Source organism: Rhizobium sp. 0TCS1.26, from assembly GCF_050455525.1.
Lineage (GTDB): Bacteria > Pseudomonadota > Alphaproteobacteria > Rhizobiales > Rhizobiaceae > Neorhizobium.
On record NZ_JBCIYV010000002.1, the window covers coordinates 499,071 to 556,741 of the forward strand.

The 57,671-nt window shown below is 61.0% G+C and carries 46 protein-coding genes and 1 tRNA gene (1 of these 47 only partly in view); 22 read left to right on the forward strand and 25 right to left on the reverse strand.

The features are described 5' to 3' along the window. The first annotated feature begins 457 nt into the window (after positions 1-457). Genes AAIH46_RS09630 through AAIH46_RS09670 form a run of 9 tightly spaced genes read left to right on the forward strand, consistent with a single transcriptional unit; the run spans position 458 to position 11,458 of the window. The gene (locus AAIH46_RS09630; RefSeq protein WP_430305636.1) at positions 458-1,264 is read left to right on the forward strand and encodes an ABC transporter permease; all 807 of its coding nucleotides are present in this window, start codon (positions 458-460) and stop codon (positions 1,262-1,264) included. Continuing rightward, positions 1,254-2,717: an ABC transporter ATP-binding protein gene (locus AAIH46_RS09635; protein ID WP_430305637.1), complete on the forward strand. Its 1,464-nt coding sequence runs from the start codon at positions 1,254-1,256 to the stop codon at positions 2,715-2,717. Before AAIH46_RS09630 ends, AAIH46_RS09635 begins: the two co-directional genes overlap by 11 nt. After that, positions 2,671-3,504, forward strand: coding sequence for a class I SAM-dependent methyltransferase (locus AAIH46_RS09640; protein WP_430305638.1), 834 nt, complete (start codon positions 2,671-2,673; stop codon positions 3,502-3,504). Before AAIH46_RS09635 ends, AAIH46_RS09640 begins: the two co-directional genes overlap by 47 nt. Beyond that, the gene (locus AAIH46_RS09645) at positions 3,504-4,613 is read left to right on the forward strand and encodes a class I SAM-dependent methyltransferase (protein ID WP_430305639.1); all 1,110 of its coding nucleotides are present in this window, start codon (positions 3,504-3,506) and stop codon (positions 4,611-4,613) included. The genes AAIH46_RS09640 and AAIH46_RS09645 overlap by 1 nt, the downstream gene beginning before the upstream one ends. A 12-nt stretch (positions 4,614-4,625) precedes the next feature. Next, positions 4,626-7,619 (forward strand): glycosyltransferase, encoded by a 2,994-nt coding sequence (locus AAIH46_RS09650; protein WP_430305640.1) that lies wholly within the window; start codon positions 4,626-4,628, stop codon positions 7,617-7,619. A 40-nt stretch (positions 7,620-7,659) separates the two neighbouring features. Then, complete coding sequence (locus AAIH46_RS09655) at positions 7,660-8,688, forward strand: GDP-mannose 4,6-dehydratase (protein WP_430305641.1); 1,029 nt, start codon at positions 7,660-7,662, stop codon at positions 8,686-8,688. Continuing rightward, a complete protein-coding gene (gene gmd / locus AAIH46_RS09660) occupies positions 8,688-9,770 on the forward strand; it encodes a GDP-mannose 4,6-dehydratase (RefSeq protein WP_430305642.1) in 1,083 nt (360 codons plus the stop codon). The genes AAIH46_RS09655 and gmd overlap by 1 nt, the downstream gene beginning before the upstream one ends. 4 nt (positions 9,771-9,774) lie before the next feature. Then, positions 9,775-10,713 (forward strand): GDP-L-fucose synthase family protein, encoded by a 939-nt coding sequence (locus AAIH46_RS09665; protein WP_430305643.1) that lies wholly within the window; start codon positions 9,775-9,777, stop codon positions 10,711-10,713. Next, positions 10,679-11,458, forward strand: a complete 780-nt coding sequence (locus tag AAIH46_RS09670; RefSeq protein ID WP_430305644.1) for a glycosyltransferase family 2 protein — start codon at positions 10,679-10,681, stop codon at positions 11,456-11,458. The genes AAIH46_RS09665 and AAIH46_RS09670 overlap by 35 nt, the downstream gene beginning before the upstream one ends. Positions 11,459-11,477: 19 nt before the next feature. Here the strand turns inward: AAIH46_RS09670 and AAIH46_RS09675 are convergent, their stop codons facing one another. Next, complete coding sequence (locus AAIH46_RS09675) at positions 11,478-13,295, reverse strand: hypothetical protein (RefSeq protein ID WP_430305645.1); 1,818 nt, start codon at positions 13,293-13,295, stop codon at positions 11,478-11,480. A gap of 465 nt (positions 13,296-13,760) precedes the next feature. Between AAIH46_RS09675 and AAIH46_RS09680 the strand changes: the two genes are divergently transcribed. Then, a complete protein-coding gene (locus AAIH46_RS09680) occupies positions 13,761-15,626 on the forward strand; it encodes a hypothetical protein (RefSeq protein WP_430305646.1) in 1,866 nt (621 codons plus the stop codon). Position 15,627: 1 nt separating this feature from the next. Beyond that, positions 15,628-17,421: a hypothetical protein gene (locus tag AAIH46_RS09685; RefSeq protein WP_430305647.1), complete on the forward strand. Its 1,794-nt coding sequence runs from the start codon at positions 15,628-15,630 to the stop codon at positions 17,419-17,421. A gap of 55 nt (positions 17,422-17,476) precedes the next feature. Here AAIH46_RS09685 and AAIH46_RS09690 read toward each other — a convergent pair whose 3' ends face one another. Genes AAIH46_RS09690 through rfbB form a run of 7 tightly spaced genes read right to left on the reverse strand, consistent with a single transcriptional unit; the run spans position 17,477 to position 25,149 of the window. Then, positions 17,477-19,774, reverse strand: a complete 2,298-nt coding sequence (locus AAIH46_RS09690; RefSeq protein ID WP_430305648.1) for a hypothetical protein — start codon at positions 19,772-19,774, stop codon at positions 17,477-17,479. A gap of 9 nt (positions 19,775-19,783) precedes the next feature. Beyond that, entirely contained in the window at positions 19,784-21,109 is a 1,326-nt protein-coding gene (locus AAIH46_RS09695; protein ID WP_430305649.1) for an NAD(P)/FAD-dependent oxidoreductase, read from the reverse strand. Positions 21,110-21,150: 41 nt separating this feature from the next. Further along, positions 21,151-21,528 carry a GtrA family protein gene (locus AAIH46_RS09700; RefSeq protein WP_430305650.1) on the reverse strand — a complete coding sequence of 126 codons (378 nt, stop codon included), beginning with the start codon at positions 21,526-21,528 and terminating at the stop codon, positions 21,151-21,153. Next, positions 21,528-22,502, reverse strand: coding sequence for a glycosyltransferase family 2 protein (locus AAIH46_RS09705; protein WP_430305651.1), 975 nt, complete (start codon positions 22,500-22,502; stop codon positions 21,528-21,530). Before AAIH46_RS09705 ends, AAIH46_RS09700 begins: the two co-directional genes overlap by 1 nt. Next, on the reverse strand, positions 22,492-23,175 hold the full coding sequence (locus AAIH46_RS09710) for an NAD-dependent epimerase/dehydratase family protein (protein ID WP_430305652.1): 684 nt from the start codon (positions 23,173-23,175) through the stop codon (positions 22,492-22,494). Before AAIH46_RS09710 ends, AAIH46_RS09705 begins: the two co-directional genes overlap by 11 nt. 19 nt (positions 23,176-23,194) lie before the next feature. Continuing rightward, on the reverse strand, positions 23,195-24,079 hold the full coding sequence (gene rfbA, locus AAIH46_RS09715; RefSeq protein ID WP_430305653.1) for a glucose-1-phosphate thymidylyltransferase RfbA: 885 nt from the start codon (positions 24,077-24,079) through the stop codon (positions 23,195-23,197). Continuing rightward, positions 24,076-25,149: a dTDP-glucose 4,6-dehydratase gene (gene rfbB, locus AAIH46_RS09720; RefSeq protein ID WP_430305654.1), complete on the reverse strand. Its 1,074-nt coding sequence runs from the start codon at positions 25,147-25,149 to the stop codon at positions 24,076-24,078. Before rfbB ends, rfbA begins: the two co-directional genes overlap by 4 nt. Before the next feature lie 395 nt (positions 25,150-25,544). Between rfbB and AAIH46_RS09725 the strand changes: the two genes are divergently transcribed. Then, positions 25,545-26,492, forward strand: a complete 948-nt coding sequence (locus AAIH46_RS09725; protein WP_430305655.1) for an MBL fold metallo-hydrolase — start codon at positions 25,545-25,547, stop codon at positions 26,490-26,492. 39 nt (positions 26,493-26,531) lie between these two features. Here the strand turns inward: AAIH46_RS09725 and AAIH46_RS09730 are convergent. Further along, positions 26,532-26,606, reverse strand: a tRNA-Gln gene (locus tag AAIH46_RS09730). A 219-nt stretch (positions 26,607-26,825) separates the two neighbouring features. Here AAIH46_RS09730 and AAIH46_RS09735 point away from each other — a divergent pair. Then, positions 26,826-27,122 (forward strand): cupin domain-containing protein, encoded by a 297-nt coding sequence (locus AAIH46_RS09735; protein WP_430305656.1) that lies wholly within the window; start codon positions 26,826-26,828, stop codon positions 27,120-27,122. Positions 27,123-27,578: 456 nt separating this feature from the next. After that, positions 27,579-28,493 carry an MBL fold metallo-hydrolase gene (locus tag AAIH46_RS09740; protein ID WP_430305657.1) on the forward strand — a complete coding sequence of 305 codons (915 nt, stop codon included), beginning with the start codon at positions 27,579-27,581 and terminating at the stop codon, positions 28,491-28,493. A gap of 11 nt (positions 28,494-28,504) precedes the next feature. Here the strand turns inward: AAIH46_RS09740 and AAIH46_RS09745 are convergent, their stop codons facing one another. Continuing rightward, positions 28,505-29,464 carry a DUF1499 domain-containing protein gene (locus AAIH46_RS09745; RefSeq protein ID WP_430305658.1) on the reverse strand — a complete coding sequence of 320 codons (960 nt, stop codon included), beginning with the start codon at positions 29,462-29,464 and terminating at the stop codon, positions 28,505-28,507. Positions 29,465-29,646: 182 nt separating this feature from the next. On the opposite strand from AAIH46_RS09745, the gene AAIH46_RS09750 reads away from it, so the two are divergent. Then, positions 29,647-30,714: a glycosyltransferase family 4 protein gene (locus AAIH46_RS09750; protein ID WP_430305659.1), complete on the forward strand. Its 1,068-nt coding sequence runs from the start codon at positions 29,647-29,649 to the stop codon at positions 30,712-30,714. A 19-nt stretch (positions 30,715-30,733) separates the two neighbouring features. Here AAIH46_RS09750 and AAIH46_RS09755 read toward each other — a convergent pair whose 3' ends face one another. From AAIH46_RS09755 to AAIH46_RS09795, 9 genes are all read right to left on the reverse strand, one after another. Next, positions 30,734-31,027 carry a type II toxin-antitoxin system RelE/ParE family toxin gene (locus AAIH46_RS09755; protein ID WP_430305660.1) on the reverse strand — a complete coding sequence of 98 codons (294 nt, stop codon included), beginning with the start codon at positions 31,025-31,027 and terminating at the stop codon, positions 30,734-30,736. Next, positions 31,024-31,251 (reverse strand): hypothetical protein, encoded by a 228-nt coding sequence (locus AAIH46_RS09760; protein ID WP_430305661.1) that lies wholly within the window; start codon positions 31,249-31,251, stop codon positions 31,024-31,026. Before AAIH46_RS09760 ends, AAIH46_RS09755 begins: the two co-directional genes overlap by 4 nt. A gap of 78 nt (positions 31,252-31,329) precedes the next feature. Further along, entirely contained in the window at positions 31,330-34,020 is a 2,691-nt protein-coding gene (gene ppdK, locus AAIH46_RS09765; RefSeq protein WP_430305662.1) for a pyruvate, phosphate dikinase, read from the reverse strand. A 467-nt stretch (positions 34,021-34,487) separates the two neighbouring features. Then, on the reverse strand, positions 34,488-34,913 hold the full coding sequence (locus AAIH46_RS09770; protein WP_430305663.1) for an Ivy family c-type lysozyme inhibitor: 426 nt from the start codon (positions 34,911-34,913) through the stop codon (positions 34,488-34,490). A 131-nt stretch (positions 34,914-35,044) separates the two neighbouring features. Then, positions 35,045-38,506 (reverse strand): AAA family ATPase, encoded by a 3,462-nt coding sequence (locus AAIH46_RS09775; protein WP_430305664.1) that lies wholly within the window; start codon positions 38,504-38,506, stop codon positions 35,045-35,047. A gap of 108 nt (positions 38,507-38,614) precedes the next feature. Then, positions 38,615-39,310, reverse strand: coding sequence for a DsbA family protein (locus AAIH46_RS09780; RefSeq protein ID WP_430305665.1), 696 nt, complete (start codon positions 39,308-39,310; stop codon positions 38,615-38,617). A gap of 140 nt (positions 39,311-39,450) precedes the next feature. Then, a complete protein-coding gene (locus tag AAIH46_RS09785) occupies positions 39,451-39,954 on the reverse strand; it encodes a DUF721 domain-containing protein (protein ID WP_430305666.1) in 504 nt (167 codons plus the stop codon). Between the two features lie 12 nt (positions 39,955-39,966). Continuing rightward, a complete protein-coding gene (locus tag AAIH46_RS09790; RefSeq protein WP_430305667.1) occupies positions 39,967-41,181 on the reverse strand; it encodes an O-antigen ligase family protein in 1,215 nt (404 codons plus the stop codon). A 66-nt stretch (positions 41,182-41,247) separates the two neighbouring features. Then, on the reverse strand, positions 41,248-41,997 hold the full coding sequence (locus AAIH46_RS09795; RefSeq protein ID WP_430305668.1) for a glycosyltransferase family 25 protein: 750 nt from the start codon (positions 41,995-41,997) through the stop codon (positions 41,248-41,250). Between the two features lie 73 nt (positions 41,998-42,070). Between AAIH46_RS09795 and mutY the strand changes: the two genes are divergently transcribed. Beyond that, positions 42,071-43,147, forward strand: coding sequence for an A/G-specific adenine glycosylase (mutY, locus tag AAIH46_RS09800; protein ID WP_430306533.1), 1,077 nt, complete (start codon positions 42,071-42,073; stop codon positions 43,145-43,147). Positions 43,148-43,188: 41 nt separating this feature from the next. After that, the gene (locus AAIH46_RS09805) at positions 43,189-43,803 is read left to right on the forward strand and encodes an HAD family hydrolase (protein WP_430305669.1); all 615 of its coding nucleotides are present in this window, start codon (positions 43,189-43,191) and stop codon (positions 43,801-43,803) included. A 223-nt stretch (positions 43,804-44,026) separates the two neighbouring features. On the opposite strand, the gene AAIH46_RS09810 is transcribed toward AAIH46_RS09805, so the two are convergent. Then, complete coding sequence (locus AAIH46_RS09810; protein ID WP_430305670.1) at positions 44,027-45,157, reverse strand: site-specific DNA-methyltransferase; 1,131 nt, start codon at positions 45,155-45,157, stop codon at positions 44,027-44,029. Positions 45,158-45,299: 142 nt separating this feature from the next. Between AAIH46_RS09810 and AAIH46_RS09815 the strand changes: the two genes are divergently transcribed. After that, complete coding sequence (locus AAIH46_RS09815; protein ID WP_430305671.1) at positions 45,300-45,596, forward strand: nucleotidyltransferase family protein; 297 nt, start codon at positions 45,300-45,302, stop codon at positions 45,594-45,596. Further along, entirely contained in the window at positions 45,596-45,946 is a 351-nt protein-coding gene (locus tag AAIH46_RS09820; RefSeq protein ID WP_430305672.1) for a HepT-like ribonuclease domain-containing protein, read from the forward strand. Before AAIH46_RS09815 ends, AAIH46_RS09820 begins: the two co-directional genes overlap by 1 nt. Here AAIH46_RS09820 and AAIH46_RS09825 read toward each other — a convergent pair. Then, positions 45,943-46,302, reverse strand: coding sequence for an antibiotic biosynthesis monooxygenase family protein (locus AAIH46_RS09825; RefSeq protein ID WP_430305673.1), 360 nt, complete (start codon positions 46,300-46,302; stop codon positions 45,943-45,945). The two genes, AAIH46_RS09820 and AAIH46_RS09825, sit on opposite strands and share 4 nt — an antisense overlap. Beyond that, positions 46,299-46,646: an NIPSNAP family protein gene (locus AAIH46_RS09830; RefSeq protein WP_430305674.1), complete on the reverse strand. Its 348-nt coding sequence runs from the start codon at positions 46,644-46,646 to the stop codon at positions 46,299-46,301. The genes AAIH46_RS09825 and AAIH46_RS09830 overlap by 4 nt, the downstream gene beginning before the upstream one ends. A gap of 70 nt (positions 46,647-46,716) precedes the next feature. Here AAIH46_RS09830 and AAIH46_RS09835 point away from each other — a divergent pair, with 70 nt between their 5' ends. Both AAIH46_RS09835 and AAIH46_RS09840 read left to right on the forward strand, forming a co-directional pair. Next, positions 46,717-47,412, forward strand: a complete 696-nt coding sequence (locus tag AAIH46_RS09835; protein WP_430305675.1) for an ArsR/SmtB family transcription factor — start codon at positions 46,717-46,719, stop codon at positions 47,410-47,412. A gap of 69 nt (positions 47,413-47,481) precedes the next feature. Next, complete coding sequence (locus tag AAIH46_RS09840) at positions 47,482-48,171, forward strand: HAD family hydrolase (RefSeq protein WP_430305676.1); 690 nt, start codon at positions 47,482-47,484, stop codon at positions 48,169-48,171. Between the two features lie 138 nt (positions 48,172-48,309). On the opposite strand, the gene AAIH46_RS09845 is transcribed toward AAIH46_RS09840, so the two are convergent. The 3 genes from AAIH46_RS09845 to AAIH46_RS09855 form a co-directional block, all read right to left on the reverse strand. Then, complete coding sequence (locus AAIH46_RS09845) at positions 48,310-50,367, reverse strand: glycosyl transferase (RefSeq protein WP_430305677.1); 2,058 nt, start codon at positions 50,365-50,367, stop codon at positions 48,310-48,312. A 225-nt stretch (positions 50,368-50,592) separates the two neighbouring features. After that, positions 50,593-55,659 (reverse strand): beta strand repeat-containing protein, encoded by a 5,067-nt coding sequence (locus AAIH46_RS09850; RefSeq protein ID WP_430305678.1) that lies wholly within the window; start codon positions 55,657-55,659, stop codon positions 50,593-50,595. 1,055 nt (positions 55,660-56,714) lie between these two features. Further along, positions 56,715-57,290 carry a PilZ domain-containing protein gene (locus tag AAIH46_RS09855; protein ID WP_430305679.1) on the reverse strand — a complete coding sequence of 192 codons (576 nt, stop codon included), beginning with the start codon at positions 57,288-57,290 and terminating at the stop codon, positions 56,715-56,717. Positions 57,291-57,541: 251 nt separating this feature from the next. Here AAIH46_RS09855 and thrC point away from each other — a divergent pair, with 251 nt between their 5' ends. Then, positions 57,542-57,671, forward strand: partial view of a threonine synthase gene (gene thrC, locus AAIH46_RS09860; protein WP_430305680.1) — the 5' portion only. Its footprint extends 1,277 nt past the window's final position; only the first 130 of its 1,407 coding nucleotides appear in the window; it begins with the start codon at positions 57,542-57,544; the stop codon falls past the right edge of the window.

The following is a 57,671-nucleotide window of genomic DNA, read 5'->3' on the forward strand; positions in this document are numbered from 1 at the left end:
CGCCGCTTCCTCCGCGCTGGCCCATGCAGATCCTGCGCACATGAATCCGGCTGCGGGATCGGAGCAGGTATTCCACCCTGAATGGGTGACCGGCTTGCTCGTCGCTCCCGATCAGCGACAGTCTGAAAACGTCGTGCGGGCGACGACAGCAACGGCATGACGCGCAGCCGAACCACCGTGTGATGAGGTCCAAGTTCGATGTCATCGGAATGCAGTGTCCCTGACGCGGGACAGGGGGAGCCACGGCTCTCCGGCAGCACATTCAGGCTAGAGCATTTCCCAGTTTTGCTGATCGAGTTGCCTGTGTATCCTTGACAGGGCTTGTCTTGGAGAGGCCGAACGGCTATTGGCGGCGTCTCAAGGCAATGCGCGGCTGAGCCAGCCCAGTAGGGCGGCAAAAGGGCGCCCATGCGTGTAGACCACAGCGATGGACTTTCGTGCTTCTATGGAAAACCACATGGTCAACCCGCCCGCTCTTGTTCGAACGCTGATGCGCAACAGGGGATTGCTCTGGGAGCTGACGAAGCGTGACTTCATCGGGCGCTACAAGGGGTCGTTCCTTGGAATAGCGTGGTCGCTGCTCAATCCGCTGCTTATGCTGGCGGTCTATACGTTCGTCTTCAGCATGGCATTCCGGGCCCGCTGGGGAGTGGAGAGCGAAAGCCGGGTTGATTTCGCCATCATCCTGTTCTCCGGGCTGATCGTGCACGCCTTGTTCGCCGAATGCATCTCACGAGCTCCGGTTCTCATCACAAGCAACCCGAACTACGTGAAGAAGGTGGTTTTCCCGCTGGAACTGCTGCCGCTGGTGGCTCTGGGATCGGCGCTTGGGCACTTCCTGGTAAGCTTCGCCGTGCTGATCTTTTTCTGCCTGATCTCCTTCACCCCCCTGCACGCTGGCGGTCTGCTGCTGCCTCTGGTCTTGTTGCCGCTGCTGCTGATTGTCCTGGGCCTTAGCTGGCTGCTCGCATCGCTTGGCGTGTATCTGCGCGATCTCGCCCACGTGATCGGGATGGTCGCCACGATCGCGCTGTTTCTCGCGCCCGTCTTCTACCCGATAAGCTCATTGCCGCCCGTCTATCAGAGCCTGCTGACCCTCAATCCCATCACGCTGCCAATCGTCCAGCTTCGGAACCTTCTGCTTTGGGGCGAACCGATCAACATCTACGCATGGGCGGTGAGCCTTGTCGTTGGCCTGCTGATTTTCTTCGCCGGGTTTGCGTGGTTCCAGAAGACAAGAAGAGGATTTGCTGATGTCCTCTGAGGCTCCGATCATTTCCGTCAGGGGAATGAGCAAACGCTACGACATCTACGAGAACCCGCGCGACCGGCTGAAGCAGATGGTGCTTCCAAGGCTTGCCGGCCTGCTGGGGCGCAAAGGGACGCCGCCGATCTATCACCGAGAGTTCTGGGCTCTGCGCGACATCTCGTTCGAGGTTCGTCCAGGGGAGACGCTCGGCATCATCGGTCGCAACGGCGGTGGCAAGAGCACGCTGCTGCAGATTTTGGCCGGAACGCTCGCAGCAACCGAAGGAGAGGTCACGGTCAACGGACGTGTTGCCGCACTGCTCGAACTCGGCAGCGGCTTCAATCCCGAGTTCAGCGGTCGTGACAATGTCATGCTGAACGCGCGGATCCTGGGCTTGAGTCGGGAGGATATCGAACGGCGCTACCAGCAGATCGTCGACTTTGCCGATATCGGCGATTTCATCGATCAGCCAGTCAAGACGTACTCGAGCGGGATGTTCGTGCGGTTGGCATTTGCCGTGCAGGCGCATATCGATGCCTCGATCGTCATCATCGACGAAGCGCTCGCGGTCGGCGACGTGTTCTTCCGGCAGAAATGCTACGCGCGCCTCGAAGAGGTACGGGCATCTGGCGCTGCGGTGCTTCTCGTGTCGCATGCCATGACCGACATCGAGCAGTTCTGTGACCGGGCTATCCTGCTGGACAAGGGAGAAGTCAGGTTCATCGGCGAAGCGACCGAAGCCGCGAAGCATTACTATCAGCTGTATCAGGCTGGCAGCATCGAGGTGCAACCGGCTCGCCCGGCCGTGCATCCCGATCTCGAACTCAGCCGTTCGGCTACAGGACATCCCGAGTTCTGGCCTCAAGATGCGGCATTCATCGACGCCAGCCATAGGACGCAGATCGGCAATGGTTGGGCTACCTGCCTGCGCTATGCCGTGTGCGATGCCCACGGAAATCCGGCGACAAGTTTTGCGCAGGGCGAGGATGCTGTCTTCTATTCGGAGTTTCTGCTATCTGAGCCGATCTCGGTGCCCCTGGTGGGCGTGGTTCTGCAGAACGAGCGGGGCATAAACGTCCACGGCAAGGGATCGCTGGAATACAAGTCGGCGACCCCTAAGTATCTTCCGGCTGCAACCATCGTGAGGGCGCGTCAGACGGTTGCACTCAACCTCGAACTGGGCGAGTACACGTTCGAAATCGGCTTGGCGACGATCGACGCCTCGACCTATGAACAGATGAGCGCGCTCAACCATGAAAAGATCTTCTCGAAGATTGTGCGCATATGCCACCTTCCCAAAGCCGGCGTTCTGGCCATAGGCTGGCGCCCGGTGAGGGACGGTGCCGCTCTGACACACCACGGAATAGCAGATTTACCAGGAAGCTTCGAATATGCCTTCGACTACGATAACGCAGCCCAGCGTGGCGCCAACGATACTTTCAATCGAGGAAGTGCTGAGCGGGTATGACGCCGTTTCGGAGCTGTATCCTTACATTCCACCTTTGAGTCATTGGCGGGCTTGGGAGCATGCGGCTTACAAGCACCACCATATTGAAGGCCGGATTCTCGACGTCGGATGCGGTGATGGTCGCTACTTTAGCCTGATCTGGCCCGACGCTGCCAATGTTGTCGGCGTAGATATGGATCAGGAAGTGGCGGAACGTGGCCGAGCGAGTGGAGTGTATGCGGCAGTGCACACTACTGCAGCCCACATTATACCCGAGCCTGATGCCAGTTTCGACAGCGCATTTGCCAACTGCTCTTTAGAGCATATGGATAATATCGGCGGGGTATTGAGTGAGATTGCGAGATGCCTTGTTCCTGGCGGCGTACTCTCCTGCAGCGTCGTGACCAACCGTTTGATAGAATGGTCGTTACTGCCTGCGATGGTGTCTGAGGCCGGATTTCAAGCTGCTGCTGCGTCACTACAAGCAGATTTTCTAGAGTATCATCATCTTCAGAATCCGCTTCGGGTCGATTTGTGGACGCAGCAATTCAACGATGCGGGACTGGTAGTAGAGAGCCACATTCCTATACTCCCTCGATACAGCAGCGCAATGTTCGTACTGATGGACACGCTGTGGCACGTGAAAAGAAGCGGCGGAGGAGAGTTCGGGGATCTAATCTACCCTGTGCTGTCATCGAATCCCAAATTCCCATCCGCGTTCCGTAAGGTAGTCGACGGCATATTAGAAATGGAAGTCGATTGGCAGGATTGCACCGGAGCGGTCTTCAGCGTTAGGAAGCCTCGATAATGAAAAAGCGGATTTGCTGGTGCGGAAGCGATGATTTGCAATCGTTTAGCCCGGAATATGCACGGTGCGCTAAATGTGGAACTCTGGTTGAACTGGCGGCACTTTCTCCCGAAGAGCTGGAGGTCAAAAACGACGATGCAGATTTCTATGGCAAGCAATATTGGTTGAAGCATCAGAGCGAGGACTTTGGATACCCGGACATATTTGCTAGGTCGCGAAGCGACTTAATTGACAGGAACCTGCATTGGTTGGAGACCCTGCTCAAGTACAAGGCGCCGGGAGCCAAGGTTCTGGAGCTTGGATGTTCTCATGGCAGCTTCGTCGCCATGCTGCGCCAGGTCGGCTATGACGCGTCGGGCATGGAGATGAGCCCCTGGGTTGTAGAGTTCGCTAAGGAAACGTTCGACATTCCAGTCTTCGTCGGGCCTGTGGAAGACGTTGAAATTGAGCCGGGAACCTATGATGTCATCGCATTGATGGATGTGATGGAGCATCTGCCGGATCCAGTCGGAACAATGCGGCATGCCCTCAGCCTGTTGAAGCCCGATGGCATTCTGCTCATTCAGACGCCTCAGTTCCGCACTGAGATGGACTACAAAACTCTAATAGAAACCGACGGCGCCTTCCTCGAGCAGTTCAAATCCGACGAGCATCTGTATCTCTTCACCAAGGCGTCTGCGTCCCAACTCTTCAAGCAGCTTGGTGCTGATCACATCGAGTTTGAGGAACCTATCTTCAAGCAGTACGACATGTTCTTCGTTGTCAGCCGCCAGCCTCTGAACGCGACTGACGGCACATCGGCCACTAAGCTGCTGGAAACTCCCCACGGCCGATTTGCCCTGGCACTGCTCGACCAGCGCAGCCAGATCGACAAGCTGGAGGAGCAAGTTAAGATTATCGATGCCGATCGGCAGGAGCGCCTGGAAAATCTCTTGTATCTGGACAATTATGCCAAGTCTGCAGATGCTGATCGGGCGGAGAAGATGGATGCGGTTGCGCGTCTTCAGGCACATATAGACGAGATCAATGCCGATAGAGCGGCTCGTCTTGAGCAAATCCATACGTTGACTAAGATGGTAGTTGACCTGCAAAATGCAGCGAAGAATTGAGCTGATATTTCCTTGTCGAAAAAACCCAAGATCTCCATCGTTACTCCGTCTCTGAACCAGGGTCGCTTCCTGCAGGACTGCATTGACTCGATCCGGGCGCAGAACTGGCCCGATGTCGAGCACTTCATCGTTGACGGTGGATCCACCGATGACAGCCTTGACGTCATCCGGCGGAACGAAGACTGGTTGGCGGGATATGTGAGCGAGCCGGACAAGGGCGCTGCCGACGCCATCAACAAGGGGTTTGCCGGATGCACCGGCGAAATCGTCGCGTGGCTCAACGCTGACGACTTCTATCTGCCGGGCGCCTTCGAGGCGATCGGCGAAGCATACCGGGATCATCCCGAAGCGAGCTTCTGGTTCGGCAATGGGGTGCGGGCGGACGAAGCCGGAAACCATACGGCGGCATTTAATCTGGGTGTCGAGGCTTATGACCACCAGGCGCTGGTCGAAGGCCTCGATTACATTCTGCAGCCGTCGACATTCATGAATGCGAAGGTTCTCAAGGCCGTCGGTGGCCTGGACACGGCGCTGAAATGGAGCTTTGACTGGGACCTCTGGATCCGGATGGCGAAGATTTCGATGCCGCTGTCTCTGAATGCATCGCTCTCCGCCTCGCGTGAGTGGGGAGAGACACTGACTGCCAATGGCGGCTTTCGCCGCGCCGAGGAGATACGACTTCTTGGCGAGCGGCATAGCGGTCAGCCTATGACGGTTGGCGCCTTGTGTTACTGGCTGGACAACACGACCAAGTATTTGCAGAGCGCGCCGGAAAAGTTCGATCCGTCGACCGTAGAGGCGCTGCAGCAATTGTGGTTTGAGGTACAGAGCGACTTGCGCAGGCTTGGTGTGCGCGACGATGGATCGCCTCTGACGGCCGAGCAACGTGCAAGCCTGACCCTTGAAAGTAGTTTTCCCCTTGTCGAGGAGCGTGTAGTGGCGCCACTGATCATAGCCGTCGACCTTTATCCGCTTATCGCCGGCGTCTCTGGCGGCATTGTGCCATGGGTACAGGGCGTGCTTCGCGAACTGGCAAGGCTGTATCCAAACGATCGCCTGGTCATGTTTCATCGACCGAGCGGCTCTCCTTTGGATATCGAAGGCGACAATGTCGAGCTTGTCGAGTTGAATGATCATCCGATCATTTTCTACGCGGAGATGACACGCCGCTGTGAGGAGATGGCGGCGGACGCGATCATCCGGACCTATCCGCAGGAACTACACCCCAACCTGCCCTTTACGCGCCAGATTTTCGTGATCCCGGACATCCAGCACGAGTTCTTCCCCGAATTTTTCTCCAAGCCTGTGCTCGCCGCTCGCCGTCGCGCTTTCGCATTCGCGCTCTCGTGCGGAGGCGCAGTAGCGACCATGACCGACCATTCGCGAGAGACCATCGTCGGCAATGGCTGGACGTCGACCGATGACGTGTTCCTGATGCCGGCCGCACTGCCCGAGGAACTGCGCGAAACGGCGTCTGATACTGAACTGCCGGCAGCAGCAGCCGCGTTCGACCAGTTCTTCTATATGCCGGCAAACCTATGGCCGCATAAAAACCATCGGCGCCTCTTCGAGGCATTCAAGCTCGCGACCCCTGACCTTCCGCCCAATACCGGTCTCGTGCTGTCTGGCAATCCCGATGGCCTGAGCGAGGTTCTTGAGGGCTTCGAGGATCTACCGATCGTCCATCTCGGTTACGTACCCCACGCGCAGGTTGCGGCGCTGTTCAGTCGCGCCACTGCACTCGTCTACTTCTCCCTCTTCGAGGGCTTCGGCATGCCGCTGCTCGAGGCATTCCATCACGGGACGCCTGTTTTGTGCAGCAACACGACCTCCCTTCCGGAAGTTGGCGGGGATGCGGTGCTGGCGTGTGATCCGACTGACGTCGGAGCGATGGCGCAACTCATGAAGCGGATCACGACGGAACCAGGTCTGCGCGACCAGTTGTCCGAGAAGGCCAGACTGCGCGTAATTGCCTACGACTGGGCGGGACCTGCGCACTCCCTTCATGCAGCACTCGAACGCGTTTCGAAGAATCCGGCGGAGTTCGAACAGAAGCGTCCGAAGGTCAGCATTGTCATGCCGACGCGAAACCACGGTCACTTCATCCGGGCGTCGATCGACAGTGTGCTGAGCCAGGACTATGAGAACATCGAGCTGCTGGTGATGGACGGCGCCTCGACCGATGACACGGTCGAGATATTGCGCAGCTACGGTGACCGGATCCGTTGGATCTCGGAACCGGATAAGGGCCAGGCAGACGCGATCAACAAGGGAATGGAACTCGTCGACGGCGAGGTCTTGGCTTATCTCAACTCCGACGACATCCTGTTACCGGGCGCAGTCGAGACTGCTGTTTCCTATTTCAACGATCACCCCGAATGCGACATGGTCTACGGTAACGCAGATTATATCGATGTAGATGGCAACATCACCGGTGCGTACGCGACGGCAAATTATTCGTTCGAGCGCCTGATGCATGATTGCTGCGTGTGCCAGCCGGCTGCCTTCTGGAAAAGGCGGATCGTCGAAAGGATCGGCCCGTTCGATGCCTCCCTGCAGACCGCCATGGACTACGATTACTGGCTTCGAATGGCGACATCGGGCGGCATAATCCATCATACAGGCAGCAAGCTGGCGCAATCCCGGCTGCATGAAGATGCCAAGACGCTCGCGATGCGCGGAAAGATCTTCGAGGAGGTCTTCGAGATCTGCGAGCGGCATGGCGGCTATGTAAGCCTGAGCTATTACTTTGGATTGTGGTCCTATCGTTTGTACGAAGCCTGGAGCGGCGGCCGCTACATGCGTCGAGTGGCACCCCGGATCTACCGGTTCCCGGCCTTGATCCACTTTGCCAGCCAAGCCTCGGAGATCGGGCGGGACCGCAGTAGAGCGGCCTATATCGGGCGTAATTTGTTCAACATCGTTGACCGACGCTCCCCAGCGGCGGGCAGGTTGATTCGCAGGGTCTGGTCGAACTCCTCGACGCTTCGCCGGCGGTTCCGTTGATGTGGTTGCCGCAAATGCTGCTGCACGGAGGTCAGTGCCCATGAAGCGCGCGCTCATCACCGGCATTACCGGACAGGATGGTTCCCTTCTTGCCGAGTTGCTTCTCGACAAAGGCTACACGGTCTTCGGGCTTGCCCGTCAGGAAAGCTGGTACCGGCCGAACTGTGCCAGCCATCTGGCAGGCAAGGTCGAGATCATATTTGGTGATGTTACAGAAGGCGTAGACATCGCCAACGCCGTCCAGGAAGCCGCCCCGGATGAGATCTATAATCTCGCATCCCAGTCACGGCCGGGCGAATCCTGGGCAAGGGCTCCCGAAACTCTGATGGTGAACGGTCTGGCGGCGATCAGGCTGTTCGAGGCTGTGCGCCACAACCGACCGGCAGCCCGGGTCTACCATGCGTCATCTTCCGAGATGTTCGGGCGTCAGTGCGGCTCGGATCGGCAGGACGAGAATACCTCTTTCAATCCGGTCAACCCATATGCCGCGGCGAAGGTCTACGCGCATCACATGGCGTCGATCTATCGGGACAGCTACAAGCTCTACATCACCAGCGGCATTCTTTTTAATCACGAGAGCGAGCGGCGTCCGCTGCATTTCCTGACGCAGAAGGTCGCCTATGGTGCAGCCTGCGCCTCGCTCGGCATCGTCAATTCACCGGACAGGAACGAGCGCGGCCGGCCGATCGTCGAAGGCGGCAGGTTGGCCTTGGGGAACCTGGAAATTGCTCGCGATTGGGGTTATGCGCCCGACTTCGTCAGGGCCATGTGGATGATCCTGCAACAAGAAGAGCCCGAAGACTTCGTCATAGGGACGGGACAGTTGCACACGCTGAAGCAATTGTGTGAAGCAGCCTACCAAAGTGTTGGCTGTGACTGGCAAAGATGTGTATTTAGCGATCCGGTATTATTCAGGCCGCTGGAGCCCGGTCATATCCTGGCAGATCCCTCCAAAGCGATGGACTTGCTCGGATGGCGCCCGACGGTCAGCTTCGAGGAAATGGTACGGCGCATGGTGCAAGCGCAAATCGCGCACCTGCGACCCTTGGTAGATAGTGGAGATGTATAGTGAAGAAGGCTCTTATCACTGGTGTGACCGGACAGGATGGCTCTTACCTGGCTGAGCTGTTGCTGGAAAAGGGATACGAAGTTCACGGCGTGAAGCGTCGTACGTCTCTGTTCAACACAGACCGTATCGATCACCTCTACGTCGATCCCCATGATGGGGCCAACAAGTTCATCCTGCATCATGGCGATCTTACCGATTCGTCGAGCCTGATCCGCATCATCCAGCAGGTTCAGCCCGACGAGATCTACAACCTGGCCGCCCAGTCGCACGTGGCCGTATCCTTCGAAGAGCCGGAATATACCGCGAATTCCGACGGCCTTGGTGCTCTGCGCATTCTCGAAGCGATCCGGATCCTCGGACTTGAGAAGAAGACAAAGTTCTATCAGGCCAGCACGTCCGAACTATATGGCCTGGTGCAGGAAATCCCGCAGCGGGAAACGACGCCCTTCTACCCCCGCTCGCCCTACGCCGTCGCCAAGCTGTATGCCTACTGGATCACGGTCAACTACCGCGAATCCTACGGTATCTACGCGTGCAACGGCATCCTCTTCAATCACGAGAGCCCGGTTCGCGGCGAAACCTTCGTGACGCGCAAGATCACCCGCGCACTGGCGCGCATCAAGCTTGGTCGCCAGGAGTGCCTCTATCTCGGGAACATGGACGCCAAGCGCGACTGGGGTCATGCCAAGGACTATGTCGAGATGCAGTGGCTGATGCTGCAGCAGGAACAGCCCGAGGACTTCGTCATCGCCACCGGCGTTCAGTACAGCGTCCGGGACTTCGTCAACGCTGCTGCCGCCGAGATCGACATGAACATCACCTGGAAGGGCGAAGGCGTCGATGAGCGCGGCTATGATGAAGCCGGCAAGTGCATCGTTTCCGTTGATCCGCGCTACTTCCGGCCAGCGGAAGTCGAAACCCTGCTCGGCGACGCCAGCAAGGCTCAGCAGAAGCTCGGATGGACGCCGAAGATCACCTTTCAGGAGCTCGTCACGGAAATGATGCGGGAAGACATGAAGTCTGCCGAGCGGGACGAAGTCGTGAAGAAGCACGGCTACAACACGTTCAACTATCACGAGTAATCTCATGGACAAGAGCGCCAAGATCTACGTTGCCGGCCATCGTGGGATGGTCGGCTCTGCCATCGTTCGCCGGCTGGAAACAGCCGGCTATACGAATGTGATCGCGCGTACCAGCGGTGATCTCGATCTGACGCAGCAGGCTGCCGTCAGCGAGTTCCTGTCGTCCGAGCGCCCGGATTACATCTTCATGGCAGCCGCCAAGGTCGGCGGCATCCATGCGAACAACACCTACCGCGCCGACTTCATCTATCAGAACCTCATCATCGAGGCGAACATCACGCATGCCGCGGCAAAGGCTGGCGTCGGCCGGATGTTGTTTCTGGGATCAAGCTGCATCTACCCGCGTGACTGCCCGCAGCCGATCAGGGAGGAATACCTCCTCACCGGACCGCTGGAAGCCACCAATGAACCTTACGCGATTGCCAAGATCGCCGGCGTGAAGCTCTGCGAGAGCTACAACCTGCAGTACGGAACGAAGTACGTGTCGGCGATGCCGACGAACCTCTACGGTCCGAACGACAACTATGATCTCGCCAACAGTCACGTTCTTCCGGCCCTCATCCGCAAGGCGCATCAGGCGAAACTGCGCGGAGACAGCACCTACACCGTCTGGGGCTCCGGGCGGCCGATGCGCGAGTTCCTCCACGTGGACGACATGGCCAGCGCCTGCGTCTTCCTGATGGAGCATGACGAGATCGTCGACGGGCTCTTCAACGTCGGGACCGGTACGGACGTGACGATCCGCGAGCTTGCCCAAACGGTCATGGATGTCGTCGGCTTTGGTGGCGAGATAGTTTTCGATGCCTCGAAGCCTGATGGAACGCCGCGCAAGCTGCTGGACGTCAGCCGTCTTCAGGGACTGGGTTGGAAAGCCAGCATCGGCCTGCGCGAGGGTATCGCGCTCGCCTATGCCGACTTCCTGTCGAAGCATCCCGGAGGCTGATCTGTCCGATCCGCTGATTACCGTCGCTGTCCCGTCCTACAATCAGGGCCGCTTTCTCGACCAGGCCCTGACGTCCATCTTCGAGCAGGGTGTTCCGGTCGAGGTCTTCGTTCTGGATGCCGGTTCTACCGACGATTCCGCCGAGGTGATCTCGCGCTGGAAGGACCGTCTTGCCGGCTATCGAAGCCACACAGACGACGGGCAGGCCGCCGCCATCAACGAAGGCGTGGCGCAGGGACGCGGAAAGTATGTCTGCTGGCTGAACAGCGATGACTGGCTCTTGCCGGGCGCGCTGTCGCGCTTGGTCGAGGCCGCCGAGGCGATGCCAGAGGCGCCCATGGTCTATGGCCGCTGCTGGAACCACCACGAGAACACGGGCACCCGCAAGGCCGTCTGGGTTGAGCCCTTTTCGGAGCGCAGGCTTGCCCTGCGCTGCATCATCTCCCAGCCGGCGACGCTGATCCGCCGTTCGGCATGGGAACGCGTCGGCGGCGTCGATCCCGCCCTCCATATGACGATGGACTACGATCTCTGGTGGCGGCTCTACAAGGCGGCCGGCGCCCCCCAGTTCATCGACGACTTCCTGGCCGTCAATCGCGTTCACGACGCGACGAAGACCAAGACCCAGCGCCGCCTGCACTACCGCGAAGCCATCGATCTGGTGCGCCGTCACCATGGCAGCGTGCCGCTGAAATGGTGGCTTGCGCAGCCTTATGCGGTGTGGTGGAAGGGGTTGATGCGGTAGAATCACGCAGCACGTGGCATCACTTGTCGATGCTCTTCACCAAGCCAATTGTCAGCTCCTTCAAATGGATTGTGCCTTTTCCGTTCGCCCAGCCGCCGAGTCCGAACGAAATTCTAAAAGGCGATCCAGAAGAGACAAAATACCGTGAAATGTGTCCTTCGACCGCTTCCGACGTCATGATGGGAGCCAGGATCTTTTCGCCATGCAGGGAGATGTGGGCGGCATTTTCCCCGGAGACTTCAGCGATCACGTCCCAGTCCAGAACGGTATCAAGTCGGTAGATCCCGCTGGGGAGCGTGATCGGATCAGAAACGAGGGCTGCGTCTGTGAAAGTATCCGATGAGACACGGCGGGAGCCCAAGTCGAATGTAGCTGTGCCGAATGTCGCGAACTTCAAGGCATGCCCATCGATCTGATTAGCATCCTTGATGATTCCTGCATCATTCTCATAGATGATATACTGCGGCTCAAGTTTCTTCTGCCCACCGACGATATTGATGAGTCTGATTCCGCTGGGATTGATGATCCGGGTCGACGCGAATGCCCGCATTGTCTCCCCTGCCGGCGTGATGGCCCCCATTGCAATGCAAACGATGAGGGGAAGCTTCCTGAATGAGAAGGGGAGCAAAACCATCGCATCAGCCGCCACAACGGCGAGTATGCCGAGGGACGGGATAGAGGCACGCATTAGTAGGTCATTAAAGGCACCGACGCTGGCAAAGCAGAGTGCGAACACGAACAACGCATGAACAGCGATCAAGCCCGCGCGTCGGGGCACAACAATAACGATTGACGCTGCGATAACAACAAACTCTAAGAGGACGAAGGCTAGCCACAGAGCCCAAGAAAACTGCCGCTTTTGCCAAAGGACATCCGGTGCGTCCCAGACGAACTGGAAGGGAATGCCGCCCGACCCTTGGGTCAGGTAAAGTGCGGCTGCGATCAGCAAGACAGGCGCTACAATCAAGTTGCTGCGTGAAAATGCTGGGCGAAGTCCTGTCCTCGTAATCGCCCAGAGTAGCGTTGGAACAAGACCCACCGCACAGAACGGGGACCAGAGCGCCACCGCAGCACCCAGAAGCCCAGCATTCCTCACCGACCGCAATGGGTAACGCAGAACTAACAAGGCTGCAATCCATCCCGCGATCGCATGCTGAGGCGTCCACAGCAGGCTGGTAAGCGACGATGAAAGCTCTCCGAACGAGGCCCACCATTCAAAATGGAGCCACGGCATTGGAGGAACTGGCATGCTGCCGGCGACATAGCTGCCAACAACATCGGCTCCGCTAAACAGGAAAAACACTATTCCTAGAAGGATACTGTTCCGCAGCAAGTTCGCCTTCAGGCCAAACGCCAGTAACAAAGCAAGAAAGCAACCGAGCGTCGTCCATGCAAATACCAGGGAGTAGAGGAGACCAGTTCCTCCAGCCTTTGCAAGCGCCGCGGGTATTACGTAGTAACTCAGCGAATAACGAAGCGTTCCTACCGCCGCCCCGTCGGTGACGACGTTAGGAGGCCACGACTGGGTCGTGAGTTCGTTGAAAATGGCGTAATGCTTATACCAATCCAGATTCTCGGCAAAAGGCGGAATGATCCCCGAAAGCCACACGGCTAGAGCAGACATGGCAAGATACGGCCAAGCCCTGCAAAGGAGAACAAGGTCCGCCTTCAAGATTCGGTTTCTTCTCTTCAAAAACCAGTATGCAGACAGAGCGGAGGCTAGAGCTACAGGTGCCGGCCAGGTACTGAAATAAATCAACACGATGATTGATGGAACCAGCACGTACGCGAAGGCTGCGACGTAAACCAATGAATTGGCTGCATCGATCGGACACACAGCAACGTTCGCATTCGCATCTCTAGCCGGAGGCAGGGACGGAGGGGAAATTGATTGGGAGTTGTCCCACAATGTGCCCTTACCCCAGCGGCTCAAGCTTCGCCGCTCCGGATCTGGTCGTTCTTCATCTAAATGTTATTTCCATACAGAAATCAGTGGGGACATCGTCGTAGTACCAGAGGACGCGGGAGAGCCGGTCAAACAACGAACAACAGCAGACCGCCAACTGCCTTCTAGAGCAGAAGCCACCCAATTGCGATAAGATACCGCACATCATTCAGACGTTTATTGCAAGCCAGGTCCGACCACTTGCATGGTCATTAGACCACCGATAGATCATACATTCCGCCGGGCATTTGTGGAGTCGAACTTGACTCTGGAGATCCTGTTGATTGGCATTTGTCCCAGGCTCGTTTGCGTCATGCCGCATCGTGGAAGTCGTTAGTGGACGACGGATTGGTAACTATGGCTTACGAACTGCCCCCAGGATCCGACAACGTTGTTGCCGCAGCCGCTGTCTTGTGCGCGCTATCACTGAAGTTTTATGCTATTGGCGGCTTCGCACTAGTGGTCGACAGGTATATACGCGACCCCCTCGCGTCATGGCTTTCAGCCTGGATTGCCGTGCAGGTAGCGACTATTTTAGCCATGCTTACCGTCTCAACGTCGAGCGGGTTGACTACAACATTTGCATGGACGTGGCTGATAGGGATAGCAGGCGCCAGCACCGTGACGCGCTCGCTCGGCGGATATGGGACCCCAAAAGTTCCGCGGATCGATGCCCCATCACTCGTATTCCTGGCGCTCTTAGCCGTTATGGCCCTGCGCTCGTTTCTAATGTTCGACTACACTCTCGACGGATTTGCTTACGGCTATCCGCGGATGGCGATTTGGATGAACTACGGCAATATGCTGGTTCAAATGAATACTGCGCAAATCAATATATTCTCCAATGAATGGAACGGTGAATTAAACGGATTAATATACGGCTTATCCTCGGGTAATATCCAAGGATTCGGTTTCGGCAACGTTGAAGTCATGGCGCTATTGTTTTTATCTGCAAAATGGTTTTCGACTTTGCTATGCAAAAACGTTCTTCAGTGTTCTTCGATTGCATTAATAATTTTTTCGAGCCCTGCAGTGTTAGGTTTGGCTTCCACTACCAAAGGAGACCTCCTTGCCGTCGTCGGAATAATTCTCGCCGCTGGATTCACCTTGAAAGCGGTCAGAGCAAAGGAACCCTATTTCTTTATCGCTATGGCTGTTTCCTGCGCGGGTCTGGCGGTCGGATCCAAGCTTGCCTCAGCCCCTATTTCTATTTTTGCGCTGGCTGCGCTTATTCTCACGCTCGCCAAGCCACTCCGCCTCCGTCCTACGATTGGAGCGCTATGTGTTGGAATTGCCTTCGCTGCGGTTTTTTGTTCGCGATTTTTCTTGAACCTGTTCGCGTATGGTAACGCTCTGGCACGGGCGGATGGTGAAAGTCCCGAGTTCGGCATATATACGTTCGTTGGAAATTTAGGGCTTGTCGTCCGAAGACTTTGGTCGGGGGCCGAGACTCCGCCTTTTGATGTATGGGCTTTAAGTGCGGGATTCGGCACTGCTACCCTTTTTATTGCCGTCATAATCGGATTGAATTGGCGGGACATTCAGAAGCGAACCGCCCCGGCGAATCTCGTTATACTCGTACTCTCTCTAGCTGCTTTGACTACATGCGCTGCCCTGATACCTTACCGCCCTTGGAGCTTTCGTTACCTGCTTCCCGCAGTGGTCATCATAGCTATCGCACTCGCAACCCTATCGACTAAGCGCTCTGCACGTCTTGCAGCCTCACTGTCGATACTAGGCGCTTTGATAAATTTTGGATCAGCAGCCAGACCGGGCGAGATTATTCCGCCAGTCGCAGCCATTAAGCTTGAGAGACACTTTACGAGCTTTGCCAATGCAAAGAGTATAGAGCGGGCAATGATGTTCCATCCTGGAACATATCTAACTTATCATGTAAATGAGTTGTGTCTTGATAAACCACAGGGCATATCCATTGCGACCCTGAATTCTATAAACACTTTCTATTTCCCTTTCTTGGGCTCCCATGCCCAAAACCGTCTTCTCCTAACAGCCGATCTTGACGAACTGGTTGCGACGGCGGCGCAAGCCAAACCCGACCTAGTGAGCGTGACCAGAGGCGCAGCAGAAGTAGAAGCGAATGCCGATCTTAGCCGCATAGGATATGTGGAATATTATAGAAACGATTTCGATCGCGTAAGAACGACACTGTTCATAAAGAGGGCTTCAAATAGGTTTTGCCCGTTAGATTCCGGAGACCCCTGACGTGATTTCGCTCCTCCAGGTTGCCGTCATTTTGATATCCGTTCTTATATCTTGCTTGGCAATGGGATCAACCTTTCGCCGTGCGGCATTAGGACCATCCGAGGCTTCATTGAGCGTAGTTGATCTCCCGCTCGGATATGCATTTACGAGCGTTATTCTGGTTTTTTCATTGCGGTGGTTCGGCGGATTGATCCCGGGCACCGTCATTTTGGCGATATTCTTAGTATATTCTACTCACAAAACATATAGATCAGTTATCCGTCTGAACACCTTTGGGTGGCCATCACTTCTAATCTGCGCCTCGTTCATTATCGCAGTCGCTATGGCATACACGCCTTTGCTTTGGGCTTTCGGAACAGTTTTTCAACCGCCACAGATATATGACGCGCCAAAGCACATCCTGACGATCACTGCGCTTCAGAGTTCGGCCTCTTGGCCGCCTCAAAATCCATTCATGCCCGGCCTTGGATTCGCATACAACTTTGGTTTTTACGTGCTTCCGGCAGCAGTTATAACTCTAATCGGTGACGGAAGACTTGCGATATCGCTGGTCCCGTGTCTTGCAATCATTTCTGCTACTTTTGCTCTGCTACTGACGCTATCCGTCGCCGAAAAACTCGGCACATCCAGAGCTTCCCTTCCCTTAGTCGCGTTGTCGGCCACTTGGCTAGGGGGCTTCACGCCATTCCTGTTAAGCGATCACCCTCCCCTGGGCTTTCGCCTTTATTCGGAGGGTATCGTGACTCGTCCGATTTGGGCAGATGAGCCATTCATATCTGCTATCTTCGCACCACAGCATCTTTTCGCCGCGACTTGCGTACTGGCGACGCTCTCCATTGCCTTATCTCGGGGCGCCGTCTGGCGACGCGCTTTGCTCGCTACGGTCCTTTGTTTGGCAGCATCTTTATCGAGCCTCATCCTGATTCCCCACATCAGTGTGATTCTTTCGCTAACGGTATTGATAATGGCTCGTGAATGCGAGAGCAGACGTCAAATCACCTTCGCTGCTTTGGCAGTTCTGGCGTATGCCGTTCTCCTCCTTCCATTTTTCTTAGATGCGGTGCATTGGCAGAGTGGAACAGGAGGCTCCGTGTTTGGACTACCGCCGGACGTGAAGACGGTCGCCGTTTTGTTTCTATCAATCGGGCCCGTCTTGATTCTGGCTATTGTTGGCGCGCAAACTCTTTACGGCTCGGGATCCCGGGCGAACACAATTTTCATTATTGTTCCATTGGTGACGTCTATCTTAGGTTCCCTCCTCCTTCAGTATTCGGAGGCGCCGTTCAAATCCACGCTGTTGCTACGAACGATTCTGCCTTGCTTGGCTGGCTTGGGTGCTATGTCCCTTTGCAGGTCCATTAGATTCGCGTGGGCGAAGGCGTTCTCTGCAGTCCTGATAGCATCGCTCGTTGCCATCAATGCGCCAACTACTTGGTTTTTTGCAGCGGCTTCATTGAAGCCGTTCTCCGCTTCAGAAAGAAACTTTCTCAGCGCGATGCAAACTGCCGAAGCTCCAATAGTGTTCGATGGCTTGGCTGATCAGTGGTTGGCTTCATTGGCCGCAAAGCAGACGGTGTCGGACTTTCGTCCCTTCAGGACTGATGCCTATCTCCCGCCCGATGACAGGCGCTCCTATTCCGAGTTCTTCGACCAGAGAAAGCTACGCTCCTGGGATGACTATGCGCTTGGAAGCGTAGTAGCCACTCCTGATAGAGCGGCATCATGGACCGATGGAACTAGGGACACCACAACACTCAGCGCGATGGGCCTAATGTTGATCCGAAAGCGTAATTAGCTAGTTTTCCGGTGTGGCGAGATGGATATCTCGCATCGGATCGCGGTCCTAGCACCTACAACTTGGCCTCGACGTGGAGGTTTTGTATCCTCCATGAAGCTGAGCGGGTGTCCGGTGCCTGCAGGGGTGTGGCGACACCATTTGTGCTGATGCGAAGTCTCTGGATATCAGTCGGGCTGACATCCAGCACCTCATCGAACACTGCTGGCGCCTCGCCCGAGCTTTTGATGGCAACAGAAGCAAGCTCGCGACGTTCTGTGCCTTCGCCTGCCTCCAGCACCAGCGTGATCGTCTGCGGCCCGCGTGTCGCGTAGGTGAAAGTCACATGCGTGCGTGCCGTAGCGTCGTTGACCAGAAACGACTGCAAGTTGAAGACTGCTTGCCCCTCAATCCAGCGCCACCAGTCTCGGCCGTTCGTCTCCATCTCATGAGCGCCCTCGACAGAGGCTATGCGGATCCGCCCACCCCGGGGCATCAGCCCGACGGTGAAGGGACCGACGTTAAGTCCATCGCTCGAAACCTGCTCCGGCAACAGCCGCTCGGCGATGCAGTGCCCCACCGCAAGTTCCCGGCGTTTTTCGCGTTCAGGCAGGAAAGCATTGACGTAATCATCTCCATGCCAATCGGCCAGAACCTGGCGGTCGGGAAGATAAAGCGTTGCTATCTGCCTGAACTTCTGATCCCGGTCGCCGAATGAGAGATAGACAGGTGCTCCGGGGGCGCAAGAGGCCAGTACAGCCTGCCTGAACTCCCGATAGAAGTGCGCCAGATCCCGGACATGTCCGTAGGTCTTGAGGACCGGTCTCACGCGTTCGACCGCCGCTGCGCCGGAGCCAAGGAGTGCGACGACGCACAAAGCGGTCAGCGCATTTGCAGAATGCGTTCTCAAACGGGAAAGCGGCAAGAGCAGCGCCAGCAGGATCAAGACCGAGAAGAATGGATGCGCCCAGTCCGCCAATTTGAATTGGCTCCAACTTTGGCCCGTGCCGACGGGAAATGGTGATGGGACCCAGTATCGAAAATACAGAAGACCGAGGGAAAGAATTACGAGCATCGTCGTAATGGGTAGGAGATCGGGCATACGTGCCGCCCTCATCATCTTACCAGCGCTATAGGCGGCAAGGGCGGCAAGGAGAGCAATCATTAGCAGCCCGCCTCCATAGGATGCCCAACCCGCGCCCGGCAAAGTCCACTGAAAGATATCCCAAGCGCCGCCGTGGATCCCGAGGGCATGAGCAACAAAACCAAGCAGGGACCAATCCACCGGCGTCCCGACAACAGCTCCTGACTGCAGCTTCAAGGCCGAGTATGCCCGGAGGATTTCCTGGTTCAGCAGAAGCAGGGACATGGCCATGACAGAGAGGCCGTAGGCGATCACCGGCCACCATCTGCCAGACTGAACCATCGTGAAAAGCGCGACGATTGCCATCGTCAGGACGACGAAGGGCACGAATTCGGAATAAGCGAAGGTCGCAGCGCTGAGAAGCAATGCGGACAACAGGGCTGCGTTGAACAACGACGCCACATTGCCTCGAGAGGAGGCCCACCGAAGGACCGGCCCCGACAGAAACAGCAAGCTGCAGGCCGACGTCATCCCCACGGTCTGCGGCAAGAAACCATAGTTGGCCGCGAAAACCGATCCACCGAAGCCGAATGCCGGAAGGCACAGCAAGAGCAAACGCTTTCGGCGCTCGATGCGCGCCAGAAACGGAGCCAGCGGAAACCCTAGTGCAAGACAGGATGAGAACATTGCGGCGATGATGACGGCTGGGTAGGCCGAATACGCCCATTGAAGACCAAAGACCGACTGGACCAGGGCCAGCAAAAACGAGCCACCCATACGGAAGCCAAAATGCTGATACATGGCGATCTGCGTCGTCAGCGGCGTAACATTGCCGGGTTCGATTATTTCGGCGAACGCATGATCTTGTAACCAGCCGCTATGGGCCAGATAGGTAAATGCGTCATTGTGTGCGTTGAATGCTCCAAAGACCAGCAATGGAGCCAGCATGCTCACGCCAGCGGCGAGCGCAACCAAGCTGTTGCAGGCAGCATGAACGACCATCCGACGTCGAAACGGCTCGCGCAGCACAACCCAACCAACGGGAAGGATCGACAGAAGTGCCGCGGCCACACCATCGCCCAGCGGAATCCAGCGCCCGACGATACTTGCCGAAACAGTCAGAAACGCAAGACCGAAAGCAGGCGCGAGGTAGAAACGTGCAACAGGACGCAACCGATTTGGAAGCAGGCCGCTCAGATACCGTCCAATCACCGTCGCCCAGAACACCAAGGCGACGGTGGTCGCGACAGCGATCCAGAAGATAGTCGGCACTGCCGGCAAACCGGTCATCACCGCCGACTACGCCAGCAAATCGGCGATATGTCGCGCGATATCACGTCCCTCGCGGATGGCATAGTTGGTGCCCCTGTCCTCGGGATAGATCTGAGCCATCGTCGAAATATGGGCATTTTCGAAGGGGGTCTCACGGCCGGGGACGTAACTCGAATAGTTCCGCTCGGTTACAGGCTGAGCATATTCGGAACGCCAAACTCGATGTTCGATCACCCAGGAACGCTCCATTTCCGGGAACATTCTCTTGAGGTGTTCGAGCGCGAAATCGACGTATTCCTCGTCGCTGAACGACCACACAGGATCTTCCACCGCCAGGTACCGCGACAGGAAGGCGATATGCGAACCCTTGTAGTTCTCAGGAAGGTCGAAATTTGTGTGCTCGATGACGCCTACGAAAGGGAAGCCGGGGTCGTTGACGTTCAGCCAATACGTATCGGAGAGGCTACGCTTGAGCCTCAATACCAGACACATGTTGCCGAGATAGCGAACACGCAGCAGGCGCTGGCGCCACTCCTCCGGCACCGCGCCGCTGAAGAGGTCTGCGATAATCGGGAATGCCGGGGTGAACAAAAACTGCTTGCCCTCGATGTCCCCGCTTTCGGTACGAACAGCGGCAAGACGCGCGCCTTCGGCATTCACGCCGAGAACCTTTTCGCCGACGCCGACCTCACCACCGGCCTGCCTGATGGCGGCGACCATTGCGTCCGCCAGGCGTCCAAAACCGCCCTTGAAATAGGCGAGCTCTTCTCCACCCTTGTCGTTTCGCGTGCTGCCGCGCAGAACGAGTTTCTTCCACATCCATACCGCATTTACGGCTTCGGCGTAGACGGAGAACTTGGATTCGATCAGGGGCTCCCAAACAACCTGATAGACGCGCTTTCCGGACAGGGATTCAAGCCACTCGCGAATGCTGAGATGCTCGATTTCCTTCCAATCCTTGACGCGGCGGACCTGAAAGACGAGCAGCCCGAGCCGAATCCGATCGACGAAGGACAGGGCCGTGAACCGCAGCAGGTCCATCGGCGTCGAGAGCTTCCACATCCGACCATTGAAATACATGCCGGTTCGCGACGGGAGCGTCACTATATCTCCCTCCATGCCGAGCTCCTTTACGAGCTCCGGCACATGGACGTCGTTGTTGAACCAATGATGGTAGAACTTCTCGAGCCTCACACCGTCGCTGAACTCGAAGGTCCCGGCGAGGCCACCGACTTCAGTGTCAGCTTCAATCACCCTGACCTTCAAGCCCCGCTTGGCAAGAACGTAAGCAGCTGTGAGGCCTGTGAAACCACCGCCGACAATTACCACATCATAAACTTGTGCCACGTTCATTCCTTTTACCAGCACTCAACGTGCCTGCAACACGATCCGCCTTAGCGATTAGCTGCCGTGCTACCGAAAGTGATGCGCCGGTTCAACATAAATTGGATAATGACAACGACCGGCAATGTAAGAAGCTTTGCCACTTTCTCATCAACGCCCATGTGGTCCACGAGAATCCACAACATCACAAAAGAAGCTGAAAATCCAACAGCCGCAACCGTCAGAAAGATCGCAAACCGCTGGGCGATCTTGTCTCTCGCATTGAATGTGATGATCCGGTTCAGGCAGAAGCTGATGATAGTACCGCAGAGATATCCGAGAACATTGGCAGTCTGGTACCAGAGGCCCGCCTGAATACTGAGGTAGTAGACTAGATAGTCAGTGGACACGCCGATGCCGCCGCAGAGGCAGTAGAGAATGAACTGCATCAGGTTTCCTCGTGCTGAGTTTGAGCACGACCTTCGATCGTCTCGCCAATCACATATTGCGGCCGTGAGTTGATTGTGAGGAGCACCCGGCCGAGATACTCTCCAAGGACGCCCAGAGCCAGCAACTGTACGCCCCCAATCACGAGCACGGCGACGATCAGCGAAGCCCACCCGGCCGGCATGACGTCAATCGTCAGCTTCTGAACGATCAACAGAAATGCGAACAGAAAGCCCAGGCCAGATACGACTATCCCAAGCAGAGACGTCAGCCGCAACGGCACTAGGGAAAAGCTGGTGGCCATCTTGAGCCACAAAGATATGGACTTCCTTAGGCCATAGCGGCTCGTTCCCGCATATCTGTCGAAATGATCGACTTCGACTGAGGCAATATTCCGGGTAAACGACAGGATGAGCCCATCGACATAAACATAGGGGCCGGAGTACGTCAGAATGTCCCGGCAGATCGGAGACTTGAGTGCTCGGAACGGAGACAGATAGAGATCTGAAGGCTTCTTCATCAGATAGCCTGCAATTCTATCGTTGAATTTACTTCCAGCGACCTTCCAAGCTGCATGGTTCCGATTCTTGAACCGTGCGTAGACTACGTCATGTCCCTCATCGAGTTTTTCGAGAAGCTTCGGTATGTCTTCTGGCGAGTGTTGCAGATCATCGTCCATGGTCACAACGATGTCGCCCGTGGCACGCGCAAATCCCGCCATCAGGGCATTATGTTGACCCGCGTTCATCCGTAGCAGTATGCCAGACACCTTCGCACGAGTGCTTGCCAGCTGCTTGATCACGTCCCATGTTCGGTCGGGAGAATGATCACAAACGAAAATGATCTCGTAACTGCCCATTACCCTGGGAGCGGCGCTCAACACGACTTCCAGCTGCCGCACAAGCTCGGCAAGTGTGAGCTCGCTTCCGTAGGCAGGGATGACGACCGAAAGCTTCAAGGCGGGTTTATCCTGCATAATATTTCCTCACCGTCCTCTCGAGATACCCATCGTCGAACGAGATGCCCAGGTTCACCGAGAGCCGTTTGACTTCAGGAACGTCGATGGCGTATCCGGCACCCGCTTCGATCATCGAGTATCTGGCCTTCCGCCCCAGGACCAATTCAAAGGTTTCGACGATATCGGTGACCGAGACTGAAAAAGGACAAGCAACATTGTAAATGCCTCTGTCCGCTTCTCCGCTGCGCACCAAGTGTGACACGATCGCCGCAATATCCTCCACATCCAGCAGATTACGCCTAGCATTCCTCCACACATTGAAATGCTCGCCGGTCTGGATCTTGTTATAGAGGAAGTTGGTAAGGATCGTGGGATTGGGTGATGCTCCGACAACCTGCGGAAGGCGGAATATCGCCCCACGAGGTGCGCTTTCAACCAAGGCCTCCATCTGGAGCTTGTGATGAACATACTGTGTATTTATCATCTCAGGATCCAGGACGCTGCAGCTCCCGAAATAGAGAAGTCGAGATGATGTCGCCAAACAATCGCGAAGAAGCTGCTCCTCTCTGAGAAACTCCTCCTCTCGCGTCTCATTCGATCTCGATACACCGGAGGCGAACACCGTAATTTCGGGATCATTCTCAAAGTACGGCACGAAAGCCGATGCGACCAGTCCCCGGCCAATAATCATAAAATAACCGGCATAGGAGTTAGCCGCCTTCGAACTGTCGTGCTATTTCACTGAGATAAAGACCATAGCTGTTCTTGCGCAGAGCGTGGCCCCGAGCCGCCAATGCCTCAACGCTCATCCATCCGTTGCGAAGGGCAATTTCCTCCAAGCAAGCGATCTTGTAACCTTGGCGCTTCTCGATGATCTCAACAAAATGAGAAGCCTCAAGCAGGCTTTCAAAGGTTCCGGTATCCAGCCAGGCAAAGCCCCTGCCAAGCACCTGAACATTCAACGAACCATTTTTCATGTAATGCTGGTTGATGCTGGTGATTTCCAATTCACCACGCGCCGACGGCTGGACAGCCTTGGCAATTTCTACGACGTCATTGTCGTAGAAATACAGCCCCGTCACTGCATAATGGCTGCGCGGGCTTTCCGGCTTTTCTTCGATCGACAACGCCCGCATCTGTGAGTCGAACTCAACCACCCCAAAACGCTCTGGATCCTTGACCGGATAGCCGAACACTGTCGCCCCACGCTCGACGGAGGCGGCGTTTTGCAAGACCGGGGCGAACCCCTGGCCGTAGAATATATTGTCGCCCAGGGCGAGGCAAACATTGTCACCGCCGATAAAGGAATCGGCAATGATGAAGGCTTGGGCAAGTCCATCGGGGCTTGGTTGCACGGCATAGCTTAGATTTATGCCAAACTGGCTACCGTCTTTCAGAAGCCGCTGAAAAGCAGCCTGGTCTTCAGGCGTGGTAATGATCAGGATGTCCTGGATGCCCGCCAGCATGAGTACCGACAGCGGATAGTAGATCATCGGCTTGTCGTAGACGGGAAGCAGCTGTTTCGACACACCCTCGGTAATCGGGTACAGCCTGGTTCCGGAGCCACCGGCGAGAACAATCCCCTTACGCGTCACCGAACCGCTCCATCTTGATACTGTGTCTCGACCCACGTCAAATATGCACCGCTGGTGACACCCTCGACCCAAGCCTGGTTATCGAGGAACCACTCAACCGTCTTGCGCAATCCGGTCTCGAATGTTTCTGCTGGCCGCCACCCCAACTCACGTTCTATCTTGCTTGCATCAATCGCATAACGCCGGTCATGGCCGGGTCGGTCTTTCACGAAAGTGATCTGCTCAGCGTACGAAAGTCCGTCTACTCGCGGACTGAGCTCGTCCAGGACACTACAAAGAGCTCGGACGAGATCGAGATTGGCCATCTCGTTCCATCCACCGATGTTGTAGGTCTCACCAACCGCGCCGCCATCCACGACACGCCGGATTGCCGAGCAGTGATCCTTCACATACAGCCAATCGCGAACTTGTTGGCCATCGCCATACACCGGCAGCGGCTTCCCAGCCAACGCATTGTGAATACACAACGGAATCAGCTTCTCAGGGAAGTGGTAGGGTCCGTAATTATTGGAGCAGTTCGTCGTCAGAACCGGTAGACCGTAGGTGTGATGATAGGCGCGCACGAGGTGATCCGAGGATGCCTTGCTCGCAGAGTACGGGCTATTCGGTTCGTAGCGGCTCGTCTCGCTGAAGGGAGCATCGTGCTGATTCAGCGAGCCGTAAACCTCATCAGTCGACACGTGCAGGAACCGAAACCCCGATTTCTCCGTTCCCTCCAAAGTGTTCCAGTAGGCACGTGTTGCTTCGAGCAATCTGAAAGTCCCGACGACGTTCGTCTCGATGAACTCTTCCGGCCCATGGATCGAGCGATCGACATGGGACTCAGCAGCAAAGTTGAGGACGAGCCTGGGTTTATGCTCAGCAAGAACTGCGGAAATCCGCGAGCGATCAGCGATATCCGATCTGATGAAGATGTGCCGCGAATCATTTTCCAGAGAAACGAGATTTGCCAGGTTGCCAGCATAGGTGAGCTTATCGATGTTTATGACTGGCTCATCGCTGTGTTGAAGCCATTCAAGCACAAAGTTGCTGCCGATGAAGCCCGCGCCCCCCGTCACGACTATTGTCATTGGCTACTTGTCCCACCGCATAGTTCGCCCCAAGAAAGCCGCACTTCTCCGATGTGCGTAGGTGGCCTCATACACGAGCCAAACTGGGCGGTCAAATGAGGGGCGAGATTAGTTTCGGCCCTATCCATCGGGTTTAGGCTGTGAACTTAGACGTGTGAAAGCAAGTAGCGCCTAGGTTTGGAGACGACCGGCAATCTAGCCCGGCAAGCTTTAGGTGAAGAGGCTGCTGCGTTCAGAAGGCTATCCTCCTGCAGATCCGAGACGAGGCTTCGACGGGGAAAACGGGCTGCGTGGGGAAGGTCGAGGGGCCTGCTCCACGCCGGCCCATGCAGATCCTGCGCGCATCAATCCTGCTGCGGTGGTATCGTCGCTCCGTCACCCAAGGAGATCCGTCGATGCACGCATTGCCTGACGCATTCGCCAGCCTGACGCGGCGCGATATCCTCGCCGGAACCGCGGCTTTCGCCGCAGCCAGTCTCATGCCGCCCAAGGCGACGGCGGCGGCGGCCGATTTCCACCGCCTCACCCATGGCGCCTTCGACATCACGGTGGTGAGCGACGGCTTCCTCACCCTTCCCGCCGCGGTGCTGGTGCCCGATGCGACCGTTGAGCAAAGACAAGAAATCCTGACGCGGCTTGGCGGGAACAGCGAGCAGGCGCCTGTCCAGGCAAACATCCCGCTGATCCGGCATGGCAGCGACCTGATCCTCATCGACAACGGCTCGGGCACGCATTTCCAGCCCAGTGCCGGCAGGCTGGAGGAGAACCTGCGCCGCCTCGGCGTGACGCCCGAGCAGGTGACCAAGGTGGTCTTCACCCACGTCCATCCCGACCATTCCGGCGCGACGACGACATCGGATGGCCGCGTGCTCTATCCGAATGCCGACTACTTCGTCAGCGAGCGGGAATGGAATTTCTGGGCCGACAAGGATTACAAGGCCCACATGCCTGCGGCCCTGCACGCCTTTGCGGAAGGGGCCCAGCGCGACCTGTTCGCCGTCAAGGAGCGCCTCACGATGGTGAAGCCGGGCGACGAGATCGTCTCGGGGATGCATGTGATGGAGACGCCCGGCCATACGCCCGGGCATGTGTCGATCGAACTCGCCGGCGACGGAAACCTGCTGATCACCGGAGATGCCTGTACCAACGACGTGATCTTCTTCGAGCATCCCGCCTGGCATTTCGGCTTCGATACCGATGCGGAACTGGCGCTGAAAAGCCGCCGGGCATTGCTCGACCGAGCGGCCTCGGAGCGACTGAAGATGCTGGGATATCACTGGACCTATCCCGGTGTCGGCTATGCCGAACGCAAGGACGGAGCCTACCGTTTCATCGCTGCCTGAGGGCAGCCGTGACGCTACACTGTTCATTCAGGACGAAAATGGCTGGGGCGCCAGGATTCGAACCTGGGAATGCCGGTACCAAAAACCGGTGCCTTACCGCTTGGCGACGCCCCACCAGACCCGGCATCATCGGCTGTCAAACGGCCGGTGCGGTCACGGGTGCGACAGCGTTTAGCAAAGCTGCCGGGCCGTCACAATAGCAGTTTCGCGGCTGAAAGAGTTTTCTCGGATGGCGCGACGGGATTGCGTTGAGCGCCGGCATCGCCTTGAATGGCTGCGGCCTGCATCATCGGCGCCCCTGCTTCATCAAGAGCGTCCAGCCCCGGAGACCGAATGACCCGATATCGCGCCCGCCCGCCTGCCATTGCCACGACGCTGCTGGACGACGCGGTGGTGCGCATCGTCCGCTGGGATTTCGAGCCCGGGGCCGATACCGGCGTGCACACCCATGGGCTCGGCTACGTGGTCGTGCCGATGACCGACTGCCAGTTCCTGATCGAGGAAGCCGGCAGCGAGCGGCGCGTCGCGATCGAAAAAGGTGCCGCCTATCGCCGCGATGCCGGAACCGAGCACAACGTGGTGAATGACGGGACGCAGCCGATGTCGTTCATCGAGATCGAATACAAGTGACGCATTCCCGCCGCCGGCGCAGTTGAGCGCCCGGTGCGTGCGGTTGGCGGAGCAATTGAGCCGGCGGAGCAACCGGGCCGGCGGAGCAACCGGCCGGCGCCAAACTTCGGCCACTGGCGCACGCGGGCCAGACGCGCAGGGGATCGGCGGCGCGTCTGGTCGACGGCTCCAGCGTACGGCTGCTTGCCTCGATCGCTCCAGCTCAATCGCCGCTTTCGTCGCTGCATGGTGCGGCTGCAATCTAGAGACTTAGGCTTTGCGCAGACGTCGCGGGTTGCTCGCCGGCTTCAGCCGCAAGTCGCCCGTCTCCTGCCGTACCCCTGGCATCGGCGGGCTCGCAATGCGGATCAGTCCCTCCCGGATCGCCATTGCCGAACTGCGACCTTTCGCATCCGGTCCATTCATGGGAGGAAGGTCTCGAAGAACTCTTTTCATGAAGCAAAGCCGGCAGACCGCATGGAAGCATCCGATTTCGACCTCAACTTCGAGCCCTCGCACGGGATGCCGGTGAAGGTGGCCGAGGGTGTCTGGCGCCTCACCTGCAACAACCCCTCCCCCTTCACGTTCCAGGGCACGAACTCCTACATTGTCGGGCGTGGCCGGAGCGTTGCGGTGATCGATCCGGGCCCCGACGACGATGCGCACTTCGAGGCGCTGATGCGGGCGCTTGACGGCCGCTCGGTCAGCCACATTCTCGTCAGCCACACGCATCGCGACCATTCTCCGCTTGCCGCCCGGCTGAAGGCCGAAACCGGGGCCGTGACCGTCGCCGAGGGAGCGCACCGCGCCTCGCGGCCGCTGCACGAGGGAGAGGTCAACCCGTTCGCCGAGAGCGCCGACATGGGCTTCCGGCCGGATGTCGTGCTCGCCGACGGGGCAACGATCCAAGCCGACGGCTGGGCAATGACCGGGGTCCACACGCCGGGGCACACCGCCAACCATATGGCGTTTGCGCTCGAAGGGACCGGCATCCTGTTTTCCGCCGACCACGTGATGGCCTGGGCGACGACTATCGTTGCACCGCCGGACGGGGCGATGAGCGATTTCATGGCCTCCGTCGACAAGCTGCTGCAGCGCGAGGGCGACCGGGTCTATTTTCCCGGCCATGGCGGACCGGTAGCCGATCCGGCCTCTTTCCTGCGCGGGCTGCGCACCCACCGGCGGATGCGCGAACGGGCGGTGCTGGAGCGGGTGAAGGCCGGCGACGCACTGATCCCCGACATGGTGCGAGCGATCTATGCGCGCACCGACCCGCGCCTGCACGGTGCCGCGGCACTATCGGTGCTGGCGCATCTGGAGGATCTGGTCGAGCGCGGGCGGGTGGTGACCGAGGGTCCTCCGTCGCTTTCGGGACGTTATATGCCCGCGTGACGTGGTGACCGTTACTGGGCAGCGATGCCCAGCAGCTCGGCGTCGAGCGCCCTCAGAAACGTCTCGGCGATGTCGGCCCCGAGGCCCAGATCGTGAGCGCCGTAGCTGGCGGCAACCCGAACATCCACCAACGTCGTCTCCTCCTCCTCACGCAGCCGCACCGCCACATCGAAGGGCAGGCCGAGGATCAGCGTGCGGGTTGCCCCCTGCAGCAGAAGATCGCCGTTCGCCTGCGGCAGCAGCGACTGCGCGGCAGGGTCCGGTCGCGGCAGCGGCACCGGGATGACGTCCGGCACCGGCGGAGCGGCCAGAGCCCGACGGTCCCGCACCCGGGGCGCCGCCTTTGGCTCGGATTCGACCTGGGCCTGGGCCTGAGACTGGGCCTCGCGATCGGCGGCCTCCTCCCTCGCCCGGCTCAAGCCGCGTTCGGCCTTCAGGGCGATGCGGTTTTCCTTGGCCACGGTCATCACGGCCTCGTAGACGCGGTCGAGCGCGCCCTCGTATCGGCGGCCCGTGAGCGCCGGGTAATCGAGTTTTTCGAAGCGCCGGTCAGCCAGCGTTGCGATCGGCGGACGGCTCAGCCACAGCTGGTCAGCCTGCGGCGGACGGCGCCAGCCGGGCGGATCATCGGGATCGGTGGTCACATCGTAGAGGCGCGGATGGCTCTGGTAGAGGAACCCTGCGAACAGCACCAGAGCAAGCGGTGGCAGGGCATAGATCAGCGCCTTGGTGGAGGCGACGCCGCCCTCTGCCCCATGTTGCCAGAGCTGCAGCAGGCCGCGCAGGGCAAACGGCAGGCTGACCGCCGCAATCGCCCCTGACAGCAGCGTCAGCGCGATGAAGTGCGGCGTCGCCAGAGGACCGAAACGGTGCGCCACGACGGCGATCGCCAGCAGCATCAGCGCACCGAGCGCCAGGCGCTTGGCGGCATAGGCGGCGGTCGACACCGGTCTGACGAAGCGAACGGTCATGCAATCCTCTCCAGCGGTTCCGGCATCCTTAGCACGCAGCAGCAGATTTGCGCTTGCCATCGCCTGCCTCTTCTATGACATGCTCGCCACCGCGTCACGCCTGCAGATGCAGCAAAACGGACGATCCGGTCAAGCTGGCACCACCGCGTATCCGCACAAGCAAAGTTTGATCAGGACGAGCCGTGCCCGCTCCGCTTTATTATCTGACAAGCCGGGATTATGCCCGCCATACGGGCGGCTATGTCTACAACAGCCGGCTCGTGGAGGCGCTGACACAGCAGACCGGCAGGCTGGAAACGCTGCTGGTCGAAACCGGCTTTCCGAGCGTTCCCGAGGTCGAGCGGCAACATCTGGCCGAGCGGCTGGCGACGGCACCGGCCGGCACGCGGCTGGTGACCGATCACATCCATCTCTGCGACCTCCTGGAGACGATCCGCGACAGCGGCATGCCGGTGGTGGCGATCTTTCACCATGCGCTGGCAATTGAACATGCGGGCGAACATTTGGGCGGGCGGGATGCGGAATGGCGGGACTTGCGCCATCGCGAGGCCGCAGCCCTTGCCCATGCAGCGCTGGTGCTTGCCACATCGCAGGAGAGCCGGCGCTACCTGCAGGCGGAATATCAGGTCGATCCGGACCGCATTCTCGTGCGGGTGCCGGGCAACGCGCCGGCGGTGCGTACACCCGTCGGCAGGCCGGGGCGCGTGCCAAACCTGCTGTCGGTCGGCGCCGTCATCGCCCGCAAGCGTTATGACATCCTGCTGCAGGTGGCTTCCGAGATCCGCGACCTCGACTGGCGCTGGCGGATCGCCGGCGACCCTGACCGCGATCCGGCGCTGTTTGCCGCGCTCGAAAAGAAGGCCGTGGATCTGGGGCTCGGGCACCGGTTGGCGTTTCTGGGGGCCGTTCCGGATGCGGAGCTGGAAACGCTGTGGCGGGACAGCGACCTGCTGCTTGCCGCCTCGGACTACGAAGGCTACGGCATGGCGATCGCCGAGGCGCTGCGCCACGGCGTACCGGTGGTGACGCCGGCCTCCGGCGCGGTGTCCGGCTGGGCGTCCGTGGGCGTGATCGAGGCGCCGGCCGACGATCCGCAGGCGATGGCCGCGCTCGTGCGGCCGCTGCTGGTCGACCGCCCACGGCTTGCGGCACTGGCCGACGACGCCTTCACCTTCGGCCAGACACTGCCAAGCTGGGAGAAGACGTTCGAGGGGATCGGGGCGTGGATAGGTGCACATCTCAAGCCCTGATCGCCGGCACGCCGCGGCATCACGTGCGGCGTGTCATGCTTGACGGATTGCGGGCTGCGTGCCGCACCGCATGGATGATAATGTCCTCTTCCGTGACTTCATAGAAAATCAGATAGGGATACGGAACCGCGGTAAGCCGGCGGATGGTCGGATCCTCGGTGCGCTTGCCGAGGAACGGCTGGTCGCAAAGTTGCTCGATCAGGTATTTGACCCGACGCCGTACCTGACGTGCACCGCTTGGCGAGCGAGGATCGAGATAGCCTGCAATGTCCTTCAGATCGTCAAGTGCGGGCTTCGTGTAGCGAAGTCTCACCGACCGAAGCTCGCCCACGCGGCGCGCACCTCGTCGTCACTTGCAAATTCGCCACGTGCAGCGGCAGCTTTCGATCGCTCGATCGCCAGCCGATCGCCCTGAGACAAAGCGACAGGCTCGGATTCGGCATCCACGATGCGCAGAAGAACCCGCGCAACTTCATCCTGCTGTTCGTCCGGCAGGGCACGAATGCGCTCGATGGCTTGCTTCAACAGGTCTGTCATGCGGACACCATACGCGCATTTGCGAACGAAAGCAGTATCACTCGTGGCAAGTTCGGTGCGCCGCTCAATGAACTGCGATCAGCCGTGCGGCTCACCCTCCCTGCGCCGTTCGTCGATCGCCGCCTGTGCCGCGGCAAGTCGCGCGATCGGCACGCGGTAGGGCGAGCACGAGACGTAGTCGAGGCCGACATCCTCGCAGAAGCGGATCGACGACGGGTCGCCGCCGTGCTCGCCGCAGATGCCGAGCTTCAGGTCAGGCCGGGTCTTGCGGCCACGCTCGGCGGCCAGCCGGATCAACTCGCCGACCCCGTCGAAATCCAGCGACACGAAGGGGTCCTGGACGATGATGCCCTTGCGCTGGTAGGTCGGGATGAAGCTTGCCGCATCGTCGCGCGAGATGCCGAAGGTGGTCTGCGTCAGGTCGTTGGTGCCGAAGGAGAAGAATTCGGCCGTCTCGGCAATCACATGGGCGCGGATGGCGGCGCGCGGCAGCTCGATCATCGTGCCGGCCAGATAGGTGACCGGCAGGCCGGTCTCGGCCGAGACGTCGGCCGCCACCTTGTCGATGCAGGCTTTGACGTAGTCGAGCTCGGTGCGCAGGCCGACCAGCGGCACCATGATTTCGAGCTCGACCGGTGCGCCGGTCTCCTTCGCTGCCGCAGCAGCGGCCTCGAAGATGGCGCGCGCCTGCATCTCGGCGATCTCCGGATAGGAGATGGCCAGCCGGCAGCCGCGATGTCCGAGCATCGGGTTGAACTCGTGCAGTGCCTCGACGCGCCGCGAAAGCTGCGCCGGCTCCATGTCCATGGCCGCCGCCACCTCCTCGATCTCTTCCTGGCTCTTCGGCAGGAACTCGTGTAGCGGCGGGTCGAGCAGGCGGATGGTGACCGGCAGGCCGGACATGATGGTGAACAGCTCGGTGAAATCCGACCGCTGCATCGGCAGCAGCTTGTCCAGAGAACGGCGACGTCCGGCCTCGTCTTCGGCAAGGATCATCTGGCGCATCTCGTGGATGCGGCCGCCCTCGAAGAACATGTGCTCGGTGCGGCAGAGGCCGATGCCTTCCGCCCCGAAGGATCGCGCGGCCAGCGCATCGGCCGGCGTATCGGCATTGGTGCGCACCGCCATCCGCCGCGCCTTGTCGGCCCAACCCATCAGCCGACCGAAATCACCCGACAGCTCCGGCTGGATCATCGGCACCTCGCCGCGCAGCAGGTGGCCGGAGGAACCATCGACGGTGACGATGCTGCCGCGCTTCAGCGTGAAGCCGGGGCCGATCAGCAGCTCGTTGCGCATGTCGACCCTCAGGCCCCCGGCGCCGACGACGCACGGGATGCCCATGCCACGGGCCACCACCGCCGCGTGGCTGGTCATGCCGCCGCGCGTCGTCAGGATGGCTTCGGCGACATGCATGCCGTGGATGTCTTCAGGGCTCGTTTCGATGCGCACAAGAATGACCTTGCGGCCTTCCGCCTCGGCCGCCACCGCATCCTCGGCGGTGAAAACGATCTCGCCGCTCGCCGCGCCGGGCGAGGCCGGCAGCCCGGACCCCAGGATCACCCGCTCGACCCGCGGATCGATGGTCGGGTGCAGCAACTGGTCGAGCGACGGCGGTTCGATCCGGCAGACTGCCTCCTCCTCGGAAATGACGCCCTCATCGACGAGATCGACGGCGATCCTCAGCGCCGCGCGGGTGGTGCGCTTGCCGGACCGGGTCTGCAGCATCCACAGCTTGCCGCGCTCGACGGTGAACTCGACATCCTGCATGTCGCCGTAATGCGCTTCCAGCCTGTTGCAGATCGCCCGGAACTCGCCGAAAGTCGCCGGCATCAGCTTTTCCATAGACGGCTTTTCCGAGCCCGAAGCGATGCGCCCCTCCTCGGTCAAGGATTGCGGCGTGCGTATGCCCGCCACCACATCCTCCCCCTGCGCATTGATCAGGAACTCGCCGTAGAGGCTCTTTTCGCCGGTGGACGGGTTTCGGGTGAAGGCCACTCCGGTGGCCGACGAGGAGCCGAGATTGCCGAACACCATCGCCTGGACATTGACGGCCGTTCCCCAATCGTGCGGGATCTTGTGGAGCGTCCGATAGGTCAGCGCCCGGGCGTTGTTCCAGCTGGAAAAGACGGCGGCGATGGCTCGCCAGAGCTGCACATGCGGATCCTGCGGAAAACTCTCGCCGAGTTCCTCCTCAATCATCTGCTTGTAGAGCCGCACGACATGCTGCAATTCGACCGCCGACAACTCCGTGTCGTAGTCGTGGCCGAGCCGGGCCTTCTCGTCCTCGAGGATTTCCTCGAACATCTCGTGGTCGAGGCCCATGACGACGTCGCCGTACATCTGGACGAAGCGGCGATAACTGTCCCAGGCGAAACGGGCGTCGCCCGCATCATGTCCCAGCGCCTGCACCGTCTCGTCGTTGAGGCCGAGATTGAGCACCGTGTCCATCATGCCGGGCATGGAGGCGCGGGCGCCGGAGCGAACCGACAGCAGCAACGGCGCACCGTTTCCACCACCGAACACACGGCCGGTGAGCGCCTGCATGTGGGAGATGCCATCCAGCACCTGCTGCGTCAGGCCATCCGGCAGGCTGCGGCTGTTGCCGAAATACTGATGGCACGCCTCCGCGGTGATCGTCAGCCCCGGAGGCACCGGCAGGCCGAGTGCGGCCATTTCGGCAAGGTTCGCGCCCTTGCCGCCCAGAAGAGCGATGTCGACCGCCCTGCCCTCCGCATCGCCCCCGCCAAAGCGGTAGACCCATTTCGTCATCGTTCTCCTCCACCCGAGCATGTGCTGCTTCTTGTTTTACAAGCAATAACAGGAGTCGCAGGCGCTTGGAAACCGGCAAGGAGAGGTTGATGCTGCAATGCAGCATTTTTACGACTGTGGGATCCGCGGAAGCTGGGGACATATCGGGTCAAAGCGGTGCGCAACGCGGTTGCGATATCACGGCTTGCTGGGCTTTGCGGGGCCGCAGAGTGCGACCCCGCAAAGTTTCCGGCAGGTACAGGAAACCCGCCGGGGGGTGACGTGTCCGGGCGATTTTTGCCAGCGCCGGGCCCGATTGCCGCCTGCGTAGCACACCGCATTTCGGTACGGTAGCAGTCATATGACGTAGGCGAAAAGTCACAGCCTGTGCGCGAAGTCGCAGGCCCGTCGCGATCCTCCGCCGATGATCCCGACGGCACGCGCCATGTGCTCAACCAGCGGCGATGCTAAAAGTTTCAGGGACTTGCCTAGATACCGTCCCGCTTCAGGGCCGCCAGGGCTTCGGCCGAAGGGCTGCCGAGAACCACCTCGCCGAGCTTCTCGTCGACGATCCGCATGCCGGCGATCGCGCCGCCTTCTGAAAACAGGATGCGCAGATGGTTTTGCGGACATCGTCGGGCGAGACAGGCTCCGAACAACTCCATCGGCTTGCCGTCGATATTGACCGCCATCGAGCCGCCGGAGACGTAGCGTGGCACGGAGACCATGTTGCGCACCCAGGAGGGAAGCGTGCGCGTGCCGCGCAGCAGGCTGCGGAGGTTCTTCTCATGCACCGGCGAGGTGGCGACAACATCGTGCAGATAGCGTCCGGAGGCTGCCTGTTCGGCCAAGGCCGGGACCGCAGCCAACCAGACGGCGAACAGCGGCAGAGCGAGTGTTACAGATTTCGGCATGGCCGACCTCCTGCAGGGTCTGACATATTAGCCGCCATTTCGCTTTTCGCCGACAATCGGATGCAGGAGCCTCACGGATCAACGGCGTCGGTCGCATCACGTGCTGCTGACCAACTACCGTCAGCGAATGGCTAGCTGGCCTCGCGCAGCAGTTCGGCAGTCTGCAGATCCACCGAGACCAGCTGGCTGACGCCCTGCTCCGCCATCGTGACGCCGAACAAACGGTTCATCCGCGCCATGGTGATCGGGTTATGGGTGATGATGACAAAGCGTGTCTCGGTTGAGGCGGCCATCTCGTCCATGAGGTTGCAGTAGCGCTCGACATTGTGGTCGTCGAGCGGCGCGTCCACCTCATCGAGCACGCAGATCGGCGCCGGATTGGTGAGGAAGACGGCAAAGATCAGCGCCATCGCCGTCAGCGCCTGCTCGCCGCCCGACAACAGCGTCATGGTCTGCGGCTTCTTGCCCGGCGGCCGGGCAAGGATTTCGAGGCCGGCTTCCAGCGGATCATCGCTTTCGATCAGCTGCAGCTCTGCGGTGCCGCCGTTGAAAAGGTGGGTGAACAGTCGCTGGAACTGGGTGTTGACGACGTCGAAGGCGGCGATCAGCCGCTCGCGACCCTCGCGGTTGAGGCTCTGAATGGCGGAGCGCAGCTTGCGGATGGCGTCGACGATGTCGTCGCGCTCCTTGATGAGGGCGGCGAGCTTGTCGGAGAGCTCCTTCTGCTCCTCGTCGGCGCGCAGGTTGACGGCGCCAAGCCTCTCGCGCTCGATCTTCAACCGGTCGAGTTCGCGCTCGACCTGCGTCGTGTCCGGCAGATCGGCGCCGGGAGCGATACCGGCATGGCGCAGAACCTCGTGCGGCTCGACGGACAGTGCCTGGCGTATCGCGGTCTCAGCATCATGGCGACGCTCGGCGTTCGACACCAGCCGCTCTTCGGCCCGGCCGCGCTTCTCACGCACGTCGGCGAGTTCGGCAAGCGCGGTCGCGGCAAGCTTGTCGGCATCGCGCTGACGGGTCTCGGCTTCCGCCAGGCGGTCCCCGGCCGCTCGCCTGGCATCCTCGGCCTTCTGCAACTCGCCGAGCAGGGCGCGGCGCTTGTCGTCGAATTCCTCCGGCGCGAGATCGAGCTCGGCGACTTCCTCGCGCGCCTCCTCCTCGCGTTCGCGCAGGGTGGCGATGTGGCTATCGGCGCTGGCGGCGCGGCTGGTCCAGGTGCCACGTTCCTGGGCAATGGCAGACAGCCTGCGGCGGCGCGCATCGGTCTCGCGTGCCAGCCCCTCGTGGCGGGCGCGGGCCTCCGCAAGCTCCGCCCGGTCGACGGCCACGGCCATTTGCTGCTCGGCAAGCCGGCGATCGATGTCGGAAAGGTCTGCTGCATCCTCCAGCTCGGCGCGGGCGTCTTCCTCCTGCACCACGAGGTCCTCGATCTGGCTGCGGATCTGGTCGAGCGCGGTTTCGAGAACCGCCCGGCGGCGCATGGCATCGCCGGCGGCCCGCTCGGCCTGCGCCAGTGCGTCTCGGGCGTCCGCCAGAACGCGGGCGAGACCGCGGGCACGCTCCCTGGCATCGGCAAGGCTCGCCTCGTCGGTGCGGATCGCCGCGGTTGCCGCAGACAGCAGAGTTTCTGCCTCCGACAGGCCAATGCGCGCCTCGTCAACCTCGGCCTCAAGTTCGGATAGCCGGTTCTTCTGCGCGAGACGAAGGGCGGCAGCACTGGGCGCTTCCGAACCCGCCACGTGGCCATCCCAGCGGTACACGGCGCCGTCTCGGGTCACCAGCCGCTGGCCGGGCTTCAGGTGCGGCATCAGCCGGTCGGCATCAGCCGCATCGACGAGACCGATCTGGTTCAGCCGGCGCATCAGGGCAGCCGGTGCCGCGACATGGGCAGAGAGTGCCGCAACACCCTGCGGCAAGGCGGGATCGTTGGAGCCATCTCCATTGCCACGCCAATGGGCCGGCGCCTCGGGATCCAGCGGGCTGTCGAGATCGTCGCCCAACGCTGCGCCGAGCGCCGTCTCGTAGCCGCGATCGACGCGGATCAGTTCGGCCACGGGCGAGAAGTCGGCACCTGTCGCGCCGGCGGCGAGCATCCGGCGGATGGTCTTTTCCTCGGTCTCCAGCGCCTGAAGGTTCGCCCGCGCTGCTTCGAGCGGACGGCGCGCCTCAAGCTCCTGCTGGCGCGACCGGGCAAGCTGGCCCTCTACCGTCTCGATCGCGAGAACACCATCCTCGACGGCGATCTCGGCAGCCTCGACCGCTTCGCGTCGCTCCTCCGGGTCGGCGAGGCCCGCCAACTGCTCGGCAAGCGCATCGGCCTCGGCACTGGTTTCCGACAGCTGCCGGTCGAGCCGCAGGCGGCGGTCGGCAATGTCGCGGATCGAGCGCTCCAGCTGCGAACGGGTCGCGGCGGCCTCCGCCCGTTCGGCAGTCACCGCCGCAAAAAGCCGTTCGGTCTCGGAGAGCTTGACCGCCGCCTCGTCGAAGCGTGCCTTGATTTCCTCCGCCTCGTCGCCCGACTGCTCCAGCAGTTCGCGAAGCTCTTCCTCCTCGGCATCCAGCCGGGCGATCGCCTGGGCGTTATCCGCCACGAGCTGTTCCTCGCGCCTGATATCCTCGCCCAGTTGCGCCAGCCGGCGGGTCAGGTCGTCGCGGCGTCGCATGAGCCGGCCGGCCTCTTCCTCCAGCTGGCCTCGGGCGATCTGCAGGCGCTGCAGGGCGGCACCGGCGGCGGCTTCCGCCTCGCGCAATTCCGGCAGCTTGAGGCTGGCGATGGCTTGCGCCTTGGCCGCCTCCATCTGCGCCTGCGCCTTCTCGGCCACGACCGAGGTGATCTGGTTGAGCGCCGCCGTCGCCTCGTCTTCGCCGGCGCGCGCCAGCACCCAGCGGATATGCAGGAGCATCGCCTCACGCTGGCGGATATCGGCCGACAGCATCTTGAAGCGGTTCGCCTGGCGGGCCTGGCGCTTGAGGCTCTCGATCTGGCTCTCCAGCTGGGACGTGACATCCTCCAGCCGTTCGAGATTGGTCTCGGCGGCGCGCAGCCTGAGCTCGGCCTCGTGGCGCCGCGAATGAAGGCCGGAAATGCCGGCGGCTTCTTCCAGCAGTTGCCGGCGCGCCTGGGGCTTTGCCTGGATCAGTTCGCCGATGCGGCCCTGGCCGACCATCGATGGCGAGCGAGCCCCGGTCGAGGCGTCGGCAAACAGTAGTTGGACGTCCTTGGCGCGCGATTCCTTGCCGTTGATACGGTAGACCGACCCCTGCTCGCGCTCGATGCGGCGCGACACCTGGATCTCGTCGCTGTCGTTGAAGCTTGCCGGCGCAGTGCGGTCGGAGTTGTCGAGGAAAAGCGCCACTTCGGCGGAGTTTCGAGCCGGCCGGTTTCCAGAGCCGGAGAAGATCACGTCGTCCATGCCGGAGGCGCGCATGTTCTTGTAGGAATTCTCGCCCATCACCCAGCGCAGGGCTTCGACGAGGTTCGACTTGCCGCAGCCGTTCGGCCCGACGACGCCGGTCAGCCCGGGTTCGATGATGAACTCGGCCGGTTCGACGAAAGATTTGAAACCGATGAGGCGAAGCTTGTTGAACTTCATCGCCGGTTGCCCCTCAAGGCGCGGCACCGCATGCCGGCGTCGGCATTCCGGTCAGCAAAAACGGGCGCACGACTTTCGCCGGCGCCCGCTTCGAAGGCAGGTGTCGGATCAGAGCAGGCTGTCGATGAGCGCCGACATGGATTCAACCGACATGTCTCCAGAGTAGCGGTTGCCGTTGATCAGGAAGGTCGGCGTGGAATTCACTCCGAATTCGTCCGCTCCCCGCTTCATCGTGGCATTCACATCATCGAGAAGCTTCTGGTTCGTCAAGCAGGCGTTGAAGCTCTCCTGTGTAAAACCGGCGAGTTTCGTCGACTGAAGCAGGGCTTCGCGGACATTGCCGTCGGCGGGAGCCGCCCAGGCGCGCTGCTGCTTGAACAGCATCGAGACCATGGCGAAGTACTGCGTCGGCTGCGTGCGCTCGTCCGGCTTGGACGGATTGCAGCGGGCCAGCATGAAGGCAGCCGTTGCGACCGGGTCGAACGGGAACTCGCGCAGGATGAAGCGCGCCTTGCCGGTGTCGACGTATTTTTCCTTGATCGGATCGAAGGTGGTGGCGTGGAAATGGGCGCAGTGCGGGCAGGTCATCGACATGTATTCGACGATGGTGACCGGCGCCTTCTCGTCGCCGAGCACCATTTCCGGCAGCGGACCGGCTTCCAGGACCTTCTGCATGTCGACCTTGCCCGCCGCTTCCGGCAGCTCAGCCGCTGCGGCCTGGCCGGCCAGTGCCATGGCGGGAACGGATACAGCGGCGGCGCCAAGAAGGTGACGCCTGGAGATTGTCAACGAGCTGATCGGCATTAGGACACCCATGTTCAAAAAAAGCGCAAAAACGGTTCGAACTTCCGTAGCCTGCGCATGTGGCCGCGACAAGCGGAACGAAGGTTGGTTCTCTCAAACAATCGTGACAAAGTTGCGGGGAAACGACTGCCGCCGTCCGTCTACGGTCGGCGCCGGCCCGGCGGCTGCATGACGGCCGTCCCCAGCCGCTCGACCGCACGGCGCAGCGCCTCGTTCTCGATGCCCTCCATCATGCCGTTCAGCTTGCGCGCGGCATCGCCCTTCAGCGGCTGCGGCGGGCGGCGCACCCGGGTTCCGGTCGATACCGGCTTCTGGACGATGCGGATCTGGCGGATGGCCGGAAAGCCGAAGAAGCCGTTGATGCGCTCGATCAGTTCCCCCTGCGCGTGGCTGAGGAACAGAGCACGCGCGCCCTCGCAGGCAATCGTCAGGACGCCCGCCTGGTGACCGGAGGAATGCTCGCTGCCATCGTGGCGCGGCCAGGCGATCTTTTCCGGCCGCGTCGTGTCGGCGAAGTCGGCTCCGGCGATCTCGTCCCAGGAGCCCAGCAGGGCCGTCGAAATGCCTGCCCGCCGGGCCAGCATCGGATCCATGATGCCGTTGGCGATTTCCGCGATCTGCCGTGGGATCGGTCGTCTGGCCATGCGCTCTTCCTGTCAGATCTGCCGTCGAGCCGGTGTCAAGAACTGCCAACGGCGAAACTGTGCCATGTAGGCACCGACGAACAGCATGATCGTCGACATGCAAAGCTCATGATACAGCGGATCGTGCAGCATGCCAAAGATACCGACGGAACAGAAGAAGTAGATCGCGGCTCGCCTCATGCTTTCCTCCGGCGCACGGCGCAGGACCGTGAGGAGAAAAGCGGCGACGATGGAGGCGAGCAGCACAAGACCGACGACGCCGTTGGCCAGCAGTTCCTGCAGGACGAAATTGTGGACGTGCTTGAAACCGGCGATCATCTCGGCGTTCGGTCCGGCGGCAACTTTCATGTGGGGAAACATGTCCATGATACCGACGCCAGAGAGCGGATGCTCGCGGATCACCTGTGCCGCCGCCTTCCACATGGTCAGCCGGATGTCGCCCGATTCCATGCCATCGTCGGATTTTCCGGCTACGTAATGTTCGTAGACCGTGACGAAGCGGCCGGCGATCATGTTCTGAACCGGCGGCGCGAGCAGCATCAGGCCCGCCGCCAGAAGCACGGCCGCATAGCTTCGGTTGCGGATCCTCGGCCGCCACCGGAGGCTCCAGAAGAAGAATTCGGCGAGAAACAGGATGGGCACCACGATCAGCACCGCCCGCGTTTCCGTGAGGAAGATCGGGAAGCTGGCAAGGGCAATGTACTGCAGTCCGTTCGGTACGCACTTCGGCGGGTTGCTCAGCCTGATGGTCGCCGTGATCGAGCCGAGCAGGATCAGCAGAGCCACGATTGCCGCGTTGCCGCCGCCATTCCAGCGCTCCAGCGCGTCGCCGAAGGAGATGAACATCACCAGGGCGAGCACGAAGGCCGCATAGACACCCACCCGCGCTCCGAGAACGAAGGTCCGCAATGGCCGGCGCACCAGACAGAGACCCGGCGCAATGAAGGTCAATCCGAGCAGCAGCACCATGAAACCGAGCTGCCGGTTGCCAGCCTCAAGCTCCCCACGCCCGCCGATCAGCATCAGCGACCAGAGGCAGTAGACGACGATGAAGCCGTAAGGCGAGCGCAGGTGCTCGACCAGGCGACGGCCGCGTGACAGGGCGACGTAGATCCCGGAGAGACCAAACATTCCGGCGAGAACAACGGGGATCGGGATGTAGAGTGGAAAGGCGGCGGATGCGGCACCAAAAACCGTCGGATCGATCCGGCGGCGGGCCAGAAGCATTTTTTTTATCGTCACCATTTCCTGCCTGATTTCATGTCGTCGTCTCTGGATGCTACGCCTGCCTTCTTAAGCAAGGCTTCCAAAGACGGTATACTTGGCGCGATTGAAGACTTCGGCAATCCTGAACAGATGCGTCGGCATCTTCTTCCAGCCCCGCAGTTTTGTCTCACGATAATCGGCGCGGCTGGCAATCAGGGTCTCGCTGCGCAGGTCGCCGAAATCGATCAGGTTGATGTCGGTGGTCAAGACCGGCACGCCGTGATCCCAGGACCGCTCAAGCGCGCTGTCGAGCGGCAGGGACTGGCGCGCCATGCCGACCAGAAGACCTTGCGCCGCCTTGCGCGTCAGCACGTAGCAGGCGGACGAGCCCTGCGGCCCGAGGCGCGAGTATCCGATCCGGTCGCCGATTGCGCTCGTGAAGCAATGGCGAAAGGCAACGGTGCGGTGGTTGACCAGCTTCACCACGCAATTGTCCGGCACGGCATCGACGATGGCCTGCGAGCGCTGCATCAGGTCCGCGGTCAGGGCGACGTCGTCCTCGATGACCAGCGCTGCCGGCTCGCCGCTGTCGACCAGTTGCTGGTACGCGCGCAGATGGCTCTGGTAGCAGCCATATTCTCCGGCCATGATCGGCCGGCCGTTGCGGCGACGGAACAGATCAAAGTCGACATTTTGCCAGTCTGGCTGAGGTACGAGGCTTCCATCGACGCCCTCGACCCGCTGCAGGGCGATGCCGAGGCGCTCCGCCTGCTGACGGATGAGCGCGCGCCTTGCCGCGGCACGCTCGATATTGATGAGGAGGACCGGCAATTCCATGTCTGTGGCCATTGGCTTCAACGTCACCGCACTCTATCACTTGGGCCGAAACTCGACCGATTGCACCCATCTCATGCATGAACTTCCAGAACCGCGCCTCGCCGAGGCTCTGCTCGCCTGGTACGACCGGCACCACCGGGAGCTGCCCTGGCGGGTGTCGCCGCGCGACCACCGCAACGGTCGGCGAGCCAATCCTTACCATGTCTGGCTTTCCGAGGTGATGCTCCAACAGACAACCGTGCAGGCGGTCAAGCCCTATTTCCAGAAATTCCTCGCCGCATGGCCTACCGTCAGCGATCTTGCAGCGGCTCCGGTGGACGATGTCATGGCCGCCTGGGCGGGGCTCGGCTACTATGCTCGGGCGCGAAACCTGAAGAAATGCGCCGAAGCCGTCGCCTCCCATCACGGCGGCATCTTCCCCAATACCGAAGAGGGTCTGCGCGCGCTTCCCGGAATCGGCGATTACACCTCGGCCGCTGTCGCCGCCATCGCCTTCGACCGCCCGGCAGCGGTGATGGACGGCAATGTCGAGCGGGTCATCTCGCGCGTCTATGCGATCGCCGATCCCCTGCCCGGCTCGAAGCCGGCGATGAAGGCGAGAGTGAAGGCGCTGACACCGACGGAAAGACCGGGCGACTTTGCGCAAGGGATGATGGACCTCGGCGCGACGATCTGCACGCCGCGGCGGCCGGCCTGCGCACTCTGTCCGTTGCGCGACGACTGTCTGGCCTTCCTGCACGACGACCCGGAGCGATTTCCGGTGAAGGCGGCGAAGAAGGAAAAGCCGATCCGCCAGGGTGCAGCCTTCGTCGCTGTGTCCGACGAAGGCCGTCTGCTGTTGCGGCGGCGCATCGACAGCGGGCTGCTGGGCGGCATGACCGAGATCCCCACGACGGCCTGGACCGCGCGTCTCGACGGCGGCACGACGGTCGAGGATGCCCCCTTCGCGGCCGACTGGCAGGCCTGCGGCGTGGTCACCCACGTGTTCACCCATTTCGAGCTCAGGCTCAGCGTCTACCGGGCGAAGGTGGCGCATGAGCCGAGCGCCGGCGGATGGTGGGAACCGGTTGCCAATCTCGCGGCGCAGGCCTTGCCGACAGTGATGAAAAAGGCGATCACCCAGGCCATCCCTCTCGCTTTCGCGCCCTAGCCAGTCGCCCGCCATCGCTGCCGTGCATCAAGGAGTTTTTCATGACTGCCCCGATCGAGCATATCGTCTTCGACATCGGCAAGGTTCTGATCCACTACGATCCGAACATACCCTACAGCCGGATTATTCCCGACGAGGAGGAACGCCGCTGGTTCTTCCTCAACGTCTGCACCCACGACTGGAACATCGAGCAGGATCGCGGCCGTGAATGGGCGGTGGCGGAGGAGGAACTGGTCGCCAAGTACCCGGATCAGGCGGAGCGGATCCGCGCCTTCCGCAAGCACTGGCACGAGATGGTGCCGCATGCCTACCACGACAGCGTGGCGATCATGGAAAAGCTGATCGCCGACGGCCATGATGTGACGATGCTGACGAATTTCGCCGCCGATACCTTTCGCCATGCGCGCGCGCTTTTCCCGTTCCTCGACAAGCCCCGTGGCGTGACGGTCTCGGGCGAGATCTTCATGATCAAGCCGGACGTCGAGATCTACGAACTGCATGCCGGCGATTTCGGGCTGGACCCGTCGAAGACGCTGTTCATCGACGATTCCGCGCCCAATGTCGACGGTGCCAGGACAGCCGGCTGGCAGGCCGTGCAGTTCATCGACGCGGCCACGCTGAAGGCCGACCTTGCCGGTTTCGGCATCGCGGTCTGATCTGCGGCGGTTCCGATACGAATGCACCCGGCCTGTTGCCAGACCGGGTGTCTATTCTTCTCCGCGACTGGAGTCCAAGCCGGAGAGGATATGCCTCATCGGGCGGCGGCGGCGGTGGATCAAACGTCTCCGGGCGATGAGCAGGCGACAGAAGAGGCCTAGAAGTGGGCGAAAATGGGTCGCCCGCTCCGCCGGCGGTCTTTCATGGGCCTTGGCTGCCTGATCAGTCGAGCTTGGCCATGCCGCTGCGAATGACGGTGCGCAGGGCATCAATCGGCTTCAACTGCCCGTCTTCCTCGTAGTGCCAGTAGGTCCAGCCGTTGCAGGTATCGAAACCCTGCACCTTTGCACCCAGGCGGTGGATCGATCCGGATTCGCCGCCGGACACGAGCGTCCCGTCGGCGCGGATGATGGCGCTGACGCGGCGCTTGACGTCGGTGAGGACCTGGCCGGGTTTGACCAGTCCGCTTTCGACGAGCGTGTTGAAGGCGACGCGCGGCTCGGACTTCTTGCCGGTCATCACCGTCAGCTCGACCTTGCCGAGCGGCTCGACATCGGCAATGCGGGCAGACGCCGCGTCGATGTAATCCTGCTCGCGCTCGATGCCGACAAAGTTGCGGCCGAGGCGCTTGGCGACGGCGCCGGTGGTGCCCGAACCGAAGAACGGATCGAGGATGATGTCGCCGGGCTTCGTCGAAGCCAGGATGATGCGGGCGAGCAATGCTTCCGGCTTCTGCGTCGGATGCACCTTCTTGCCGTCGTCTCCCTTCAGGCGCTCGCCACCCGAGCAGATCGGAAACAGCCAGTCGGAGCGCATCTGCACGTCGTCGTTGGAGGCCTTCAGCGCATCGTAGTTGAAGGTGTAGGACTTTGCCTTTGCGTCGCGGCTTGCCCAGATCAGCGTCTCGTGGGCGTTCTGGAACCGGCGGCCCTTGAAGTTCGGCATCGGGTTGGTCTTGCGCCAGACCACGTCGTTGAGCAGCCAGAAGCGCAGATCCTGCAGCATCGAGCCGACGCGGAAGATGTTGTGGTAGGAACCGATCACCCAGATCGTGCCGTTCGGCTTCAGCACACGGCGGCAGGCAAGAAGCCAGGCGCGGGTGAAGGCATCATAGGCCTGGAAGCTTTCGAACTGGTCCCAGTCGTCATTGACGGCATCGACCACCGACTGGTCCGGCCGGTGCAGCGTGCCGCCAAGCTGCAGATTGTACGGTGGATCGGCGAAGATCACGTCGACCGACTGGTCGGGAAGCGCGTCGAGGGCGGCAACGCAGTCGCCCTTGATGATGGTGTTGATCCAGGAATTGGGACGGACCTGAGACTTGAGGTCCACAAGCGGAAGAACGGATGCCATCTGATACTCGCTGAACACTTACTCGGTACATTTACTGACTGTTATGGTTACCCAGTTTGGTTACCAAACCCTGAAGCAGCCGCAGAAAATGCGCGAAATAATGCAGATGGAAAGAACAGCCGGTTCGCAGTAGATTAACGGCATGAGGAAAAGCGACGCCATACGGGTTCTGAGTGAGAGGGCTGACGCCATCCGGGCGCTCGGCGCAACCTCGCTCTACCTGTTCGGCTCGGTCGCCCGCGACGAGGCGCGCGAAACCAGCGATCTCGACCTGTTCATCGATTACGATCCCGACAAAAAGTTCTCACTTGTCGATCTGGTCGGCATCAAAATCTTCCTTGAGGACGAGCTGTCGCTCGACGTCGACATCACGACCCGCGATAGCCTGCATCCCAGGTTGAAGGAGCGCATCGAAACATCGGCTGTCAGGGTATTTTGATGACGCGGGACAGCGTCATCGTCATTGACGAAATGCTGTCTATGATCGACTTCATCGAGATTTCGATGAGCGACAAAACGCAGTCTGACTTCCAGCAAGACATGATGCTGCGCCTGGCAGTTGAACGGGCAATCGAGATTGTATCGGAGGCATCCAGACATCTTCCGACGGACCTTCTTGCACGGGAGCGAGAGATCCCCTGGAACAGCATCCGAGGGATGGGTAATGTTCTCCGTCACGAGTACCATCGGGTTGCTTCCGAGGTCATATTGGATGTCATTACCGGTGACCTCCCGCCGCTGAAGGCAGCGTTGCTGCGCTTGAACAAAGACGGTCAAACGGCTGACTAGACCGTTCCCACCTCCTCCACCGCCTCTCGGCTGTCGGCCGGCGCCTCGTCTCGCTCCGTCATGCCGTAGTCGCGCAACACCTGGCAGACGCGCAGCCGGTAGTCGGCAAACACCTCTCCCCTTCCCGCCTTCTGTGCCGCGCGATGTGACTCGGTGTTGCGCCAAGCCTTCACCGCCTGCTCGTCGCGCCAGAACGACAGAGACAGGATCTTGCCGCGCGTCGTGAGGCTTTCGAAGCGCTCGATGGAGACGAAGCCGTCGACGGTCTCCAGCTCGGCGCGCAACGATCCGGCGAGATCGATGTAGCGATGACGTTCGCCGAGATAGGGCACGACTTCGAAGATGACGGCGATCATGGCGCAACCTTTCCCGCGAGTGGAAGCAGGGCGCCATGCGGCAGCGAGACGTTGCGTAGAAAGATCCGGTCTTCCTCAAGAATGAACCGTTCGCGTCTGGCGAATTCGTAGTTCTGCTGCCCGAGCGGGTCGTCGGCGAGCCGCGCCCTGTAGCTCTCATAGGCTGCGAGGCTGTCGATCGAATAGACGCCGTAGGCCGTCGTCGCCGATCCCTCATGCGGCGCGAAGTAGCCGATGAGGTCGGCGCCGCAGCGGGGGATTGCTTGCCCCCAGGCTCTGGCATAGTCGGCAAACTGGTCGCGCTTGAACGGATCGATCTTGTAGCGGATGAAGCAGGTGATCATGGTCTTTCTCCTTGTCGCCAGGCAACTATCGCCCGTTGCGCGACGGAGATGCTTCGGTTAACATCGAACTATGAAAGAAGGACCGGACATCGCCCGCATCGGAATGCTGATCGGCGACCCCGCGCGGGCCAATATGCTGACGGCGTTGATGGCCGGCCAGGCGCTGACGGCGAGCGAACTGGCGCAGGCCGCAGGCGTGGCCTTGCCGACGGCCAGCGCGCATCTGGGAAAGCTGGAGGACGGCGGGCTCATCACGCAGCGCAAGCAGGGAAGGCACCGCTATTTCGCCCTCTCGGCAGATACGGCGTCGCTTCTCGAGAGCATCATGGGGTTTGCCGCGAAACGCGGGCATCTGCGCCACCGGCCGGGCCCGAAGGATCCAGCGCTGCGCCAGGCGCGCATCTGCTACGATCACCTGGCCGGCGACCTTGGGGTGCGCATGCTGGACAGCCTCGTTGAGCATGGTTCCATCGTGGCCGAAGGAGAGATGCTGGACCTCACCGCGCACGGGCAGCAATATGTCTGCGACATGGGCATCGACCTTGACGCCCTGCGATCGCCGCGACGACCGTTGTGCAAGTCCTGCCTCGACTGGAGCGAGCGCCGCTCGCACCTTGCCGGTACGCTTGGCAAGGCGCTTCTCGGCCATGTTCTGGCCGAAGGTTGGGCCAGGCGGGACGCCGACAGCCGGGCGATCCGCTTCAACCGAACCGGGCTCGGGAAATTTCATGCGCTCTTTCCGGTCAGCGAGGCCGACGCTGCGTGATTGGCAAGGGCATCGTCCTCGTGTAGGTCAGGCCCAACCCCTTTCGGAAATCAACGAAGAGCATCCTTCATGAGCGGTTTCGATCTCATTATCTTCGACTGCGACGGCGTTCTGGTCGATTCGGAAATCATCGCCGCGCAGGTGGAATCGCGGCTCCTGACCGAGGCCGGTTACCCGATCAGCGTCGAGGAGATGGGCGAGCGGTTCTCCGGCATGACCTGGAAGAACATTCTGCTGACGGTAGAAAGCGAATCGTCGATCCCGCTCTCGGCGTCGCTGCTCGACAAGTCGGAGAAGCTTCTCGATGCGCGGCTTGCTCGTGACGTGAAGATTATCGAGGGCGTGAAGTTCGCGCTTGCCCGGCTGACGACGCAAAGCTGCATCTGCTCCAATTCGAGCAGCCAGCGGCTGGATATGATGCTGACAAAGGTCGGGCTGAAGCCGTATTTCGAGCCGAACGTCTTTTCCGCCAAGGATCTCGGTCCCGACAAGGTGAAGCCGCGGCCGGACATCTTCCAGCACGCGCTGAAGACTTTTGCTGTGCCGCCGTCGCGCGCCGTCGTGATCGAGGACAGCGTCCATGGCATCCATGGCGCAGTCGCCGCGGGCTGCCGTGTCATCGGCTTCACGGGCGCCTCGCACACCTATCCGAGCCATGCCGACCGGCTGACCGATGCCGGTGCGGAAACGGTGATCGCCCGCATGAGCGACCTTCCGGCCACCATCGCGGCACTGGCCGAATGGGGCAGCGAGATCTGAGACCGGTTCAGGCTGAAGCCCGAACCTTACCCGCCTCACGTTTGAACAGATGTGGATCGGTCCGGACAGGTCGGCGCCGCGCTACTGCGGCCCGGGATCTATGGCTGACGGCGCGTGACAATGGACGCGCCGTAGAAGTCACAAGGCGGACTTCGCCTCTGCCGTCCACAGCCGCTGGTCCACCGGCAGGGACATGTAGTCGTCCCACTCCGCAAGCTTTTCGCGGTAGCGCTGGCGATAGCTGACGTCGTCGATGAATTCCGTGCCTTCCAGCACCATCTCCGCGCCGATCTCGTAATAGACGTCGAGGTTGCCGAGATCCGGCACCGGCGTCTCGCCGCGCTCGGCCTCGCCCTGCATCTGCCAGAACAGTTGTTCCAGCCGCCTTGCAACGGCCGGCATGTCGCGGAGCGCGCATGTTTCGCGCTGCTCCTTCAGACGCGCGCGCACCTTGAGCAGGCTGGCGGGATCCTTGGCGAAGTTCACGGCCCGGCGGACGTAATCATCCGGCGTCAGGCAGAGCATGTCGGGCGTCCCACCGGCCGTGACGATGCTGGCGCAGAAGCGCGCGGCAAAGCTCTTGCCCGGCAGCGTGAGGATCGGCAGGCCCATGGTGATCGCATCACCAGCCGTCGAATGGGCACCGTAGGGAAACGTATCGAGGAACAGGTCGGCGACCGCGATGCGCGCCAGGTGGTTGGGATTGGTCGCCTTCGGCGCGAAGATCAGCCGCTGCGGGTCGACGCCCGCCGACTTGGCCGCATCGCGCAGGCGCTGGTCGACGTCGTCGCCGCCGGTCAGAAGCCACAGCACGCTTCCCGGCGTCAGCGTCAGGATCGCCATCCAGCGGGCAAAGCATGGCGGGGTGATCTTCTGCATGCCGTTGAAGCAGGCGAAGACGAAGACGTTTTCCGGCAGGCCGGCCTCGGCGCGGGTCGGCCGCGGGCCGATTGCCCGCTTGCGGTCCAGCGGCTGGTTGCAGGCGATGCGCAGCACCTTTTCAGTGTAATAGGTCTCGTAGTCCGGCGGTACGATCACCTCGTCGGCGATGATGTACTGGTGGAACGGGCTTCCCATCGAACCAGGATAGCCGCAGAAATTGACGATCACCGGCGCCGGACGGAAGGCGAAGATCTTCGGCCGCGCATGCTTGGTGTAACCGTTGACGTCGATCAGGATGTCGATCTTGTCTGCAGCGATGAGCGCCGCCGCCTGGCTGTCGGTCAGCGCATTGATGTCCGCCCAGCTGTCGACGGCCCCCTTGATGCGCTCCTGCGTCGCGTCGTTGACGCGCTTCTCGCCGCAGTAATAGGCATAGATCTCGACCGTCTGCTTGTCGTGCAGTTCCAGCACCTCGACGAGGGCGAAGCCGACCGCGTGATCGCGAAGGTCGGAGGAGAGATAGCCAACGCGAACCCGCTCGCCGGTACCGGTCTTCTGGCGCACGGCCTGGCGGAAGCTTCGGTCGAGCTTTGCCTGGCTGCCGATCAGCGACCGGTTGTAGCGATAGGCCTTGGCGAGCTGGAACATCGGATCGTCGGAATAGCAGCCGAGCGTCAGCGACGACATGGCGTCGAGCATCTGCCGGCCGGTGACGTGGTTCGACGGCGCGAGCACCGGCCACTTGCACTGCCGCTGGCGCAGCGACGCCCAGTGCTGCCCGGTCTCCAGATGCGTCGGCTGAAGCTCGAACGCCTGCAGAAGCGCGGCTTCCGCCTCCTCCATCTGGCCTGCGGCCTCGAGCACGCGGCCGATGTTCTGCAGCACCATCTGCCGGTGCGAGATCCGCTCCGGCATCACCTGGGCCGTCTCGTCGGCGAAGCGCTGCCATTGCTGGACGGCCTGACCGATCAGGCCACTGTCTTCGAGAAGCCGGCCGAGATTGATGTGCCCGGGACCGAATTTGGGGTCGATCTTGAGGCAGGTGCGCAGTGCCTGCACGGCGCCGGCGGCATCGCCGGCCTGGCCGAGCGCCACCCCGTAGTTGAAGTAGGCGATGTGCAGCAGCGGATTGTCGTCGTTGAACGCCACCCAGTTCTTGTAGAGCTCGGCGGCCGCCGCCTTCTGCCCGGCGACAGACAGCTCCTCGGCGATCTGCAGCAGGTTGAGGAGAGGCAGCGCCTGATTTCGCGCCAGCTGGATGCCGGCGGAATTCTGCGGGACACCCTGGGTGGAGATTGCGTGAGGGGCGTTCATTGTCATCCTGCGGCAAGGCACCTAGGCGGCCAAGTTCAAACCGGTTTGCGCGTCTCTGCGTCTTCCTGAGTGATAGCCGGCCGAACTTGCGTAAAGCTGGATGTTGCTCGCGCGACGCTGAATATCGGCGGATCAAGGCAGTCAAGCGGGCGCAGATAAAGGAATTGCGCAAATAGAAAACGGCGCGGGATGAACCGCGCCGTCTGTTGTTGATCTTCGGCTTACTTAGCTGTTGGCGTCATAAGCTGCGATGATGGCTGCAACCTGCTCGCTGTCGAAGGCCACCACCTGGCTGGAGGTAAAGGCATCCAGCTGACCGGTGCTCATGGCCGCGAAGTCTTCGGTTGCCAGGCCGGCGATTGCCGCGGTGTTGATGGCCGCGATTTCCGCCGACGTGAAGGTCTTGATCTCGTCCGTTTCCATTGCCCGGATCTGAGCAGCGCTCAGGGCCGAGATCTGGGTGCTCGTCAGGGCTTCGATCTGGGACGAGTCGAGCGCCGTGATCTGGTCCGTCGTCAGCGCCTTGATCTGCGCCGCCGAGAGGGCCGTCACCTGGCTGGTGGCCAGATTTGCAACCGCGCTGGTCGCCAGTACCGAGACCTGTGCCGCGGTCAGGCCGCTGATCTGGGCGCTGTCGAGGGCAACGACCTGGCTGGAGCCGAGGGTGGAAACCTGGGCGGTGCTGAGGGCGCCGACCTGGTTCTTGGTCAGGGCAGCGATCTGCGAGCTTGCGATGGTCGCCACCGTTTCGGTGGAGATGCCGGCAAGCGCTGCAGTGCTGATCGCCGCGATTTCCGCCGTCGAGAAGGTTGCGATATCCTCGGAGGCCATCGCGCCCAGCTGCTTGGAAGACATTGCGGAGATCTGGCTGCCGAGCAGCGCCTCGATCTGGGAGGAGGACAGAGCCGCCACCTGATCCGTGTTGAGGGCTGCCACCTGGAGCGCCGCGAGCGAGGCGATCTGGGACGATGTGAAGCCGGCAACCGCATCGGTCTTCAGCGAGGTCACCTGCTTGACCGAGAGGCCGGAGAGCTGTGTGCTCGACAGTGCCTCGATCTGCGACGACGAGAGAACCGCGATCTTGTCGGTGCTGAGCGATCCGACCTGCGCCTTGGTCAGTGCAGAAATCTGCGAGGAGACCATGTTGCTGAGCGTATCAGTCGAGAGACCGGAAAGCGCCGACGTGGTGATCGAGGCAAGTTCTGCCGTCGAGAAGGTGGCGATATCCTCCGAAGACAGGGCGGCGATATCGTCCGATCCGAGGGCTGCGATCTGGCCCGTCGTCAGGGCTTCGATCTGAGAGCTCTCGAATGCGGCCAGCTGTTCGGTCGTCAAGGCTGCAACCTGGACTGCCGAGAGCGAGGCGATCTGCGTCGAGGTGAGACCCGCCAGCGAACCGGTGTTCAACTTGGCGACCTGCGATGCTGTCAGGCCTCCGAGCTGGGCACTGGAGAGTGCCTGGACCTGCGAGGACGACAGAACCGCGACCCGGTCCGTCGCAAGCGCTCCGACCTGCGCCTTGGTCAGGGCGGCGATCTGGGAGGAAGCAAGGCCGGCGACGATTTCGGTCGAAAGACCCGAGAGCGAGGTTGCCTTGATCGCGGCAATCTCGTCCGTCGTGAAGGCGGCGATGTCTTCCGATCCCATGGCACCGATCTGGGCCGAGCTCAGAGTACCGATCTGGACGCTGGTGAGCGCTTCGACCTGCGTTGAGGCAAGAGCCGCGATCTGCTCGGTCGTCAGGCCACCGACCTGGACTGCGGTGAGCGCCGTGATCTGGCTGGAGGCAAGACCTGCAAGCGATTCCGTGTTCACTGCCGACAGCTGCTTTGCGGTGAGACCGCCAAGCTGCACGGTTGTCAGCGCGCCGATCTGCGACGAGGCAAGAACCGCGACCCGGTCGGTTGCAAGCGCTCCGACCTGCGCCTTGGTCAGGGCACCGATCTGCGAGGAAGCAAGGCCGGCGACGATTTCTGTCGAGAGACCGGAAAGCGCGGTGGTCTTGATCGCGGCGATCTCGTCCGTCGTGAAGGCGGCGATGTCTTCCGATGCCATGGCGCCGAGCTGGGCCGAGGTCAGCGCACCGATCTGGACGCTGCTCAGGGCTTCGATCTGCGAGGAGGCAAGTGCCGCGATCTGGTCGGTCGTCAGGCCACCGACCTGGACGGCGGTGAGTGCCGTGATCTGGCTGGTTGCAAGGCCGGCCAGCGTGTCCGTCTTCAGTGCCGACAGCTGCTTTGCGGTCAGGCCGCCGAGCTGCAACGTGGTCAGCGCGCCGATCTGCGACGAGGCAAGTGCCGCGACACGATCGGTTGCGAGGGCTCCGACCTGCGCCTTCGTCAGGGCGGCGATCTGCGAGGATCCAAGGCCGGCGACGATTTCGGTCGACAGACCGGAAAGCGCGGTGGTCTTGATCGCTGCGATCTCGTCCGTCGAGAAGGTTGCGATGTCTTCCGAGGCCAGGGCACCGAGCTGGCTTGCCGTCAGCGCGCCGATCTGGACGCTGGTGAGGGCTTCGACCTGCGAGGATGCCAGGAGCGCGAGCTGGTCGCTCTTCAGGCCACCGACCTGGAGCGCGCTGAGTGCGGTGATCTGGCTGGAGGCGAGACCGGCAAGCGAGTCCGTGTTGAGCGCGGCGATCTGCTTGGTGGTCAGGCTGCCGATCTGGGCGGTGGTGAGGGCGCCGATCTGCGAGGAGGCGAGAACCGCGACCTTGTCAGTGCTGAGCGAACCCACCTGAGCCTTCGTCAGGGCGGCGATCTGCGAGGAGACGAGGCCGGCGACGGTTTCGGTTGCAAGGCCGGAAAGCGCCGCCGTCGTGATCGCGGCCAGTTCGGCCGTCGAGAAGGTCGCGATGTCTTCCGAAGACAGGGCGGCGATATCGTCCGATCCGAGGGCTGCGATCTGGCCCGTCGTCAGGGCTTCGACCTGCGCGGTTTCGAAGGCCGCCAGCTGGGCGGTCGTCAGCGCTGCGACCTGGATGGCCGAGAGCGAGGAGATCTGCGAAGAGGACAGACCCGCCAGAGCCTCCGTGCTGATGGTCGACACCTGCTTTGCGGTCAGGCCACTCAGCTGGACGCTGGAGAGCGAGGAGATCTGCGACGAGGCAAGAACCGCGACCCGATCGGTGGCGAGGGCACCAATCTGCGCCTTGGTCAGGGCGGCGATCTGCGAGGAGGCAACGGTCGCCAGCGTCTCGGTGGAGAGGCCGGAGAGCGAGGTGACCTTGATCGCGGCGATCTCGGCGGTCGAGAAGGTCGCGATGTCTTCCGAGGCCATGGCGCCGATCTGGGTCGCCGTCAGGGCGCCGATCTGGACCGTGGTGAGGGATTCGACCTGCGACGAGGCAAGTGCCGCGATCTGGTCGGTGGTCAGACCGCCCACCTGGACGGCGGTCAGCGCGGTGATCTGGCTGGATCCGAGGCCGGCGAGCGAGTCCGTCTTCAGCGAGGACAGCTGCTTGCTGGTCAGGCCGCCGATCTGGACGCTGCTGAGCGCGCTGATCTGCGTGGAGGCCAGCACGGCAACCTTGTCGGTGGAGAGCGAGGCCACCTGCGCCTTGGTCAGCGCGGCAATCTGCGAGGAGTCAAGGCCTGCTACGATCTCAGTGGAGAGACCGGCCAGCGCAGCCGGAGTGATGGAGGCGAGTTCGGCCGTCGAGAAGGTCGCGATATCTTCCGAGGACAGCGCGGCGATATCGGTCGACGAGAGGCCGGCGATCTGGATCGAGGTCAGGGCTTCGATCTGCGAGCTTCCGAAGGCCACCAGCTGGTCGGTGGTCAGAGCCTCGACCTGAACCCGGCTGAGAGAGGCAATCTGGGTCGACGTCAGTCCGGCGACGGCGTCGGTGCTGATGAGAGACACCTGCTTCGACGTCATGGCACTGAGCTGGACGCTGGAGAGCGCCTGAACCTGCGAGGAGGTCAGAGCGGCCACCTTGTCGGAGGACAGGGCGGTCACCTGCGCCTTGGTCAGGGATGCGACCTGCGACGAGGCGAGGCCGGCGAAGGTTTCGCTCGAAATGCCTGCCAGCGACGTGGTCTTGATGGCAGCGATTTCAGCCGTGGAGAAGGTGGCGATGTCTTCCGACGCCATGGCGCCGATCTGGGTTGCCGTCAGCGCGCCGATCTGAACCGTGGTGAGGGCTTCGACCTGCGACGAGCCCATCGCGGCGATCTGATCGGTCGTCAGGCCGCCGACCTGAAGGCTGCTGAGAGCGGCGATCTGCGAGGAGGCCAGAGCGACGACGGCATCCGATGACAGCGAGGAAACCTGCTTGGCGGTGAAGCCGCTGAGCTGCACTGCGCTCAATGCGGTGACCTGGGAGGACGCCAGCACGGCGACCTTGTCGGTCGAGAATGCACCGAGCTGAGCCTTCGTCAGAGCGGCGATCTGCGATGATGCGAAAGTCGACAACGTGGCGGTCGAAAGGCCACTCAGGGCAGACGTGGTGATGGAGGCCAGTTCGGCGGTGGTGAAGGTGGCGATATCTTCCGAAGAGAGCGCTGCGATGTCAGCCGAGCTCAGAGCGCCGATCTGCGCACCGGTCAGTGCTTCGATCTGCGACGATTCGAGCGCGGCCAGGTGATCGGTGTTGAAGGCGACGATCTGTGCCGCAGACAGGGCGGCAATCTGGTTGGATCCAAGGCCGGCGATCGAAGTGGTCGAGAGCGCGGCCACCTGCTTGGTGGTGAGGGCCGAGACCTGCGCCGTGGTGAGCGCCTGGACCTGCGAGGAACCGAGGAGCGCGATCTTGTCGGTGCTGATCAAAGAGACCTGCGCCTTGGTGAGCGCGGCGACCTTGTCGGTGCTCAGCGAGACGATCTGGTCGCTGGTCAGGCCGGACATGGCGCTGGTCTTGATGGCGGCGATTTCCGCGGTGGTGAACGTCCCGAGTTCTTCGCTCGAGAGGATCGCAAGCTGCGAGGACGACAGCGCGCCAACTTGCGCGGTGCTCAGCGCCTCGATCTGCGACGATGACATCGTATCGATCTGGCTTGCATAAAGGGCGTTGACCTGAGCCGTGCCCAGTCCGCCGATCTGGCCGGACGTCAGGGCGACGATGTGCTCGGGAGTGAGGCCGACGATGGCGGCAGTCGAGATCGCTGCGATCTGCGACGAGCTCATGGCGCCGATGTCTTCGGTCTGGAGAGCGGAGATCTGGTTCGAACTCAGGGCCTTGACCTGAACGGCACTCAGGGCGGCAATGTCTGCCGACTTCAGCGCCGCAATGGACGCCGTCGACAGCGCCTTGATCTGATTGACTGAAAGGGATGTTACGATGGATGTCATCTAATCGGGCCTTTAGTTCGGATTGATCACGTTCGCGAAGCCCCTGACGGTTGCTCGACCGAAAGCCCCCTCGGGCCCTTCCCTCGATCGACGGCGCAAAAAACGCCCTCCGGCAGCAGTCCTCCATCGATCAGCTCCCTCGAGAAGACTGACGAACGGAATCCTGTTGGACCAATTGTGGATGGAACATGGCTCGCACGAGCCGACGCATTGAGGGGCCTCATGCTCTCGAAACCGGTTGCCGGTTCCGCCCTCTACGCCCGTGACACGGTATCTCCGCTTGACCGCGCCGCACTCCCTTGGGAGGTCCGGCGGGACCGTAACTTCGGCATACTTCCGCGTGCCTTGAAACGATTAGCTTTTGAACCTTAATTTTAGCTTAACGGTTGCGTTACGATCAGAAAGAAGACGTGTAACGCTCCGGCCTTTATTTCGCTTTCCGTACCGACCAAGTTAAATGTCATTCAGACGACATATAACTTACTGTCAGTTTTATATCTGCACGCCACCTAATATAGCGATCGAATCGATTTCGACCGGTCTCAAGCATTTTCTTATCGAGAAATATTGCGCTGTCCAGATGGTTTCCGGGGACGGCCCCGTATAGGCAGGAGCAGTTCCCGCAATCCTCCAGAACCCTCTCCCGCCGAAGAGTATGATGGGCGTATTTCCAAGTACATTCACCGCTGACACAACAAACCACGCGATCGCTTCCAGTATAGGTGCTACTCGCTTCCTGGTTGATCTTTGCATCCGCACGCTATGTGCCCGCGATGTTGAGAACGATTGCAGCCGAGCCGAAAATCTCATCGCAGGAGGCGCCTGGATGGCACTCCGGGTTGCTGAAGAAGCGTAGCGCAATACCGTGGGCGCGCAGGTACATCCGCGGCGACCGCAGACGAACCGACCTGTGAGGCCGTATGGATTGGGAGATTCTAATTCTTCAGCGGCGAGCCGGAAGCGGCCTTCACGCTCGCCACCAGCGAACACGCCTGCGGCGGCTGCACGTCAACGCAGCTCGGCACTGACAGGCGTATGGGAGCGGGTGGGCTTGCTTAGCGGCGCTTCGGGCGCGTCGTGCGGGCAGCACCCGGCTCTTCGAAGCCAAGCCGAACGCGGGTGAAGCGCGAGGCACCGGTCGCCGAATTGGGAATTGCCACGTCGTTCTTGCTGAACAGGAACTGTGTAAAGCCCTCAGCTGGGACGTCGACCGAGAAGTTCACCGTCTGCGTATAGATGACGTTGTCGCCATCGACCACCTCGACGGTGACCGGCAGGTTGGTCGGGCCGGGCTTGCCGGCGGCGCCGAGAACCAGGCGACCCTGCGCCATCACCGTAATCGTTAGGGTCGATTCGTTGGCCGTGCAGGCGCGCGTCGCATCGGCCATCGAGGCCCGGTAGAGCAGCTTGTCCGGATCGGCGGTCGCGTTGCCCACATAGGCGCTGCGCACAGCCGTATCATCGCGCAGCACCACCTGCGGGCAATAGGCCTGAACGACAGGCGTCACCGCCGGCTGCTGGGCTGCCGGCTGGCCGAACGACAGCCCGCCGGTCGGAGACGAGGAATTGCAGCCGGCCAGGAGTGCGAGAAGGGACAACGACAGGAACTTGAGCGATGACTTGCCAGACACGTGACTGCAACCCTTTTCTACTGAACCGTCCCGCGAATGGTCATTCCGGGCTTTCACGGCAAATTTCGATGGTCTATAGCAGCGACGCACGGAAAAATCGATTGGCATTGCAGCCGAATTTTGTTCCAGCGGAACGATGACCGGCAGAAGGCTGACGCTCTGCGCAGGGCAGGCTTGCCAGCCTCTCACCATGAGCGGCTATCGCAGGCTTCCGTCACCGCCCGATCGGACCTGATGAACTCGTATAGTGGATGAGCGTCTTGGACTATATCTCTACCCGCGGCGATGCCCCCGCTCTTGGTTTCCGCGATGCCCTGATGGCAGGCCTTGCCAGCGACGGCGGATTGTACCTGCCGCGCGAATGGCCGACGCTGAGCAAGA

Excerpts from the sequence above, each read along its gene's own strand:
- AAIH46_RS09630 (WP_430305636.1), top strand. The coding sequence starts at position 458 with ATGGTCAACCCGCCCGCTCTTGTTCGAACGCTGATGCGCAACAGGGGA.
- AAIH46_RS09635 (WP_430305637.1), top strand. The coding sequence starts at position 1,254 with ATGTCCTCTGAGGCTCCGATCATTTCCGTCAGGGGAATGAGCAAACGC.
- AAIH46_RS09645 (WP_430305639.1), top strand. The coding sequence starts at position 3,504 with ATGAAAAAGCGGATTTGCTGGTGCGGAAGCGATGATTTGCAATCGTTT.
- AAIH46_RS09655 (WP_430305641.1), top strand. The coding sequence starts at position 7,660 with ATGAAGCGCGCGCTCATCACCGGCATTACCGGACAGGATGGTTCCCTT.
- AAIH46_RS09665 (WP_430305643.1), top strand. The coding sequence starts at position 9,775 with ATGGACAAGAGCGCCAAGATCTACGTTGCCGGCCATCGTGGGATGGTC.
- AAIH46_RS09670 (WP_430305644.1), top strand. The coding sequence starts at position 10,679 with ATGCCGACTTCCTGTCGAAGCATCCCGGAGGCTGATCTGTCCGATCCG.
- AAIH46_RS09680 (WP_430305646.1), top strand. The coding sequence starts at position 13,761 with ATGGCTTACGAACTGCCCCCAGGATCCGACAACGTTGTTGCCGCAGCC.
- AAIH46_RS09690 (WP_430305648.1), bottom strand. The coding sequence starts at position 19,774 with ATGACCGGTTTGCCGGCAGTGCCGACTATCTTCTGGATCGCTGTCGCG.
- AAIH46_RS09695 (WP_430305649.1), bottom strand. The coding sequence starts at position 21,109 with ATGAACGTGGCACAAGTTTATGATGTGGTAATTGTCGGCGGTGGTTTC.
- AAIH46_RS09700 (WP_430305650.1), bottom strand. The coding sequence starts at position 21,528 with ATGCAGTTCATTCTCTACTGCCTCTGCGGCGGCATCGGCGTGTCCACT.
- AAIH46_RS09705 (WP_430305651.1), bottom strand. The coding sequence starts at position 22,502 with ATGCAGGATAAACCCGCCTTGAAGCTTTCGGTCGTCATCCCTGCCTAC.
- AAIH46_RS09710 (WP_430305652.1), bottom strand. The coding sequence starts at position 23,175 with ATGATTATTGGCCGGGGACTGGTCGCATCGGCTTTCGTGCCGTACTTT.
- rfbB (WP_430305654.1), bottom strand. The coding sequence starts at position 25,149 with ATGACAATAGTCGTGACGGGGGGCGCGGGCTTCATCGGCAGCAACTTT.
- AAIH46_RS09725 (WP_430305655.1), top strand. The coding sequence starts at position 25,545 with ATGCACGCATTGCCTGACGCATTCGCCAGCCTGACGCGGCGCGATATC.
- AAIH46_RS09735 (WP_430305656.1), top strand. The coding sequence starts at position 26,826 with ATGACCCGATATCGCGCCCGCCCGCCTGCCATTGCCACGACGCTGCTG.
- AAIH46_RS09740 (WP_430305657.1), top strand. The coding sequence starts at position 27,579 with ATGGAAGCATCCGATTTCGACCTCAACTTCGAGCCCTCGCACGGGATG.
- AAIH46_RS09745 (WP_430305658.1), bottom strand. The coding sequence starts at position 29,464 with ATGACCGTTCGCTTCGTCAGACCGGTGTCGACCGCCGCCTATGCCGCC.
- AAIH46_RS09760 (WP_430305661.1), bottom strand. The coding sequence starts at position 31,251 with ATGACAGACCTGTTGAAGCAAGCCATCGAGCGCATTCGTGCCCTGCCG.
- ppdK (WP_430305662.1), bottom strand. The coding sequence starts at position 34,020 with ATGACGAAATGGGTCTACCGCTTTGGCGGGGGCGATGCGGAGGGCAGG.
- AAIH46_RS09770 (WP_430305663.1), bottom strand. The coding sequence starts at position 34,913 with ATGCCGAAATCTGTAACACTCGCTCTGCCGCTGTTCGCCGTCTGGTTG.
- AAIH46_RS09775 (WP_430305664.1), bottom strand. The coding sequence starts at position 38,506 with ATGAAGTTCAACAAGCTTCGCCTCATCGGTTTCAAATCTTTCGTCGAA.
- AAIH46_RS09780 (WP_430305665.1), bottom strand. The coding sequence starts at position 39,310 with ATGCCGATCAGCTCGTTGACAATCTCCAGGCGTCACCTTCTTGGCGCC.
- AAIH46_RS09785 (WP_430305666.1), bottom strand. The coding sequence starts at position 39,954 with ATGGCCAGACGACCGATCCCACGGCAGATCGCGGAAATCGCCAACGGC.
- AAIH46_RS09790 (WP_430305667.1), bottom strand. The coding sequence starts at position 41,181 with ATGCTTCTGGCCCGCCGCCGGATCGATCCGACGGTTTTTGGTGCCGCA.
- AAIH46_RS09795 (WP_430305668.1), bottom strand. The coding sequence starts at position 41,997 with ATGGAATTGCCGGTCCTCCTCATCAATATCGAGCGTGCCGCGGCAAGG.
- mutY (WP_430306533.1), top strand. The coding sequence starts at position 42,071 with ATGCATGAACTTCCAGAACCGCGCCTCGCCGAGGCTCTGCTCGCCTGG.
- AAIH46_RS09805 (WP_430305669.1), top strand. The coding sequence starts at position 43,189 with ATGACTGCCCCGATCGAGCATATCGTCTTCGACATCGGCAAGGTTCTG.
- AAIH46_RS09810 (WP_430305670.1), bottom strand. The coding sequence starts at position 45,157 with ATGGCATCCGTTCTTCCGCTTGTGGACCTCAAGTCTCAGGTCCGTCCC.
- AAIH46_RS09815 (WP_430305671.1), top strand. The coding sequence starts at position 45,300 with ATGAGGAAAAGCGACGCCATACGGGTTCTGAGTGAGAGGGCTGACGCC.
- AAIH46_RS09820 (WP_430305672.1), top strand. The coding sequence starts at position 45,596 with ATGACGCGGGACAGCGTCATCGTCATTGACGAAATGCTGTCTATGATC.
- AAIH46_RS09825 (WP_430305673.1), bottom strand. The coding sequence starts at position 46,302 with ATGATCGCCGTCATCTTCGAAGTCGTGCCCTATCTCGGCGAACGTCAT.
- AAIH46_RS09830 (WP_430305674.1), bottom strand. The coding sequence starts at position 46,646 with ATGATCACCTGCTTCATCCGCTACAAGATCGATCCGTTCAAGCGCGAC.
- AAIH46_RS09835 (WP_430305675.1), top strand. The coding sequence starts at position 46,717 with ATGAAAGAAGGACCGGACATCGCCCGCATCGGAATGCTGATCGGCGAC.
- AAIH46_RS09840 (WP_430305676.1), top strand. The coding sequence starts at position 47,482 with ATGAGCGGTTTCGATCTCATTATCTTCGACTGCGACGGCGTTCTGGTC.
- AAIH46_RS09845 (WP_430305677.1), bottom strand. The coding sequence starts at position 50,367 with ATGAACGCCCCTCACGCAATCTCCACCCAGGGTGTCCCGCAGAATTCC.
- AAIH46_RS09850 (WP_430305678.1), bottom strand. The coding sequence starts at position 55,659 with ATGACATCCATCGTAACATCCCTTTCAGTCAATCAGATCAAGGCGCTG.